The organism is Pelomonas candidula, assembly GCF_043555985.1.
In the GTDB taxonomy this organism is placed as follows: domain Bacteria; phylum Pseudomonadota; class Gammaproteobacteria; order Burkholderiales; family Burkholderiaceae_C; genus Pelomonas; species Pelomonas candidula.
Genome location: NZ_JBIGIC010000021.1, coordinates 1 through 55,834, shown reverse-complemented (window position 1 = coordinate 55,834; position 55,834 = coordinate 1). Strand labels below are relative to the sequence as shown.

Below are 55,834 nucleotides of genomic sequence, written 5' to 3'. Positions count from 1 at the left end.
CCCTGCGGCCTGGCGGGCCACCGCGTGCTGGGCACGCTGGCCTACGCGCAGACCACCGCGCTGGCCTACGCGCAGACCACCGCGCTGGCCGACGCCGAGGCGCTGCTGGCTGACAGCCGCGAGCGGCTGGCGGACGTGCCGCTGTCCGGCGTGACCCATCTCGCCGGGCCGCGCGGCGCGGTGCTGCTGGCGCGCGTCGTCGGCGACGAGGTCGAGGCCGTCACGCTGGCGCTGCGGGCCGTGCGGGCGCTGTGGCGCGAGCGGCTGTGGGCGCTGCCGGGCGGCGATCCGCGCATCTGGGCGACCTGAACCGACGCGCTCGCCGCGCGGCGTCCTACAGCGGGCGCCGACCCTCGGCGGTGCAATCCAGCCAGGGTGGCGCGGCCGCCCGCGGCCTACCCATCGCTGGAGGTTCCCATGAACGGTTTGCGTGTCCTTGCCCTGGCCCTGATCGTTGGCGGCGTGCTGGCGCTGGTCTACGGCGGCTTCTCGTACACGAAGGACGAGACCGCCGCCAAGATCGGCCCGCTGGAGCTGAGTGTGAAGGAGCACAAGTCCGTCAATATCCCCACTTGGCTGGGTGTGGCGGGCATTGTCGGCGGCGTGCTGGTGCTGCTGGGCGCCGGCCGGCGCTAAAGGGCGCGCCAGGTCGGGATGCAGTGCCGGGCCAGGGCCGTGACCCAGTCCGGCTCGTCCGCCACGAAGGCAATGCCGTAGCGTGGGCTGACGACGAAGCCCGCGCGCTCGAAAGCCTCGCCGTCTTGCCCAAGCACGAAGCCGCGCAGCGCGCCAAACGGCACGGCCACGGCACCGACCTGCAGCACCGGCGTGCGCTTGGTGATCTCTTCGAGCCGGCCGCAGTCCTGGAAGCGGAACACGCTGTGACCGTAGTCGTACTCGTTCAGCGCAACGGCGTTGCGCCGGCTGCGATTGGGCAGGCCGAGGTCGGCGATCAGTTCGTCGACACCGAGGCTGAAGGGGATGCCGTCGAACGCCTTGAACGGTGTCAGCTGGCGCGTGATCACAGCGTGGAGATCCGCCTGCGCATGTCGGCGTACGCGGCCTCGATCAGTGCTTGCAGCGCCGCGCGGTGGACCGGCTCGCCGGGGCGGAGCTTGACATGGCGCATGGACTTGCCGGTGCCCTCAAGCAGGCCCGTCGGGTCGGCCAGCTCGGCGCCCTTGAAGAAGCCGACGTTGACGTGCGACGTGAAGGCGTTGACGTAGCCGAAGGCCGCGTCGCCCACGCAGGCCGTGGGGTGGCCGTCGTGCAGCAGCTCGCGCACGTCGGCCCCGCAGGCCCGCATCGCATCGAACCAGTGGCAGGCGATGTCGCGCAACCCGGTGTGCCGCGTCGCCAGCCAGCCGTCGACGGCAGCATCGCGCGGCACGGCGGTGGGGAAACGCATCAGCTTTTCCATGGCTCGCGCATCATCGCGCAGGTCGTTCAGTGGTCGTCACCGCCCGGGATCTGCTGGCGCAGGTGGACCTTGCTGGCGGCCTTGCCGCGCATCTTGATGTTCATCATCTCCACGGCCAGTGAGAAGCCCATCGCGAAGTAGATGTAGCCCTTTGGAACGTGGTGGCCGAAGCCCTCGGCCACCAGCACGACGCCGACGACGACGAGGAAGGAGAGGGCCAGCATCTTGATCGTCGGGTGCTCGGATACGAAGCGGCCGATGGGGCCGGCGAACAGCATCATCAGGCCGACCGAGCAGACGACGGCGGCGATCATGATGCGCACGTCGTCCACCATGCCGACGGCCGTGATGATGGAGTCCAGCGAGAAGACAAGGTCGATGACCATGATCTGCAGGATGACCGCGGCGAAGGCAGCCTTGGCGGCCTTGCCGCTGCCATGCGTTTCGTCCTCGCCTTCCAGCGAGCCGTGGATCTCGGCGGTGCTCTTCCAGATCAGGAACAGGCCGCCACCGATGAGGATGAGGTCGCGCCCCGACGTGCCGCGTTCGAAGCCGGGCAGCGTGAACAGCGGCGCCACCATGCCGACGATCCAGGCCAGCACCAGCAGCAGGCCGATGCGCATGAACATCGCCATGAACAGGCCCAGTCGACGCGCCAGCTCCCGGCGGGCCTTGGGCAGCTTGTCGACCAGGATGCTGATGAAGATGATGTTGTCGATGCCCAGCACCAGCTCCAGTGCGGTTAGCGTGGCGAGGGCGATCCAGGTCTGTGGGTTGGTGAGCAGTTCGAGCATGGCAGGCGGTACGGGGTGAGCTGGCGATTGTCCCCAGGCCTGCTGTCGCCCTCAGCCAGTCGCTGGCTGAAGGTCGCTTCGGATTTTTCGGGGGTGTCGCCTATTTCAGCACCAGCTCCTGCAGTTCCATGTTGCCCACCAGCTTGCGCATGACGCCGCGCTCGCCTGCGGCGGTGTCCTGCTTGTGCGCGTCGGCGGCGAGCAGCGCCTCGATCTTCTTCTGGAACGCCTGCTGCTCGGCATTGCTGCGGTAGTCTTTGAGCTCGACGGCGAGGATCAGGTCGGGCTCGTCCTTGCGCGGCGCGTTCACGGACAGCACGTGGTAGGACAGGATGACGCCTTCCCTCTTGCCCAGCTCCTGCACCTTCTTCCAGTTGCTGGCCAGGTAGTCCAGGTACTTCTCGTACTGCCCTGGCTCGACCTGGATGTTGGAGAAGAACCAGACCGAACCCGGCTTGTAGCTGGAGTCCTGCGCGATCGCCGGCAGCGTGAGGGCCAGCGCCGCTGCGGCTGCGCACAAGCTTGTCTTCAGACTCATGGGGATGCTCCTTGGGTTGATGCCCGCAGGCGTCGGGCCTCGGGCGGAGCGCAGTGTCTGGAGCGGTGTGCGGCGCGGCGATGCCCGTGCGACCGAAGCGGCAAAGCGGGCGCCGAGCCCGGCGCAGCCGCGACGAGATCGATCGCCGGGTAGGGCGGGTGACGAACTAGGGGCGGTGCCGGGCGCCGGCAGCGCGCATCAACTCAGGACAGCCCCAGTTCGCGGAGCAGTTCGCGTGGCAGATACGGCTGGCGGCGTTGCGGCCAGGCTTCCACGAGGGCCTGCATGCGCGCGTTCAGCGGTGCCGTGCGGTGCAGGCTGCGGGCCAGGCGCACGACCTCGCCGCACAGCGCGTCGATCTCGGTGATGCGGCCAGCGCCCAGGTCGTCGGCCATGCTGGAGCGTGCCTTGGCGTCGATGCGCAGCATGCGCGCCGCGATCAGCCGGAACAGCGGCGTGGGCAGGCGCAGCAGCTTCAGCAGCCGACGCGGCGGCAGCGGCGAGAGCTGGGCGACGGGGCGTTGCGCCGCGTCCAGCAGGTCCAGCGCCTCTTCCTGCAGCGCGGCCAGCACGCGCCGGTAGCCGCGCTCCAGCAGCTCGTCGCGCAGCGGCCGGCCCGAGAGGGCGTTGACCGGGTTGTTCAGGTTCATCAGCAGCTTGCCCCACTGCACGGGCGCGAGGTCGGCGTGGAGCTTGAGCTTCATGCCGACGCCGGCCAGCGCGGCCTGCCATGCCACCAGCGCCACGTCGGCCGCGGTGCCTTCAGCGGCCAGCACGCCGCCGGTGCCGCGGTGGTAGTGGCCGGGCGACAGCTCGGCGATGTTGAAGGGCACCATGCCGGCGTGCCAGCGCAGCTGCGGTGCGACGGCGCGTGCCTCTGCCGCGTTGCCGATGCCATTCTGCAGGCTGACGACGGGCGTTCCCTCGGGCAGCGCCAGTGCCAGCGTCGTGGCGGCCGTGGTGGTGGCGCCGGACTTCACGCACAGCAGCACGAGGTCGGGCTTCAGGCCGGCCGGTGGCTCTTCGTGCAGCCGCAGCTGCAGAGGCGGGATGTGGCGGTCCAGGCCGTCCTGGTCTGTCAAACGCAGACCGTGCTTGCGCAGGTGGGCCAGCACGCGCGGCCGGCCGACGAAGTGGACGGGCACGCCGGCAAGCTGCGTGAGGCCGCCGACGAAGCAGCCGACGGAGCCGGCGCCCATGACGAGAACGCCGGTCATCCGGACTGGACGTCAGGGATGGGCGAGGTCGCGCAGGTGGGTGGGGCCCACGCGGCGTTCGATCTCGGCCAGCAGCGGGCGGCCCCAGCCGAGCATGAACATGGCCTCGCCGACGACGAACATCGGGCCGACGAGCAGGCCCACGAGGTCGTCGACGAAGGCGGGCTTCTTGCCCTCGTAGTAGTGGCCGATGAACTGGAACACCCAGCCGACGACGAAGCTGCCGACGCCGATGGCCAGCCAGCTCGCCATCGAGCCCTGCGCGGCCGTCATGGCCAGCGCGGTGAGCACGCCGTTGACCAGCGCGGTGGCCACGCCGAGCATGATGTTGCCTCGTGTGAGGTACCACAGTGCCGACAGCGCCCACAGCACGATGGCGGCATTCATGGGCGTCGTGCCGACGCTGAATTCGACGCGGGCCAGCAACACGCTGATCGCGAAGACGATGAGCGGGATGCCGATGAAGTGCGTCGTGATGTTGCGGCGGTCGCGGTGGTAGGCGGCGTATTGCGCCATCAGATCGAGCGCGGGACGGAACAGGCTGGCCATGACGGGGCTCCCGTGAGGAGATGGTGGCTATGCTAGTCCAGCTGCGCGCGGGAACGCCGTGCGACGGCTTTCAGAACCCCCGCGGAATCCCCAGTTGAGCACGCAAACGACAAGTCGCCGACAGCTGCTGATCGGCCTGGCCGCCCTGGCGGGCTGCACCGACGTCCCCTTGGTGACACCGGCGTCGACCGAGCGGGGCGGTGATGAGCTGCGCGTGCTGGTCTGGCGCGGCGGCACGGCGGCGCGGCTGGGGCACAACCATGTGCTGCGTGCCGGCGACCTGCGCGTGGACTGGCCCGCCGCGGGCCCGGTGCTGCGCTTTCGCCTCGATGCGCTGGCCATCGACCCGCCCGTGCTGCGCGCGCGCATGGGCGATGGCTTTGCCAGCATCGTGGACGACGACGCCCGCGCCGGTACCAAGGCCAACCTGTTGAAGGCGCTGGAGGCCGCGGCGCATCCGGAGGTCGTCGTGCGCACGTTGCAGCAGGTGGGGGAGGGCGCGCGGCGCGCGGTGGAGGCGGAGATCACGCTGCACGGCGTCGCGCGGCGGCAGTGGTTCGTCGCCGAGGTCGACGGCCGGCGCGCGCGCGGCGAGGTCGTCGTCCGCCAGAGCGACTTCGGCATCCAGCCGTTCACGGTGCTGGGTGGGCTGCTGGCGGTGCAGGACGCGCTGGTCGTGCAGTTCGAAGTGCTACAGCCTTAGGGCCATCAAATCCTTGTCCAGCCTGCGACCGTCGGGCAGGCGGATGGCATCCGGCAGGCGGCCGTAGCGCGTGAAGCCGACGCTTTCGTACAGGCCGATGGCGGCGCGGTTGCTCGTCGTCACGCTGAGCGTGACCTGCGCCAGTCCGTCCGTGGCCTGCAATCGGGCGATGGTGGCGGCCAGCAAGGCCCGGCCGATGCCGCGGCCGCGGTGCGTGTCGGCCACCATCATGCCGACGAGGTGGGCGATGTGCTGCACCTTGCGGCGCGGCTCGCGCTCGCAGGTCAGCGCGCCGACGACGCGGCCGCGGTCCAGCGCCACCAGCGTGAACAAGGTACCGCCGTTCGTGCCGCCGGCGAGGCGGCTGCGGTAGCTGGCGAGGTCGCGCAGGCTCTCGGTCTCGGCATCCGACGTGAAGGCCTCGGGGTGGCCCGCCAGTATGGCGTCGCGCAGCGCCTTGTAGCCGAGCAGGTCAGGCTCGAGCATCGGGCGGATGGAGACCTCAGCCATGCAGGTCGGCCAGCGTGTTGAGGTTGGCGAAGGCGGCCTCGTCATCGAACTGCGCGACGCCGTGCGGCTGCGAGCGCATCCAGCGCAGCACGGCGCGGCCACCGCCGTGCAGGTGGGCGGCCAGCGGTTCGCGCAGGCGGGCGTGCAGCAGCGCATGCGTGGGGTGCTCGCGCGTGGCCTGCGCGAAGGCGAGGCCATGCCTTTCGGCCGCGCCGAGAAGGCGTTCGGCCAGGTCCGGCGGCAGGTGCGGGCAGTCGCAGGGGGCGGTCAGCAGCCAGGCGTCGGGGGGCAGCGCGTTCAGCCCCGCCAGCATGCCGGCCAGCGGCCCGGCGAACTCGAGGCCGGGTGGGTCGGCCAGCACGTCGTGGCCCAGTGCGGCGTAGGCATCGAGGTTGCGGTTGGCGCTGATCAGCACGTGGTCGGCCTGGGGACGCAGGCGTTCGGTGACGTGAACCGCCAGCGGCCGGCCGTGCAGCAACTGCAGGCCCTTGTCCACGCCGCCCATGCGGCTGCCGCGGCCGCCGGCGAGCAGCAGAGCGACGACGCGGCTCATGGCGGCGGCTCTCCCGGCGCACCGGGGAAAGCATCGGCCTCGCGACGCGGCCCGCGCATGACGGCGACCACCCAGCAGCCGATCAGCCAGGTCCCCACCATCGTCAACCCGAACAGCGAGGCGCCGATGACGAGGTAGTCGATCAGCAGCTGGGCGCGCGTGGCGTCGTTCACCAGCCCGGGTTGATGGAAGCCCTTGAAGAAGTCCCCCACAGCCCACGGCACGGCCAGGCTCGCCACCACCGCCAGCGCCGTGCGGCGTTGCAGCTTCCTCGTGAACCAGCAGTCGCGCATCAGCCGCCGATGTAGTGCATCTCGACACGCGGCTCCGCCCCGGCCGCAGCCGTGCCGCGCAGCTGCGAGTAGCGGTCCTCGCGGCCCGTCCACACGCCGGCGATGGCGCCGGCGAGCTGGTCGTCGCTGACCGGCTGTGCGTCACGCAGCAGGCCGCGCAGGTCGTGCCCGCGGTGCGCGAACAGACAGGTGTAGAGCCGCCCCTCGGTCGACAGCCGCGCGCGGTTGCAGTCGCCGCAGAAGGCCTGCGTGACGCTGGAGATGAAGCCGATCTCGCCGCCGCCGTCGGCGTAGGCCCAGCGCTCGGCCGTCTCGCCCGGTGCGCTGTGCGACAGCTGCACCAGCGGGAACTCGGCGGCGATGCGGCGCTGCACCTCGGCGCTGGGCAGCACCTGGTCCATGCGCCAGCCGTTGGTGGCGCCGACGTCCATGTACTCGATGAAGCGGAGCACGACGCCGCTGTGCCGGAAGTGCCGCGCCATCGCGAGGATCTCGCCGTCATTGACGCCGCGCTGCACGACCATGTTGACCTTGACCGGCCCCAGCCCGGCATCCTGCGCGGCGCGGATGCCGGCCAGCACGTCGGCGACGGGAAAACCGACGTCGTTCATGCGTTGGAAGACGGCGTCGTCCAGCCCGTCCAGGCTGACCGTCAGGCGCTTGAGGCCGGCCGCGCGCAGGCCGGTGGCCTTCTTCACCAGCGTGGAGCCGTTGGTCGTCAGCGTCAGGTCCAGTTCGCGGCCATCCGGCGTGCGCAGTTGGGCCAGCATCTCGATCAGCGACTCCAGCCCGCGGCGCAGCGTCGGCTCGCCGCCGGTGATGCGCAGCTTCTCGACGCCCAGACCCGTGAAGACGCGCGCCAGCCGCGTGATTTCCTCAAAACTGAGGAGGTCGGCATGGGGCAGGAATTCGTGGTGCTTGCCGAACACCTGCTTGGGCATGCAGTAGCCGCAGCGGAAGTTGCAGCGGTCCGTCACCGAAATGCGCAGGTCTCGCAGGGGCCGGCCCAACCGGTCGGCCAACGGCAGGCCCGGCGGCGGCGTCACGGCGGCCAGGGGGCGCAGCGAGCGGGTGTCGTGCAAGGGAATCACGCGGGCGGACATGGGCCAATTGTGTCAGCCGAGCCAAGTCCGAGGGACTTGCGGGTCTGCTGGTGGCGCGTTTGAATGCATGGGAATGACCCAATTCCTGCACCCCGATCTGCCGCATTTCATTGCCTTCGGTGAAGCCTTGACGGACCTGATCCGCACCGGGCCGGACCGCTGGCGCAGCGCCTGCGGCGGCTCGCCGTGGAACGTGGCGGTTGCGATGTCGGCGCTGGGCCAGCTGAGCGCCTTCGCGGGCGGCATCAGCCGCGACCCTTTCGGTGCCGAGATCTGGCAGGCCAGCCAGGACGCCGACCTCGACTTGCGCTTCATCCAGCAACTGCCGCGGCCGCCGCTGCTGGCCGTGGTGCACGAGACCGACCCGCCGCGCTACTTCTTCATCGGCCAGGACAGCGCGGACCTGCATTTCCGCCCCGAGGGCCTGCCGGCGGGCTGGACGCGCTCGCTGCGCTGGGCGCACTTCGGCAGCCTGGGCCTCGTGCGCGAGCCGCTGGCCGGGCGGCTGCTGGCGCTGGCCGAGGCGCTGAAGGGGGAGGGCCGTCTCATCAGCTACGACCCCAACTTCCGCTCGCCACCGATGGACGCCAGCTACGACGACACGCTGGCGCAGATGTGCCGGCTGGCCGACGTCATCAAGGTGTCTGACGAGGACCTGCGCGGCCTGTTCCGCGTGGCGGACTACCGCAGCGGCCTGGCCCAGATCGTGGCCTGGAACCCCGGCTGCTGGCTGCTGCTGACGCGCGGCGAGGCCGGCGCGACGCTGTACCACGGCGTGGAGGAGTGCAGCGGGCTGCCGCCGCGGGTGGATGTGGTGGACACGGTTGGCGCCGGCGACTCGGCAATGGCCGGCCTGCTGGATAGCCTGATGCGCAACGCCGCCGCTCCGATCGAGCAGCACCTGCGCTGGGCGCTGGCGGCGGGTTCGGCGGCCTGCACGGCACCGGGCTTCGCACCGCCGCGGCCAGCACTGGTGGCGGCGCTGGCCGAGGAGGTGGACATCGCCGAGGGAGAGTCGGCGGCCTAGGCCCGGCGTCGGCTGTGTCCGAGCCGCTTCTGGACAGGATTTCGGGGTTTTCCCGCGGGTTTCTTGATTCTGGTCAAGGTCGCATCTACGATTAACCGACCGGTCGGTAGAGAAATGATGCCATGTCCGAAACCCTGATCCAGAGCGAACAGCACGGCGCCGTCCGCCTGCTGCGCCTGAACCGCCCCGAGGCGCTGAACGCCTTCACGGCCGCCATGCTGGGCCAGTTGCGCCAGGCGTTGGAAGCCGTGGCCGAGGACGCCCAGACGCGCTGCGTGCTCATCACCGGCGCGGGCCGGGCGTTCAGCGCCGGGCAGGACCTGGCCGACCCGCACGTCGCGCCCAGCCGCGAGCCGGGCGCTGCGCCCAAGGACATCGGCCACGTGCTGGAGCACTACTACATCCCGCTGGCGCTGCGGCTGCGCAGCCTGCCGGTGCCGGTGGTGGCGGCCGTCAACGGCGTGGCGGCGGGCGCCGGCGCCAACCTGGCGCTGGGCTGCGATGTCGTGCTGGCGGCCGAGGGTGCCAGCTTCATCCAGGCCTTCTCCAGGATCGGCCTCATCCCGGACTGCGGCGGCACCTGGCTGCTGCCGCGCCTTGTCGGCCGCGCGCGTGCGCTGGAGCTGACGCTGCTGGGCGACAAGGTCAAGGCGCCCGAGGCGCTGCAGCTGGGCATGATCGCCCGCGTGGTGCCCGATTCGGCGTTGCTGGACACGGCCCTGGCGCTGGCGCAGCGCCTGGCCGGCATGCCCACCCGCGCGATGGCCGAGACGCGCCGCGCGATGGACGACGCGATGAAGCTGGACTACGAGCCGGCCCTCAGGCGCGAGGCCGCGTTGCAGAGCCAGCTCGGCTTTGCGCACGACTTCCTCGAAGGCACGGCGGCCTTCCTCGAGAAGCGCACGCCGCAGTTCAAGGACCGCTGATGGACCCGCAAGCCGTTGCCGAGAAGGTCCGCGACGTGATGCTCGCGGACGATGCCGCGAGCAGGATGCTGGGCATGCAGGTCACCGAGGTCGCACCCGGCCGCGCCGTGGTCAGGATGACGGTGCGGGCCGACATGCTCAACGGCTTCGCCATCTGCCACGGCGGGCTGATCGCCACGCTGGCCGACTCGGCCTTCGCCTTCGCCTGCAATGCCCGCAATGCGCTGACGGTGGCGTCAGGTTTCGGCATCGACATCCTGAAGAGCGCGAAGTTGAATGACGTGTTGACGGCGACGGCGGAGGAGACATCGCTGGCCGGCCGCACGGGGCTGTACGACATCACGGTGAAAAACCAGAACGGCGACCTGATCGCCATGTTCCGTGGGCGCTCCTACCGCCTCGGCGAACGCAAGGTGTTCGAAGCATGACCGTCAAATCACCCCGCCCCGGCGAGCTCGAAGCCATCGAGACGGCCAGCCGCGACGAACTGCAGGCCCTGCAGCTCGAGCGCCTGCGCTGGAGCCTGCAGCACGCCTACGACAACGTGCCGCACTACAAGGCGAAGTTCGACGAGAAGGGTGTGCACCCGTCGGAGCTGAAACAGCTGTCCGACCTGGCGAAGTTCCCGTTCACGACGAAGCACGACCTGCGCTCGAACTACCCGTTCGGCCTGTTCGCCAAGCCGCGCGAGCAACTGGCGCGCATCCATGCCTCCTCCGGCACCACGGGCAAGCCGACGGTGGTGGGCTACACGCTCAAGGACATCGACAACTGGGCCAATCTCGTCGCGCGCTCCATCCGCGCCGCGGGCGGCCGCGCGGGCGACCTGGTCCACGTGGCCTACGGTTATGGCCTCTTCACCGGCGGCCTGGGCGCGCACTACGGCGCCGAGCGGCTGGGCTGCACGGTCATCCCGATGAGCGGCGGCCAGACCGAGAAGCAGGTGCAGCTCATCACCGACTTCAAGCCCGACATCATCATGGTCACGCCCAGCTACATGCAGGTGCTGATCGAGGAGTTCACCCGCCAGGGGCTGGATGCGCGCGAGTCGTCGCTGAAGGTGGGCATCTTCGGCGCCGAGCCCTGGACCGAGGCGATGCGCAAGGAGATCGAGGCCGGCGCCGGCATCGACGCGGTCGACATCTACGGCCTGTCGGAAGTGATGGGCCCGGGTGTGGCCAGCGAGTGCGTGGAGAGCAAGGACGGCCCGGTCATCTGGGAAGACCATTTCTACCCCGAGATCATCGACCCCGACACCGGCGAGGTGCTGCCCGACGGCAGTGAGGGCGAGCTCGTCTTCACGTCGCTCTCCAAGGAGGCGATGCCCGTCATCCGCTACCGCACGCGCGACCTGACGCGCCTGTTGCCGCCCACCTCGCGCAGCATGCGCCGCATGGGCAAGATCGTCGGCCGCAGCGACGACATGCTCATCATCCGCGGCGTCAACCTGTTCCCGACGCAGGTCGAGGAGCTGGTGCTTCAGGAGAAGGGCCTGGGCGGCCAATACCAGCTCGTCGTCACGCGTGACGGGCATCTGGATGAACTGCTGATCCGTTGCGAACTGGCCATCGGGGCGGCGGACGACGGCATCGGCCGGCGCCTGGCCGAGCGCATCAAGAACCTGATCGGCGTGACGGCCACCATCCAGGTCGAGCCGAACAACTCCATCGAGCGCACGCTGGTCGGCAAGGCCCGCCGCGTCGTCGACCAACGCAAGAAGTAAGGAGCGAGCGATGTACACGCAAGCCATGGACCTGATGGCCCGCGAGGCCAAGCCCAAGGTCGTGAAGAGCGCCGAGGACCTGGCCCGCGAGGAAGCCTTCGAGGCCCGCATCGATGCCGGCGACTTCATCGAGGCCAAGGACTGGATGCCCGACCACTACCGCAAGACGCTGGTGCGCCAGATCAGCCAGCATGCGCACAGCGAGATCGTCGGCATGCTGCCCGAGGGCAACTGGATCACGCGCGCGCCCACGCTCAAGCGCAAGGCCATCCTGCTCGCCAAGGTGCAGGACGAGGGCGGCCACGGCCTCTACCTCTATGCCGCCGCCGAGACGCTGGGCACCAGTCGCGACGAGATGACCGAGGCGCTGCTGTCCGGCAAGGCCAAGTACAGCTCCATCTTCAACTACCCGACGCTGACCTGGGCCGACATCGGCGTCATCGGCTGGCTGGTGGACGGCGCGGCCATCATGAACCAGGTGCCGCTGTGCCGCTGCTCCTACGCGCCGTATGCGCGGGCCATGATCCGCGTCTGCCGCGAGGAGAGCTTCCACCAGCGCCAGGGCTACGAGAGCCTGCTGACGATGATGACCAAGGGCACGGCCCAGCAGAAAGCCATGGTGCAGGACGCCGTGAACCGCTGGTGGTGGCCGTCGCTGATGATGTTCGGCCCTGCCGACAAGGACTCGCCCAACTCCGAGCAGAGCATCCGCTGGGGCATCAAGCGCGTCACCAACGATCAACTGCGCCAGAAGTTCGTCGACGCGACGATTCCGCAAGCCGAGATCCTCGGCGTGACCGTGCCCGACCCCGACCTGAAGTGGAATGAGGCGCGCCAGAGCTACGACTTCGGCACCATCGACTGGGCCGAGTTCTGGCGCGTCGTCGGTGGCGAAGGCCCCTGCAACCGCGAGCGCCTGGCCGCCCGCAACAAGGCCTGGGACGACGGCGCCTGGGTGCGCGACGCCGCGCTGGCCCACGCGCGCAAGCAAGCCGTTAAACAAGAGGCAGCGTGATGAGCAATCCGAAGAATGAATGGCCGCTGTGGGAAGTGTTCGTCCGCAGCAAGGCGGGCCTGGACCACAAGCACTGCGGCAGCCTGCACGCGGCCGATTCGGCGATGGCCATCCAGATGGCCCGCGACGTCTACACGCGCCGGCAGGAAGGCACCAGCATCTGGGTCGTGCGCTCCGAGCAGATCGTCGCCAGCGACCCCACGGAAAAGGGCAGCCTGTTCGAGCCGGCTGACGACAAGGTCTACCGCCATCCGACGTTCTATGAACTGCCGGACGAACTGAATCACATGTGATGGCCATGGACGCCAAGACCCTCTACGTGCTGCGCCTGGCGGACACCTGCCTCATCCACAGCCAGCGGCTGTCCGAATGGACCGGTCACGCGCCGGTGCTGGAGGAAGACCTCGCGCTGGGCAACATCGCACTGGATCTGCTGGGCCAGGCCCGCGCGCTGCTGACCCATGCCGGCCAGCTCGAAGGCGCCGGCCGCGATGAAGACCAGCTCGCCTTCCTGCGCGAGGAGCGCGAGTACCGGAACGTCATCCTCGTCGAGTTGCCGAACGCAGCGGCCAGCCCCAGCGACGGCAGCGGCGGCCGCGACTTCGCGCTGACGACGCTGCGCAACGCTGCGATCTCGATCTGGCTCGAGCTGCTGTACGGGCGCCTGCAGGCCAGCCCCGACGCCGAGCTGGCCGGCATTGCCGCCAAGTCGCTGAAAGAGGTGCGCTACCACCGCCAGCACAGCAGCGACTGGGCCGTGCGCCTGGGTGATGGCACGGACGAATCCAAGGCCCGCATGCAGGCCGCGCTGGGCGTGCTGTGGCCGTACTTCAACGAGCTGTTCGCCGCAGAAGGCACGGAGGGTGTCGGGCCCGCGTGGAGCGAGCTGGAGGCCGACTGGCGCGCCCGTTGGGCCACGCTGATGCTTGAGGCCACGCTGACGCTGCCCCGCGACAGCGCGATGCAGCCGCGCGGCATCGACGGCGTGCACAGCGAGCACATGGGCCACCTGCTGGGCACGATGCAGTTCCTGCAGCGGGCCTACCCTGGGGGGACGTGGTGAACCTGGAAAGCGCTCGCGCCAAGCTTGCCGCCGTGCCCGATCCAGAGATTCCCGCGGTGACGCTGGTGGACCTGGGCATCGTGCGCGACCTGCGCGAGACGGCCTCGGGCGTCGAGGTGGTGCTGACGCCGACCTACTCCGGCTGCCCGGCCACCGAGCTGATCGCCGACGACGTGCGCGCTGCGCTTGCGGAGTTCGGCGACGTGACCGTCACGCTGCAGCGTGCGCCGGCCTGGAGCACCGACTGGATCACGCCCGAGGGCCGCCAGAAGCTGCAGCACTACGGCATCGTGCCGCCGCAATGCAGCGCCGAGCAGGCCATCCGCGTGGTCCCGAAGCTGCGCTGCCCGCGCTGTGACGGCGGGCGGACCGAGCAGCTGTCGCGCTTCGGCTCCACGGCCTGCAAGTCCACCTGGCGCTGCATCGAATGCGGCGAGCCTTTCGAATACTTCAAACCCATCTAAAGACATGAAGCCCCCACGTTCACTTCGTTCACTGCTCCCCGAGGGGGCGCCAGTGCCCTTCGGGCGGCCGGGCGGGCACTGATGGCTCTGCACTTCCACCCCCTGCGCGTGACCTCGGTCGAGCGCGACACCGACGACGCGATGGTCGTCGGCTTCGAGGCTCCACCCGAAGGCTTCGCTTTCGAACCCGGCCAGTACCTGACGCTGCGCGCCATGGTCGGCGGGCAGGAGCTGCGCCGAAGCTATTCCATCTGCTCGGACCGACGCCTTCAGGTCGGCATCCGTCGCGTCGACGGCGGCGCGTTCTCGACCTGGGTGCACGAGCAGCTGAAGCCCGGCGATGTCGTCGAGTCCTACCCGCCGCAGGGCCGCTTCGTGCTGCCGTCGTCCAGCGAGGGCCGCCATGTGCTGCTGATCGCTGGCGGCTCGGGCATCACGCCCATCCTGGCCATCCTGACCGCGTTGCTGGAGCGCGAGCCGACATCACGCGCGACGCTGATCTACGCGAACCGTCGCACGGCGTCGACGATGTTCAAGGAAGAGCTCGAAGACCTGAAGAATCGCTTCATGACGCGGCTGTCGCTGCACCTCGTCTTCAGCCGCGAGGCGGTCGATGCGCCGCTGTATGCCGGCCGACTGGACGCGGGCAAGCTCAGCGCCTTTCTCGCCGGCCCGGTGCCGGCGGCCAGCCTGGACGAGGTTTTCGTCTGCGGCCCGTTCGAGATGAACGACCAGGCCGAGGCGGCGCTGCTGGGTCATGGCGTGCCGGCCGAGCGCATCCACATCGAGCGCTTCGGAACACCCGATACGTTGAGCGGCCGGCCTGCGCCGCACGAGGTCAAGCCGGGCGATGCGCCCGAGGCACGCGTGACGGTCATCCGCGACGGCCTGTCGCGCGAGATCGAGTTCTTCTCAACAGACCCCAGCCTGCTCGACGCCGCCGCGCGCGAAGGCATGGACGTGCCGTTCTCGTGCAAGAGCGGCGTCTGCTCCACCTGCCGCTGCAAGCTCGTCGAGGGCGAGGTGCGCATGGACAAGAACTTCGCGCTGGACAAGGCCGAGGTCGCCGCCGGCTTCATCCTCAGCTGCCAGGCGCACCCGCTGACCGAGCGTGTCGTCATCTCTTTCGACGAGCGCTGATGGCCCGCAAACGCGCCCCCACCTTCGAAGCCCAGCGCGAGGACATCCTCGCCGCCGCCGCGCGTCTGTTTGCCGAGCAGGGCTTCCCCGCCACGTCGATGAACCAGGTCGCCGAGGCCTGTGGCGTGGCCAAGCCGACGCTTTATCACTACTTCCAGGACAAGCAGGAGTTGCTGGCCCAGATCTGCGACGGCCATGTCCACGCGCTGTTGAAGCTGGTGGAGGAGGTCAAGGCGCAGCAGCTCGCGCCGGACGCGCAGCTGCGCACGCTCATCGAGCGCTTCACGCGCGCCTACGCCAATGCCCAGGCCCAGCACCGCGTGCTGACGAGCGAGATCAAGTTCCTCGCCGACGCCGAACGCGAGCGGCTGCTGGACGTGGAACGCCAGGTCGTCGGCGAGTTCGCCACGGCGCTGTCGCTGGTGCGACCCGAGTTGCGCGACGCCAGGCTGCACAAGCCGCTGACCATGCTGCTTTTTGGCATGATCAACTGGACCTTCACCTGGCTGCGGTCCGACGGCGAGCTGTCGCACGAGGCGCTTGCGGCCCTGGTCAGCGACCTGTTCTTTGGTGGTCTCGGCGCGGTGCAGCCGCGTCAGCCCGCCGCCATTCAATAACCCCGAGGAGACGACCCCCATGAAGCCCTTCAAGCAACTTGCCCTGGCACTCGCGGCCACGCTGAGCCTGGCGGCCCAGGCCGACATCAACGTCGGTGTCACCGTGTCCGCGACCGGCCCGGCGGCGTCGCTCGGCATCCCGGAGAAGAACACCGTCGCGCTGATGCCGACGACCATCGCGGGCCAGAAGGTCAACTACATCGTGCTGGACGACGCGTCCGACACGACCACCGCCGTCGCCAACACGCGCAAGTTCATCACCGAGAACAAGGTCGACATCATCATCGGCTCGACGGTCACGCCCAACTCGCTGGCGATGATCGACGCGGTGTCCGAGTCCGGCACGCCGATGATCTCGATGGCCGCGTCGGCCCGCATCGTCGAGCCGCTCGACGCGAAGAAGAAGTGGGTCTTTAAGACGCCGCAGAACGACATCATGATGGCGCTGGCCATCGTGACGCACATGGTCGACCATGGCATCAAGACGGCCGGCTTCATCGGCTTCGCAGATGCCTACGGGGAGGGCTGGTGGACCGAGTTCAACAAGATCGCCGCGACCAAGCACCTCAACGTCGTCGCGAGCGAACGCTACAACCGCACGGACACGTCCGTCACCGGCCAGGTGCTGAAGCTGGTGGCAGCCCGACCCGACGCCATCCTCATTGCCGGCTCTGGCACGCCCGCCGCGCTGCCGCAGAAGGCGCTCAAAGACCGTGGCTACGCCGGCAAGATCTACCAGACGCACGGCGTCGCGAACAACGATTTCCTGCGCGTGGGTGGCAAGGACGTGGAAGGCACGCTGCTGCCGTCCGGCCCCGTGCTGGTCGCGGCGCAATTGCCGGCCGACCACCCGGTGAAGAAGAGCGCGCAGGACTACATCGCCAAGTACGAAGCCGCGAACGGCAAGGGTTCTGTCTCGACCTTCGGCGGCCACGCCTGGGACGCCGGCCTGCTGATGGCCGCCGCCGTGCCCGAGGCGCTGAAGAAGGCGCAGCCCGGTACGCCAGCCTTCCGCGCCGCGCTGCGTGACGCGCTGGAGAACGTGAAGAACGTGGCCGGCGCGCACGGCGTGTTCAACATGTCCGTCGGCGACCACCTGGGCCTGGACCAGCGCGCCCGCGTGATGGTCGAGATCAAGAACGGCGCGTGGGTGTTGATCAAGTGACAGCGGACCGAGCGCCGGGCCGCCCCAAGCCGGGCCGCATCCCCTCGGGGGATCGGCCGGCGTACTCGACGGACGAGGGGTCGACATGATTCTGCAAAGCTATATCGCCGGCCGCTGGGTCGGCGCCACGGCGGCGAAGCCCCTGGCCAGCGCCATCAACGGCCGCGTCGTCGCGCACACCCACGAGGAAGCGCTGGACTTCGCCGAGGCGATGAGCTTTGCGCGCGGCACGGCCTTGCCCGGCCTGCTGCGCACGCATTTCCAGGACCGCGCTCGCGTGCTGAAGGCGCTGGCCGCGTACCTGCTCGAACGCAAGGAACAGCTCTACGCGATCAGCGCCCACACCGGCGCGACGCGGGCCGATTCGTGGATCGACATCGAGGGCGGCATCGGCACGCTGTTCGCGTACGCGTCCATCGGCGGCAAGGACCTGCCCAGCAGCAACGTGCTGCACGAAGGCCCGGCCATGCGGCTGGGCGCCAACAATCACTTCATCGGCAGCCACGTGTTGGTGCCCAAGCGCGGCGTGGCGCTGCACATCAACGCGTTCAATTTCCCGATGTGGGGGATGCTGGAGAAGTTCGCGCCGAGCTTCCTGGCCGGCATGCCTTGCCTGGTCAAGCCCGCAACGGCGACCAGCTATGTCGCCGAAGCTTGCGTGCGGCTGATTGTCGAGTCCGGCCTTGTGCCCGCGGGTGCGCTGCAGCTCATCATCGGCGGCACGGGCGACCTGTTCGAGCGGCTGGACGAGGCCGACGTCGTGACCTTCACGGGCAGCGCCGACACGGCCCTGCAGTTGAAAGCGCATCCGAACCTGCTGAGAAAGAGCATCCCTTTCAACGCCGAGGCCGACAGCCTGAACTGCGCCATCCTCGCGCCCGACGTGACGCCGGCCGACCCGGAGTTCGACCTCTTCATTAAGGAAGTGGCGCGCGAGATGACGGCCAAGGCCGGCCAGAAGTGCACGGCCATCCGCCGCACGCTGGTGCCGCGCCATCTGGTTGACCCGGTCGCCGCGGCGCTGAAGGCCCGGCTGGCGAAGACGGTGGTGGGCGACCCCGCCGTCGAGGGCGTGCGCATGGGCGCGCTGGCCAGCAAGGCCCAGCAGGCCGACGTGGCCGAGCGTGTCGCGCAACTGGCCGTGCAGTGCGAGGTGCTGCTGTCAGCCAAGGACGGCTTTGCGCCGAAGGGCGAGGGCGTCGGCGACGGCGCCTTCTTCGCGCCGACGCTGCTGCTCGCCCGCGACTCCGCAGCGAGTGACGCGCATCACCTCGAAGCCTTCGGCCCGGTGACGACGCTGCTGCCCTACGGAGATTTCGACGAAGCGCTGCACCTCGCGACGCTGGGCCGCGGCAGCCTGGTCGGCACCGTCTGCACGAAGACGCCGGCGCTGGCCGCGCAAGCCGTGCCGACCTTCGCCGCCTGGCACGGCCGCATGCTGGTGCTGGACCGCGAGGCCGCGCTGGAGAACACCGGCCACGGCTCGCCGCTGCCGAAGCTCAAGCATGGTGGCCCCGGCCGCGCGGGCGGTGGCGAGGAACTGGGCGGCCTGCGTGCGGTGAAGCACTACCTGCAGCGCTGCGCCGTGCAGGGCTCGCCGACGATGATCTCGGCCATCACCGGCGAATATCAGCGCGGCGGCGCCGTCACCGAGAGTGAGGTCCATCCGTTCCGCCGCTACTTCGAGGACGTCGAGGTCGGCATGAGTCTGCTGACCCACCGCCGCACCGTCGGCGAGGCCGACATCGTCGCGTTCGGCGGCCTGTCGGGCGACTACTTCTACATGCACTTCGACGAGGTCGCGGCCAAGGAGTCGCCGTTCGGCAGGCGCATCGCGCACGGTTACTTCGTGCTGTCGGCCGCGGCGGGTCTGTTCGTCAGCCCGGCCCCGGGGCCTGTGCTCGCGAACTACGGCCTCGAGAACCTGCGCTTCGTCACACCGGTCGCCATCGGCGACACCATTCAGGCGCGCCTGACCGCCAAGCGCAAGATCGACCGCCCGCCGCGCAGTGACCAGCCCGAGGAAGTTCCTCAAGGCGTCATCGGCTGGGACGTGGCCGTGACCAACCAGCGCGGCGAGCTGTGCGCGAGCTACGAGATCCTGACCTTGGTGGCGAAACGCGTGGCAGGCTGATGCCCGCCGTACCGGTCAGCGCGTCGATGGCGCTTCGGCCGCCGCCTTCAAATCGGCGCGTCGAGCGCCGGTGAAGCGCTTGGCCCAGTAGGCATCGCGCATGTCTTCCACGCGCACGGCGCTGCCGGTGCGGGGGGCGTGGATGAACTTGCCCTCGCCGACGTAGATGCCCACGTGGCTGAAGGTGGCGCGCATCGTGTTGAAGAACACGAGGTCGCCGGGCTTGAGTTCTTCCTTGCGCACGGCTGCCAGGCTGTTGGACTTGGCCTGCTCGTCGGCGCGGCGCGGCAGCACGAGGCCCACGCTCATCTCGAAGATGTGGCGCGTGAAGCCGCTGCAGTCGAAGCCGTTCTCCACCGAGTTGCCGCCGCGTGTGTAGCGCACGCCGAGGAAGTTCATCGCCGACAGCACGAGGTCGGAGGCGGTGTCGCGCACGCTGGCCAGCAGGCGGGATGACCCGCTGGGTTGCTCGGCAGCGGTCGTCAGGCCACGCTCGGCCAGGAAGCGGCTGACCGCGTCGCCGGCCGTGGCGGGCTGGGCAGCGCTGGTCTTGACGGCCGTTGCAGCCGGCGCGGCCTTGTCGGCGGCGGCTTGCTGCTGCTGCAGGCTCTGGCCGTAGGCGCCGGTCACTGTGCCCGGCGGCGGTGCGGCCGGGTTGACGGTCGCGGCCTGGGCCACACCTTGCGCATGCGCGGCGCAACCGATGACCAGGAGGCCGGCGGCAGCAATGCGATTCAGCAGGGTGGTGGTGGAGACCAGGGACATGCAGGACAGAGAGACCGGGGCGGGCCGCAGGGCGGTCGCGATAGCGGAGCGGGAGAGCGGCGCGAAGGTTAGGGGGCGACCCAGGCACCGTCAATCAAAGCGGACGTAAAGCTTGTAATTGTCAGGGCAAATCCGGGTCAATCGGGTCGTCTTATCCGTAAAAACCCTGGATTCCTTCACGCCACGGGCTTGAGCGAGGTCAGACTGTCGTCAGTGCTTGAGGTCAACACTTGGGGCATGACATCGATCGCCTACGCCGACTTCCACGCCCGCTCGCTGGCCGAACGGGACAGCTTCTGGGCCGAGCAGGCCAGCCGCATCGATTGGCACACGCCGCCGCAGCAGATCTGCGACGTCAGCCATCCCCCGTTCGCGCGCTGGTTCGTCGGCGGCACGACCAACCTGTGCCACAACGCGGTGGATCGCCACGCGGCCACTCGGCCCGACGGCCAGGCGCTGATCTGGGTGTCGACGGAGGTCGGGCAGGAGCGCGTCTACAGCTTTGCCCAACTGTTGGCCGAAGTCGAGGCGATGGCCGCGATACTCGCCGCGCAGGGCGTGGGGCAGGGTGATCGTGTGCTGATCTACATGCCCATGGTCCCCGAGGCCGCATTCGCGATGCTGGCCTGCGCGCGCATCGGTGCCATCCACTCGGTCGTGTTCGGCGGTTTCGCGTCGGTGAGCCTGGCCAGCCGCATCGAGGATGCGACGCCGAAGCTCGTCATCAGCGCCGATGCCGGCAGCCGTGCGGGCAAGCGCATCGCCTACAAGCCGCTGCTGGACGAGGCCATCGTGTTGTCCGCCCACAAGCCCGCCGCCGTGTTGATGGTGGACCGCGGCCTGGTGCCGTTCGAGCGCGTGGCCGGGCGCGACCTGGACTACGCCGAGTTGCGCCGCCAGCATGACGGCGCGCGCGTGCCCTGCGCCTGGCTGGAGTCCAACACGCCCAGCTACACGCTCTACACCAGCGGCACGACGGGCAAGCCGAAGGGTGTGCAGCGCGACGTGGGCGGCTACGCGGTGGCGCTCGCCACCAGCATGGACTGGATCTTCGGCGGCAGGCCGGGTGAGACCTTCTTCTCCACCAGCGACATCGGCTGGGTCGTGGGCCACAGCTACATCGTCTACGGCCCGCTGATCGCCGGCATGGCGACGCTGATGTTCGAGGGCACGCCGGTGCAGCCCGACGCGGCCATCCTGTGGAGCCTCGTCGAGAAGTACCGTGTGACGGTGATGTTCAGCGCGCCGACGGCCGTGCGCGTGCTCAAGAAACACGACGCTGCGCTGCTCAAGCGCCACGACCTGTCGAGCCTGCGGGCGTTGTTCCTGGCCGGCGAGCCGCTGGACGAGCCCACGGCACGCTGGATCTCCGAGGGCCTGAACGTACCCATCATCGACAACTACTGGCAGACCGAGACCGGCTGGCCGCTGCTGACCGTGGCCCATCACATCCCCGGCGTGCAGGCCGTGCCGACGCGCCTGGGCTCGCCCGGCGTGCCGATGTACGGCTACGGCGTCAAGCTGCTGGACGAGAACACCGGCGAGGAGCTGACGGCGCCCAACCAGAAGGGCGTGCTGGTCATCGAGCACCCGTTGCCGCCGGGCGCGCTGCAGACGGTGTGGGGCGACGACGCGCGCTTCGTCAACACCTACTGGAAGAGCGTGCCTGGCCGCGAGGTGTACTCGACCTTCGATTGGGGCCTGCGCGACGCCGACGGCTACACCTTCATCCTCGGGCGCACCGACGACGTCATCAACGTGGCCGGCCACCGCCTGGGCACGCGCGAGATCGAGGAGTGCGTCTCGGGCCACCCGGCCGTGGCCGAGGTTGCCGTCGTGGGCGTGGCCGACCAGCTCAAGGGGCAGGTTGCCATCGCCTTCGCCGTGCTGCGCGACCCGGCTCAGGCGTCGCTGAAGCTGGAGGGCGAGGTGCTGAAGCATGTCGATGCGCAGCTCGGTGCGGTGGCGCGGCCGGCGCGTGTGCATTTCGTGACCATGCTGCCCAAGACCCGCTCCGGCAAGCTGCTCCGCCGTGCGTTGCAGGCTGTGGCCGAGGGACGGGACCCGGGTGACCTGACGACGCTGGACGACCCGACCGCGCTGGCCCAGGTGAAAACCCTGTTGGGTATGTCAAACGGCTGAGCGCCCCGGTCCCATCAGAATCCTGGGCTCCCACAAGGAGACCCTGATGAAACCCGCCCAGATCACGCTGGCCGCGCTGCTGCTGACCGCAGTGGCCGCCCAGGCCCAACCCAAGCTGCCCGCGCCCAACTTCCCGACCTACGCCTCGGTGAAGGACGTGCAGACCCGCTGCGACGCCGGCCTCAAGGGCGCGGGCAAGCTCGTTACGCAGCTTGAGAAGCGCAAGGTCGACGCCGGCTGGCTGGCCGCGCTGGACGACCTGACCGTCTACCTCGAAGACCACCAGGCGCCCAACGATTTCGTCCTCAACGTCCACCCCGACAAGGCCATCCGCGACGCTGCCCAGGCCTGCTCGCTGCGCTGGGCCGACTTCGGTTCCAGCTTCGGCCAGAACGAGAAGATCTACCGTGCGCTGCAGCAGGCACCGAAGAAGGACGGTATCGACGCCGAGTTCGTGCGCCTGTCGTCCGGCCAGTTCGAGGACAGCGGCGTGGCGCTGCCCAAGGCCAAGCGTGAGCGTGCCAAGCAGATCCTGGACAAGCTGAGCGAGCTGGACCAGCAGTTCGGCAAGAACCTGCGCGACGCCGGCACCCGCGTCGCCTTCACCGAGGCCGAGCTCAAGGGCGTGCCCGCCTCCGTGTGGGAGAGGGCCAAGCGCGACGACCAGGGCCGCATCCTGCTGGGCGTGGACTACCCGAGCTACGTGCCCGTCATGCGCAGCGCCGAGAGTGGCGAGGCTCGCCAGCGCATGTGGCTGGCCAAGACCAACGAGGGCGGCCAGGCCAACCTGGACCTGCTGGCCCAGATCGTCACGCTGCGCGGCGAGTACGCCAAGCTGTTCGGCTACGACAACTACGTCGACTTCAACCTGCGCCGCCAGATGGCGAAGAACAGCGCCAACGCGATGCGCTTCCTCGACTCGGTGACCGGTGCCGTCAACGCCCGCGAGAAGGCCGAGCTGCAGGAGCTGCGCGCCGCCAAAGCCCAGCACCTGGGCACGGCCGTCGACGAGACCCGGGTCGAGCGCTGGGACGCGACGTTCTACAGCGAGCGCGTCAAGCTGCAGAAGTACAGCGTCGACCAGGACGCCTTCCGCCCCTACTTCCCGCCGCAGGCCAGCCTGGAGTTCGCGCTGCATGTCATCGAGAAGATGATGGGCGTGAAGTACACCCGCATCGACAACAAGCTGTGGCACGGGGAGGCGCAGACCTATGTCGTCAGCGACGTCGCCTCGGGCCAGCCCCTCGCGCAGCTCTACGTCGACCTCTACCCGCGCGACGGCAAGTACAACCACGCTGCCGTGTGGCCGCTGCGCGGCAGTGCCACGCGCCTGAACCGCACGCCAGCGGCGGCGCTGGTCGTCAACTTCGACCGCAACGGCCTGTCGCTGGACGAGGTGGAGACGCTGCTGCACGAGCTTGGCCACGCGGTGCACGTGAACCTCTCCAAGACCCGCTATGCGGGCGCGGCGGGCACGACCGTCATGCACGACTTCGTCGAGGCACCGTCGCAGATGCTGGAGGACTGGGTCTACGACAAGAACGTGCTCAAGCTGATGCAGGACGTCTGCCCGACCTGCAAGCCCGTGCCCGACGCGATGGTGGAGCAGGCCCAGGCCGCCAAGCACTACGGCAAGGGCATGCAGTTCGGCCGCCAGCACCTGTACGCGAGCTATGACCTGACGCTGCACCAGCAAGCCAGGCCCGAGCCGCTGCCGCTGTGGGCCAGGATGGAAGGCGCCACGCCGCTGGGCTATGTGCCGGGCACGATGTTCCCGGCCGGCTTCGCCCACATCGCCGGCGGCTATGGCGCGGGCTACTACGGCTACCTGTGGAGCCTGGTCGTGGCAATGGACCTGCGTACGGCGTTTGCGGCCGACAAGCTCAGCCCCGAGGTCGGAAAGCGCTACCGCGAGCTGGTGCTGGGCCAGGGCGCGCAGAAGCCGGCACCCGAGCTGGTCAAGGACTTCCTGGGGCGCGAGTCCAACTCGCAGGCGTTCTTCGAGTACCTGAAGAAATAAGCCGAGCGCTAGAAAGCAATGGACGTCCCAGTGGCCGAGGTTGTCATCGATACAGGCAGCTTTTCAGCATCGAAACCCGGTGCAAATATCACCGGGGCGATCCATTTGCAGTGCGGGGATGATCAGTTTCCCGATGCTCGTTGGAACGACTTCCCGGTGATCGTCCTTGCGTGGTGGCTGAAAGGACTCCTGTCACTTGTTCGCGGCCAGGCGAGCGAGTGCGAAGCGTTCTTCATGGACGGGCCTTACAGATTCACTGTCAGGCTGATTGACGGCCAAACTGCGCGAATCACATTCAAGCGGGCAGGCGGCTTGACCGAGAAAGACGTCGCCTTTTCTGCCCTGTTTGCATCAGTTGCAGTTGCTGGCGCGGCTGCTGTGCACGAGTGCCGTGCCCGCGGGTGGGATAACAGTGATCTCGACGAATTGGCTCAGCTAGTTGCACAAGCTTCGATCTAGCCGTTCGTACAAAAGCTAGCTGCCGCAACTGCCCGACTCACAGCTGTGCGCGGCGCCTTCGGTGGCCGCCTTGCTGCACTCGCCTGTCACCGGGTCGAAGCCGCGCTGCTCCATCGTGTAGACCAGCGCTGCATCCATCATCTCGGCGTGCTGCGGGAACCAGCCCGCCAGCTCCGTGCGCAGGATGGACAGCGGCTCGCGGTCGTTCAGTTCGTTCGCGTAGCGCAGCGCCTCGCGCATCACGTTCAGCACCATCGCGTGCTGGCTGGCGTGGCAGTTCTGCGGCTCGAAGCCGCAGCGCGCCATCCAGTCCTCCTCCATCGCGAAGTGGGCCTCGGTGTGGGCCAGCAGCGCGTGGTAGGCGGGCAGGGCGTCGATCCTGGCGTCCAGCGCATCGCCGAATGCGTTCAGCAGCTCGATGAACTCCTGATGGGTGGTGTCCAGCGTGGGCTGGTTGAGGACGAGGTTGTCGGTCCAGGCAAGGGTGCTCATCTGACGGATGCTAGGCAGCGGGTCGGTGGATGTCGTTGAGCCAGCTCAAGCCAGGCGGGCGCGGTGGCGGGCCACCTGGGCGCGCACCTGGGCCGGCGCCGTACCGCCCAGCACGTTGCGGGCGTTGAGAGAACCTTCCAGCGAAAGCACGTCGAACACGTCGGCCTCGACGCGGGCGTCGAAGGCCTTCAGTTCGTCCAGCGACAGTGCGGCCAGGTCCACGCCCTTCGTCGTCGCCGTCTTCACGGCGTGGGCGACGACCTCGTGCGCGTCGCGGAAGGGCAGGCCCTTCTTGACGAGGTAGTCGGCCAGGTCCGTCGCCGTCGCGTGGCCCTTCAGCGCGGCGGCGCGCATGGCCTCGGGCTTGACGGTCAGGCCGGCCAGCATGTCGGCAAAGATGCGCAGCGTGTCCTTCAAGGTGTCGACCGTGTCGAACAAGGGTTCCTTGTCCTCCTGGTTGTCCTTGTTGTAGGCCAGCGGCTGGCCCTTCATCAGCGTGACCAGGCCGACGAGATGGCCGACGACGCGACCCGTCTTGCCGCGTGCCAGCTCGGGCACGTCGGGGTTCTTCTTCTGCGGCATGATCGACGAGCCCGTGCAGAAGGCATCGGGCAGTGCGATGAAGCCGAAGTTCTGGCTCATCCACAGGATCAGCTCTTCGCTCAGCCGCGAGATGTGCAGCATCACCAGCGTGGCGGCGGACGTGAACTCGATGGCGAAGTCGCGGTCGCTCACCGCATCGAGGCTGTTCTGCGCGCAGGCTTCCATGCCCAGCGTCTTCGCGACGCGCTCGCGGTCCAGCGGGTAGCTGGTGCCGGCGAGGGCCGCGGCGCCCAGCGGCAGGCGGTTGACGCGCTTGCGGGTGTCCAGCAGGCGCTCGGCATCGCGGGCGAACATCTCCACGTAGGCCAGCAGGTGGTGGCCGAAGCTGACCGGCTGCGCGACCTGCAGGTGCGTGAAGCCGGGCAGGATGACGTCGGCATGCTCGGCGGCCTTCTCGACCATGACGCGCTGCAGCGCCTTGAGCAACTCGCCGATCTCGTCGATCTCGCCGCGCAGCCACAGGCGCACGTCGGTGGCGACCTGGTCGTTGCGGCTGCGGCCCGTGTGCAGGCGCTTGCCGGCGATGCCCACGCGCTCGGTCAGGCGGGCCTCGATGTTCAGGTGCACGTCTTCCAGGTCCAGCTTCCACTCGAACTGGCCGGCCTCGATCTCCGCGGCGATCTCGTTCAGGCCACGCTGGATGGCGGCGTGATCCTCGGCGCTGAGGATGCCCTGCGCAGCCAGCATCTCCGCGTGGGCCAGGCTGCCCGTGATGTCGGCCCGCCACAGGCGCTTGTCGAAGCCCACGCTGGCCGTGTAGCGCTTGACGAGATCGCTCATCGGCTCGGAGAACAGGGCGGACCAGGCTTGGGACTTGTTGGCGAGTTGGTTGTCAGACATGGGACGGGGCATCGAAATTCCACGCGCACAATCGCGCGCAGCCCGGCATTATCGAACGCCGCTACTCCCGCCCATGCCCCTGTCCCTCTTCAAGCGTCGCCCGCCCGAGCCGAGACACAGCGCCTGGCAGGACTCCCTGCAGGTCAGCCAGTGGCTGGGCTTCCCGGCGACGGAGCTGCCGCAGCTCAATTCCGCACCGCTGCTGGACCCGACCCGCGCCTTCGATGTCTGCCACGTCGGCCTGGTGCTGCGTGCCGTGCTGGGTGTGCATCTGCTGCTGGCGCTGGGCGCCGCGCTGGTCGCCCGCGACGGCGCGCAGTGGATCACGCTGGTGGCGAACGGCACCGTCGTCACGATGTTCGCGTCCCTGTCGTGGCTGCTGGTCGTCTGTGCCGCCAAGCGGCTGTGGCCGCGCTTGCCGGAGCCGGCCCAGTGGTTCGCGCTGATGGCGTTGGGGGCCGTCACGGCGCTGCTGGGTTTTGCGATGCTCAACCTCGCGAGCGACGAGCCCGCCGCGCCCTGGCGCTGGGGCAGTGTCGCCATCACCGGTGCCAGTGGCGCGGCCATGCTGCTGGCCTGGCTCAAGCTGCGCGAGCACACGCAACGCCCGGCTGACGCGCTGGCCCAGCTCGTGGAGCTGCAGTCGCGCATCCGCCCGCACTTCCTGTTCAACACGCTGAACAGCGCCATCGCGCTGGTGCAGGTGGACCCGGCGCGCGCCGAAGGCGTGCTGGAGGACCTGGCCGAACTTTTCCGCGTCGCGCTGGCCGACGCCACCACCTCCGTCTCGCTGGCCGAGGAGGTGGAGCTGGCGCGGCGCTACCTGGCCATCGAGGAGATCCGCTTCGGCGAGCGTCTGCGGGTCACCTGGCACCTGGACCCGGCGGCCGACAACACCCAGCTGCCCCCGTTGCTGCTGCAGCCGCTGGTGGAGAACGCGGTACGCCACGGCGTGGAGCCCAACGACGAAGGCGGCGAGCTGAGCGTGACGACGCAGCGGCGTGGCAGCGAGGTCGAGATCCGCATCGTCAACAGTGTTGGCGCGCCGGCCCGCACCAGCGGCCACGGGCTGGCGCTGCGCAACGTGCGCCAGCGCCTGCGCCTGATGCACGACGTGGCGGCCCGCTTTGAGGTGGAGCCGGCCGAGGGGCGCTTCTCGGTGCACATCGTGGTGCCCGCCTGAGCCACATCGGCAGGCTCTGGCCGGATCAGTCGTCCAGCCGGCCGCCCTCGAACAGACCGGGCAACACGGCCGTGCCTTCCTTGCGGACGGCATCCAGCAGCGTGGGCTTCAGGCCCAGGGCCTTGACGATGGTCGGCGCGACCTGCTTGGTGCCCACCGCCTCGCGGACGACCTTGTGCTCCAGGCCGGGGTGGGACACCAGCAGTGCCACGTGGCCGTCGTCGGGCGCAAAGCCGCCGTGCTCCATGTCCTTGGACTTGCTCTTGGTGAAGATCACGCCCGGGTTGGGCTGCACCATGATGTCGGGTGTGCGCCCGTCGGCCGGATTGCCGAACTTGTGCGGCTGCTTGCTCAGGTCGATGACGGCGCCGCCGTTGTCGGCGCAGATGCCGTCGCCGCTGACGCGCAGCTTGCTCACCGGGTCCACCAGCGGGCAGGTCGTGTTGGACTGCAGCAGGTGGACGGCCAGGTCGCGCTGGCTCTGGTCGGCCAGCCAGATGAAGGCCACGTCGTCGGTGGTGACCGAACCCAGGGCGGCGTTGTTGCCGGTGACCGGGTCGGTGCCCCCGCCGACCAGCGCCCCCAGCGTTGGCGAGACGCGGTCGCCGATCTTCTTCAGACGCGAGTAGTCGGCCGGCGACTGGCCGTGCTTGGCGGTGAGGACGAACAGCGTGCGGTTGCGCAGGTGCTGCGCCTTCAGCGCCGAAGCGATCTGGCCGATGGCATCGTCGATGTAGGCGACGGCCGCCCTCACGTGCTGGTTGGGCGTGAAGGCCGCGTCGACGTAGCCACCGCCCTCGCTGTTCAGGGCTTTCTGGGCCACGCTCAACGTCTGGAAGTTGGTGCCGAAGATGGTGGGCACCGGCGCGGCCTTGGCGCCGGTGGAGTCCTTGCCGTGGATCTGGTTCAGGACATTGCGCAGATGGATGTTGTCGAAGACCTCGGTGTGCAGATAGGCCGGGTCGGTGGCGGTATTGCCGCTGAAGGACTGCGTGTAGTCGCTGCCGCCCGGGTTGCCGGCGCTGACCGACGCCGGGTCGATGGAGTTGATCTCGGTGCGGGCGAGGTCATCCACGCCCTTGCCGGACGGGCCGTTCACCCAATCGGTTCCCCAGGCGTGCTTGTCGGACCAGGCCGTGTGCGAGCCCGGCAGGTTCTTCTTGACCACCTCGAAGATGGTGTTCGTCTTGATGAAGTCGTGCGGGTAGACCGGCACGCAGTCGGCACCCAACTTGCGGCGCGGGATCTGCTGCGGGTTGAAGTCGCCGCCGCCGTCCAGGTGCAGCAGCGGACCGCCGTTGAGGTTGTCGATGCCGACCTGCTCCTGCAGGAATACCTCGACGCCCGGCTGGGACGAGCAGGTCGTGTCCCAGCCCGGGTAGAGCGTGCGGTCGTAGATGTCGTCGTAGAACAGGCCGGTGGAGATGGGGCCGCCGCCGGTCACCAGCGCGGCCAGCCCGGGCACGGAGTCCGACAGCCCGGGCGTGGTCGCCTCGGTGTAGGTCACGCCATGCTCGGCGAGCTCCGCGATGTGCGGGCAGGTGCGGTCGCGCATGCAACGCGCCAGGTCCTGCGCATGCATGCCGTCCACGCTGATCAGCAGCACATGGCGGACTTTGGCGTCGGCGTCTTCGGCGTGGGCCAGGCCGGCGCAGCCGAGCAGGGCGGCAGCGGCCGCGAGCGTCAAGCGATTGTTCATTCAGGGTCTCCGGAAGATGTTGGGAGGGGCAGGGGAGGCGCCGTCAATGTGAGGGGCGCGCATGACGGGTCGATGTCGGCGCTGGTCGCTTCAGGCCGCAACAGGCGCCTGCGAGGGGCGCTGTCGCCGGGTTCGGCGACGTCGGGCTTGCGGGGAGCTGTCGGCGCGGCTGCCGGCCCGCTCCACCGGGGGCCGATCTCCCGTCGTCAGTCCGACGATAGGATTCCCGCAGGCTTGGATGGACAGCAATGCAGCGTTCAACGGCCCTCGCTCGGCATCGCCCGATTCCCGCGCACAGCATGGAGACCCCGCGTTGATCACGTTGAAGATCCTCGTCGTCGATGACGAACCCCTTGCGAGGCTGCGCCTGCGGGGGCTCGTCGAGGCCATCACCGAGCCGCACTGCGAGGTCGTCGCCGAGGCCGCCACGGGCTCCCAGGCGGCGGCCTGGCTGCGCGATCACGGGTGCGACCTCGTGCTGCTGGACGTGCAGATGCCGGGCGTCGACGGCCTGGACTTTGCCGACAGCCTGGCCCAGCGCGCCGCCGCGGGGCATGGGGTGCCGCTCATCGTGTTCGTCACGGCCCACGCCATGCACGCGCTGCGCGCCTTCGAGCTGGATGCCATCGACTACCTCACCAAGCCTGTGCGCCGCGAACGCCTGCAGGCCGCGCTGGCCCGCGTGGCTCAGCGGCTGGCCGAGCGCGCTGCCGCCCAAGCCCTGCTGCCGCCCGACACGCCGGCCGCGCCGGAGGCCGACTTCATCACCATCACCGACCGCGGCCGGCTCAAGCGCGTGCCGGTCTCGGAGGTGCTGTACTTCAAGGCCGAGCTCAAGTACGTGACGCTGCGCACGGCCAGCGAGAGCCACGTCATGGACGGCGCGCTGTCCGACCTGGAACAGCGCCACGGCGAGCGCTTCCTGCGCATCCACCGCAACGCGCTGGTGGCCCGCTGGGCCGTGCGCGAACTGGAGCGCCATGCTCCGACCAACTTTGGCGAGCTGGACGATGGCGCGTCCGCCGACAGCGGCGACAGCTGGGCCGTGCGCATCGTGCACGTGGACGAATGGCTGGCCGTGTCGCGCCGGCAGGTGGCGGCGGTGCGGGAGGCGCTGGCGGGGAACCGCGGGTGAATGGGTGGCGCCGGTGGCTGGCGCTGGCTTTGCTGTTGGTGATCTCGTCACTGGCAGTGGTAGTCCGCCGCACTGATCGTGTCACCGTCGGTGCCATGCAGCCTGGTGCGCAGCATGTTGCTCAAGGGCCTGCTGTCGCCAGCGCCCCGCCGTCGGCAGCCAACGGGGCATCGACTCCCATGTCAGCGGCTGCACTGGACATCGCCAAGGCGGCGCAGGCGGCGTCTTCGCCCTACATTGACGTGTGCGGGCATGGCCGTGTGCTGAGTAGCGAACTGGATCTTCAAGAGGGCGCGCCACCGCCTGCTTGGCTGGAGGCGCTGGACCAGCAACGACAGCAGGCACAGGAGCAGGTGCTCAAGAGGATGGAGAGAGGGCCGACGAAGCAGCGCGTGGTGGCGGCACTGCTGCGCCAGGACTTGCAGACGGCGGCTCAGTTGGCCGCTCAGACCGACGATGCCACGGCTTACAAGCTGGCTTTGCGTGCCTGCCGCGAGGATGCGGCCTATCGATCCGCCTTCGCAGCCCGGCAAGCGATGCCGGCACCGCCCGCCGCGAGCGACATGGCGACAGCCGACCCGCCGCAGCCGGGCGCCCAGCCGACCGCCTGCGCGGCGCTAACGTTGGAGCGCATGGAGATGCTGGGGCCCCATGACGCGTGGCCCCTTCTGATCCGCCTGAGTGACGCGCGAAGCCGGCGGGACGAGGTGGCCGCGGGTCAGGCGCTCCACCAACTGGCGACTCGCTCCTTCCAACCCCGCAGTGCGAGGCCGTTGAGCGAGGTGCTGGCTGAGGCTGTCGATGCGGAGCCGACGATGGGTGAGTCGTGGGCGTTGATGATGGCCACGGGTGCGGACATGGCGGCGTCGTTTGACGGCTCTCCCATAACCGTCGCGCGGGCGTGCAGCCCGCAGCAGCTCGTCGATGCCAACCGGCGTCAGTTGTGCGAGCAGGTGGTGCGCCGACTACCCGACATCACGACGGAACTGAAAGATGCTCGCACGCTGTACGTGCTGGAGGAACGACTGTCGATGCCGCACAGCCGGCAGGCTGCCTCTCAGGCTGAAATGTTGCGGCTGCAAGAAGTCATGGCGGAGGGCAGCATGTCTTGGATGAAAGCGCCGACCTGCGCGAACTTCACTCTCGCTGGTCAGCAGGTCGCTGCGCTTGCCCGGCGGGGCGAACTGGTCTATCTGCATGCTAAGTTGAACGAGCGCGGGGGCGCGTCGGTACCGCGTTGATCGAGCCTCAGGCCGTCGGCACGCGCTGCATCGCGCCCAGGCTGTCGAGGATCAGCGGGTTCACCCGAGCCGCATCCGTGATGGGGGCCATGTGGCCCGCGCCTGCCAGCCAGCCGAAGCGCACCAGCGGCAGCCGCACGGCCAGGCTTTGCGCGACGCGGCGGGCGCTGGCGCGCGTGGCGGTGCCGCAGAAGAGCTGCACGGGCATGCGCAGCAGGTCCAGCAGGCTGTCGCTCCATTGCGCCGCGAACAAGGCCTCGAAGTGGCGGCGCACGGCGGGCATGGCGTCGGCGAGGCGCCGGCGCTGTGTGTCGTCCAGCTCGGGCCAGCCGTCGCGGCCATTCCAGTAAGCGCAGAAGCCGCGCGCGGCGGCCAGGGCGTCGTCGCCGTCCAGCGCGGTGGCCAGCGTGGCGGCGACATGCCGGATCTCTTCCCACTCCGGCTCGTTGGGCCCCAGCGCCGGCAGCAGGCCGAAGGCGACGGGTTCGTACAGCGTCAGCGACAGCACGCGTTGCGGGTGCTGCAGCGCGATCTGCAAGGCCACGGCGGCGCCGTAGCTGTGGCCGACGAGGTGAAAGCCCTGCTCGCGCGGCCAGGGCAGGCCTGCCAGCACGCCGTTGGCCTCGACGGCGAGCTGGCTGGGCATCAGCTCCGGCCAGCCGGGGCGGCCGCCGTGGCCGAAGAGGTCGGGGGTGTGCCAGCGCCAGGCGGGGCCGCCGTCGGCGACAAGGCGGCGCCATTGCCGGCCGCTGGCGGCGCTGGAGTGCAGGCAGACGACGGGCGTGGTGTGGAAGTCGGACATGGAAGTCTCCTGCGCGGATTGCCGACCATCCTCCAAGGCCTGCGTTTCAAAGGGACTGCAGGGCGCGCCGTTCTGGTTTCAATCGTTGCGGGCTGCGCTGCGTCGCGGGCCGCATCATTCCCGCGCATGCTCGCCGGCGGTGGGGAACATTCACGGCTGGGGCCCCGCGTTTGCGGGCGGCGCGGCCGACGGTTTCAGGCCGGGCCTTCGGCCACGACGCGGTTGCGGCCCTCGGCCTTGGCGCGATAGAGGGCCGCGTCGGCCGCGGCGAATACCTGGTCCAGCGGGCGGTCGCTGTCCATCGCCGCGACGCCGAAGCTGGCCGTCACGCGCAGGCCGGCGGCGAAGTCGTGGTTGGCGACCAGCGCGCGCAGCTTCTCGGCGATGGCCTGCGCCTGCGGCAGGTGGGTGTCGCGGCAGACGAGCAGGAACTCCTCACCGCCCCAGCGGCCCAGCAGGTCCTGCCCGCGTACGTGGCTGCGCACCAACGCGGCCAGCCCGGCCAGCACGCGGTCACCGGCCTGGTGGCCGTGGGTGTCGTTGACGGCCTTGAAGTGGTCGATGTCGATGAGCACCAGACCCAGCGGGTGCTGGTGCCGGCGCCAGTCGGCCAGCGCCTGCTGCAGCGCGTCCTCCAGCCCCTTGCGGTTGAGGGCGCCGGTCAGGGCGTCGGTGGTGGCCATCTGCACGAGCTGCTGGCTGCGCTTGTCCAGCGCGCGGTTGATGGCCCGCAGTTCCTGAGACTGCTGACGCTGCTGGCGCACGACGGTCTGCAGCCGTACCAGGCGTATGAACAGGTAGAGCAGCGCCAGTGCGAGCCAGATGCTCATGATGACGAGATACCAGTGCTCGGTGGACAGGGGCTGCACGTCGTACTCGACGCGTTTGAGCACGAAGCGGTAGTCGCCTGGCGGAGCCTCGGTGCCGGTGGTGACCTCGAGCGTGACGACGTTGTCGAACTCCGGCCGACCCAGCTGCGGCGCGATGTGGAACTGCTGCATCCACCAGTTCGCGACGACGAAGTTGCGCAGGTCCACTTCGACCATGCCGCCCTGGATGGATTTGGCGCTGACCTCGATGTGGTTGTACTTGGCAGCGTCTTCCTGGTTCTGCGGGATGCCGTAGGCCGGGCTGGCGTTGCGCAGCTGGATCTTCACGGTGCTCGCAGGGCCTTCATAGTCCAGCCACAGGCGCATGCGGCGCACCTCGCTGAGGTCCACGCCGTGAACGAGCTGTGGGTCGAGGCGCAGCGCGATGCCGCAGTAGGGATAGCGGAAGCGCTCGCGCAGCGTGCACAGCAGCTCGAACCCCGGCGCCGGGCCGCGCCGGACGTCGGAGTCGCCGCCATTGCGTCGGTCGGACATGGCCTCCGTCAGCACCGATGAGCCCGGCGTGATGACGCGCACCTGCTGCAGCAGCGCGTCCGAGAAGCGCACTGCGGCCACGCTCAGCAGCACCATCAGCAGCAGGCTGTACTCGAAGCGCCACCTGAATCCCATGCCGGGACTCTAGGGCCTGTTCACGCTACGGGAGCAGGCCGCGTTGTGACCAGAACGCCTGCGAGCAAGGCGCAAACCGAAGCCGGGTTCGACACCCGGCAAGGATTTGCAACGCCGCGCGCAGGCTTTCTGGCCACAACCCGAAGGGAAGGCCCGTTGCCAGGGGCCACTCAGCGTTGCACCGCTGGCCCGCATATCAATGCGGGCTGCGCGCCGCGCCTTGATTGGCCCCTGGCGGCGGGCCTTCGCGGCCTACTCCCGTAGTGTGAACAGGCCCTGGGCCGCGCCTCGCGCGCGCTGCCGCGCTCCTACAAACGGTGGTGCGACTTGTTACCGCTCACGGCGGCGCGTTCAACCCGTGTTGCGCAGGCCCGCCGCGATGCCGTTGATGGACAGATGGATGCCGCGCTGCACGCGTTCCATGGCCGGGTCGTCCGCCGAGATGTGGCGGTAGCGGCGCATCAGCTCGACCTGCAGGTGGTTCAGCGGGTCGATGTACGGGAAGCGGTGCTCGATGGAGCGGGCCAGCGACGGGTTGGCCGCCAGGCGCTTGTCGTCGCCGGTGATGAGGCCCAGCGCGGCCTGCGTGCGCTCGAACTCCTCGCGGATGGCCGCGAAGATGCGCTTGCCCAGCTTCTTGTCCTCGACCAGCTCGACGTAGCGTTCGGCCAGCGCCAGGTCGGCCTTGGCCAGCACCATGTCGAGGTTGGACAGCACGGCGCGGAAGAACGGCCAGCCCTTCAGCATGCGCTTGAGCAGCGCGAGATTCTTGGCGCGCTGCGTGGGCTCCTCGCCGAGGAAGGCCTCGACGCCCGAGCCGAAGCCGCACCAGCCCGGCAGCGCCACACGGGCCTGGCCCCAGGAGAAGCCCCAGGGGATGGCGCGCAGGTCTTCGATGGCGCGCGTGGCCTTGCGTGATGCGGGGCGCGAGCCGATGTTCAGCTCGGCGATCTCGCGGATGGGCGTGCTGGCGAAGAAGTAGTCGGCGAAGCCGTTGGTGCCGTAGACCAGCTTTCGGTACGCCGCGAAGCTGGCGTCCGACAGCGCCTGCGCGGCCTGCAGATAGCCCTTGGGGGCGCTCTGCGTCGGGTGCAGCAGTGTGGCTTCCAGCGTGGCGGCCACCAGCGTCTCCAGGTTGCGCCGGCCGATCTCCGGGTGGGCGTACTTGGAGGCGATGACCTCGCCCTGCTCGGTCAGGCGGATCTGGCCGTTCACGGTGCCCGGGGGCTGGGCCAGGATGGCCTGGTAGCTCGGGCCGCCGCCGCGGCCCACCGTGCCGCCGCGGCCGTGGAAGAGGCGCAGCGTGATGGGGCCGACGCGCTTGAGTTCGTCGAACAGTTCGACCAGCGCGATTTCGGCGCGGTACAGCTCCCACGACGACGTGAACATGCCGCCGTCCTTGTTGCTGTCCGAGTAGCCCAGCATGATGTCCTGCTCGCCACCGCTGCGGTCCACCATGCCGCGGATGCCGGGCAGCGCGTAGAACTCGCGCATGATGTCCGGCGCGATGCGCAGGTCGCCGATGGTCTCGAACAGCGGCACGATGATGAGATCGCTGGTCGCGTAGCCGTCCAGCGTGCCGCGCAGCAGGCCGGTTTCCTTCAGCAGGAGTGCCACTTCCAGCAGGTCGGACACCGACTCGGTGTGGCTGATGATGTAGTGGCGCAGCGCCTCGCGGCCGAAGCGGGCCAGCGCCTCGCGGGCGGCCTCGAAGGTGGCCAGCTCGAACAGCGTCTTGTCGGTGTAGCTGGCACCGATGACGCGCAGCGGCCGGGCGTCGCTCAGCAGCTTCAGCAGCAGCGCACGCTTGGCGTCTTCGTCCAGCAGCGAGTAGTCGCTCTCGATGCGGGCCGTGGCCAGCAGCTCGGCCAGCACCAGCTCGTGCTGGTCGCTGCTCTGGCGCAGGTCCAGCGTGGCGAGGTGGAAGCCGAACACCTGCACGGCGCGCATCAGCGGCGCCAGGCGCGGCGCAATCAGCGCCTCGGCGTGGTGGGTCTTCAGCGAGGACTCGATGGTGCGCAGGTCGGCCAGCAGCTCGTCGGGCGAGCGGTAGGGGTCCTGTGGCGCGACGGCGTGGCGCAGCGCCTCAGTGCCGGTCAGCGCGTGCAGCGTGGCGGCCAGGCGGGCGTACATACCGGTCAGCGCGCGGCGGTAGGGTTCGTCCAGGCGGTGGGCGTTCTGGTCGGGGCTGCGCTCGGCCAGGGCCTGCATGTCGGGCGTCACGCCGGTCAGGCGTAGCGAGATGGACAGCTCGGCGCCCAGCTCGTGCAGTTCGGTCAGGTAGTGGCGCAGGGCCACCTCGCTCTGGCGCTGCATCGCGCGCTTGAGCGTGGCGGCGCCCACGTTGGGGTTGCCGTCGCGGTCGCCGCCGATCCAGTTGCCCATGCGCAGGAAGCTGGGCAGCTTGCTGCCGGGCAGGTGCTCCTCCAGCTCGGCGTAGAGTTTGGGGATCTGGCGCAGGAAGGTCGAGTGGTAGTAGGAGAGGGCGTTCTCGATCTCGTCGGCCACCGTCAGCTTGGAGTAGCGCAGCATGCGCGTCTGCCACAGCTGCGTGATGCGGGCGCGCAGCAGGTTCTCGGTTTCGCGCTGCTCGCGCTCTGTGCCGGCGCGGTCACGCTGTTCCAGCAGCCCCGCGACGGCGCGCTCGGCGTCCAGGATGCTCTTGCGCTGCACTTCGGTCGGGTGGGCGGTCAGCACCGGAGAGATGAAGCCGCGTTGCAGCACCTCGGCGATCTCCGTCGGGCGGATGCCGTTCTCGTGCAGGTGCTCCAGGCAGTAGGCCAGGGAGCCCGGTTGCAGGCTGCCAGCGCGTTCGTGCACGTCGCGGCGGCGGATGTGGTGGCGGTCCTCGGCGATGTTGGCCAGGTGCGAGAAATAGCTGAACGCGCGGATGACGCTGACTGCCTGCTCGCCGGAGAGGCTCTTCAGCAGCTTGTCGAAGCGCTTGCCGGCTTCGCGGTCGTGCTTGTGACGGTAGGCCACCGACAACTGGCGTACGCGCTCGACCAATTCGTAGGCTTCACGGCCTTCCTGCTCCCGAATGACGTCCCCCAAAATTCGGCCAAGAAGCCGGATATCGGCCACCAACGGCTCGTTTTTGTCGATATCTTGGCGGGCAGGAGCGGCTCGTGAGGGCATGGCGGGTCGTCCGGGAAAAAGTTGGAAATCAAAAAGGTAACGAAGTTACCGAAATGTGACTCTAGCAGTTTCTTCTCCGAGCTAGCCCTCGGGACGATGAGTTGTTGCTGCAGTTACGGCAGGCATGCGCGCGATCGTGGTGCGTCGCCGCAGGTACTCCCCGCTGCGCCGGGGCGGACGGGCGGTTGCGTTCGGGCGCCACGAAGCGGGTGTTGCGGAAGTGCCACCCTGGTTACGGCAGCGTTTCTTGCCGGTGCGGCATGGAGGAACTGTGGAGGCCGCATCCACAGTTGCCCGGCAAGATGCGCACATGCGCCTCGTCCATCAGCTTTCCCTGCTGCTCATCGCCACCGCGCTGGCGGCCGTCGCCGCCGTGGCCGGTCTCGTCGTCTGGAATCTGCGCGCCGGCTTTTCCGACTACCTGCAGGCCCAGGACGGCGAGCATCTGTCCCGCCTGGTTGAGGCGGCCGAGCGCGATCTGGCCCAACGTGGCGAATTGCCCCGTGACTGGCGGCCTGCGCTGCGGACCTGGCTGGAGGCGGTGCGCGTCGCCGGCACGCGTGGCGGTACTCAGGACGCACCGCCTGAAGGCCGGCCCGAGGACGCGCTGGCTGTTGCGGCCTCCGGTGGCCGGCCGCCGCGTGACGGCCGGCATGATCCGCCGTCCCGGCGGGACCCCTCCAACTTCGGCCCGCGCATCGTGCTGCTGGCCGCAGACGGCGTTACGCCGCTGGTCGGCCGGCGCGAGATGCTGGACAGGCCTGGGCAGGCCCGTGCCGTCCGGTTGAACGGCGAGATCGTCGTGGTGCTGCGCCTCGCCGAGCGCGCCGGCCCAGCCGAGGGCGTGGACGCGAGCTTCCTGCATCGGCAGCATCTGGGCCTGGCGGTGGTGGCCGGTGGCGTGCTGGTCGTGGCGCTGGTGCTGGCGCGGCTGGTCGCCGTGCGCTGGGCGCGACCGCTGGCCGAGGCCCAGGTGGCGGCGCGGCGCATCGCGGCCGGCGAGTTCGACGTGCGTCTGCCCGCGCCACGCAGCGGCGGCGCCAGCGAGATCGCGGCGCTGCACGGCGACATCAACGCGATGGCCAGGGCGCTGTCGATGCTGGAGAGCAGTCGGCGGCGCTGGATGGCCGAGCTGTCGCACGAACTGCGCACGCCGCTGGCCGTGCTGCGCGGCGAGGTCGAGGCGCTGGTGGATGGCATCCGGCCGCTGGATCGCGCGGCGCTGGCGTCGCTGCAGGAGGAGGTCAAGCGGCTGTCGCGACTGGTCGAGGACTTTCACCTGCTGGCAACGTCCGAACTGCGCGCCTTGTCCTGCGAGTTCGAGCCGGTCGCGCCGGCCGCGCTGCTGCGGGTCGCCATCGAGCGCGTTGCGCCGCGTGCCGTGGCGCTGGGCGTGGCCATCGAGACGCAGCTGCCCGACGTGCTGCCTGCCGCGCAGTGGGACGCGGTGCGCGTCTCCCAGCTGCTGGCCAACCTGCTGGAGAACAGCTTGCGCTACACCGAAGCGCCCGGCCGTGTGCAGGTGACGGCGCGGGCGCTGGGGGAGGCCATCGAGGTCCGCCTGGACGACACGCCGCCCGGCGTGCCCGAGGGCGATCTGGAGCGCCTCTTCGACCCGCTCTACCGCGCCGACCCCTCGCGCAGTCGCGCGTTCGGCGGCTCGGGCCTGGGGCTGGCCATCGCCAAGGCCATCGCGCAGATGCACGGCGGCCGGCTGCGCGCCGAGCCGTCGCCGCTGGGGGGGCTGGCCGTCGTGCTGACCCTCCCGCTCAAACCCGATGGAGGCACTGCATGAGTGAACTCATCCTTGTCGTCGAGGACGAGCCCAAGCTGGCGGCGTTGGTACGCGACTATCTTCAGGCGGCGGGCTTCCGCACCGAATGGCTGGCCGACGGCCGCGAGGCGCTGGAGCGGCTGAAGACCGACCCCATGCCGGCTGCCGTGCTGCTGGACGTCATGCTGCCGGGCCTGGACGGCCTGGAGGTCTGCCGCGGCGTGCGCGTCTTCAGCGACGTGCCCATCGTCATCTGCAGTGCGCGTGTCGAGGAGCTGGACCGGCTGCTGGGCCTGGAGTTGGGCGCCGACGACTACGTCTGCAAGCCCTTCAGTCCGCGAGAGCTGGTGGCGCGCGTGAAGGCGCTGCTGCGCCGCGCGCAGGGGCGGCTGGCGCCGGTGACGCTGGTGCCGGTGGCCGGCGGCTTTGCCGTCGACGAAGCGGGCCAGCGCATCCTCTGGCAGGAGCAGGCGCTGGCGTTGACGCCGGTGGAGTTCCGTTTGCTGCGCCAGTTGCTGCAGCACCCGGGACGCGTCTTCGAGCGGGCGCAACTGCTGGATCTCATCCACGAGGATTTCCGCGACGTGTCCGATCGCGTCGTCGACAGCCACATCAAGAACATCCGACGCAAGCTCGTGGCGCTGGAGCCGGCGCAGGAATGCATCTCGTCGGTCTACGGTGTGGGATACCGGCTGGACCTGGTCTGAGGCACTGTTGTGGCCGGCACGGCGGCGAGTCGCGCCGCCGTGGCAGGTCTTTGCGTGCTTTGGGGGTGCGTCGGGAAGTGCGCTTGCGCAGTCGAGGCGCCGCTTTAAGAGAGGCAGTGGGCCGTCGTGGAATGCAGAGGCTGATGTCACTTTGGTGATTGCCCGTGGGGCGTTGCGTTTTTGCCAATCCACTGACGCTCTCACAAACCCGATTGCAAGGCCAAACCGAATCGACTAACGTTGACAGCGTTGTCTTTTGGTTGTCAGGCGTTCGGACTCGATCGATGTGCTCGCGCATTGAGATCGCTACCAACGGCTGCCTGGAATGTTGCTAAAACTCACGCGATCCGTGCGTTTTTTGCAGCCGTGGCGACCACGCGAAGGGTGTTGCGAATTGCGCTAAACAACGGCGACAACTCGCGTAAACCCCAGCACAACGGCGCGGTTTCGAAAAAGTACAGTACAGCGGGCACAGGGTTTGACAGCCTCCCTCTCAGATTGTTTGGTAACGCTAACAATCGTTGATACCAAAAGTCATAGTAAGACCTCGTCAATCGGCTCAGCCTGGGCCAAAGCAAGCAAGGAGACAAATGAAACACCCCCAGATTTCCAAAACCCAGCGACCCGCACGTGCGCGTCTGCACCCTGTCGCCTGGGCATCGTCGGTTGCGCTGCTGACAGGCGCTGCCGCCGTTCAAGCCCAGCAAGCCGCCGGTGATACGCAATCGCTCGAAACGGTCGTCGTCACGGGTATTCGCAAGTCCCTTGACAGCGCTGTCACCCTGAAGCGCGAGTCGCGCGGTCTGGTGGACGGCATCGTGGCCGAAGACATCGGCAAGTTCCCCGACACCAACCTGGCCGAATCGATGCAGCGCATCGCCGGCGTGTCCATCGACCGCAACGCCAGCGGCGAAGGCTCCAAGGTGACGGTGCGCGGCGTGGGCCCCGACTTCAACATGGTGCTGCTGAACGGTCGTCAAATGCCGACGTCCGTCATCAACCAACTGAACAACGGCGCCAGCGGCTCGCGCGCGTTCGACTTCGCCAACCTGTCGTCCGACTCGATCTCCGCCCTGGAGGTCTACAAGACGGCCCGCGCCGAATCGCCCACCGGCGGCATCGGCGCCACGATCAACGTCAAGACGGCTCGCCCGCTCGATCTGCGCGAACGCGTCGCCAGCATCGGTATCAAGGCCAATTACGACCAGTCCGTCAGCCGCCTGCCGAACGAATTGCAGGGATCGAAGGTCACGCCCGAAATCTCCGGCATCTACAGCGACACGTTTGGCAATCGCACGTTGGGCATCGCCATCAGCGGCAGCTATTCCAAGCGCAGCTCGGGCTCCAACAACGCCTACACGCAGAACGGATGGCTCAGCGAGGCCTACAACAAGGTCGGTGGCGCGTTTGATGGTGTGCCGGCTGGCAACCTCAAGAACTTCCCCACCAGCGGCTACTACACGCACACGAATGACATGCGTTATTCGGTGACGGGCCTGGACCGCGAGCGCCTGAACGGCCAAGCGGTGCTGCAGTTCGCGCCGACCAAGGAACTGAAGTTCACGGTTGACTACACCGCAGCTGTCAACACCGTCAAGTCCAAGAACATCGAGAACTCGGCCTGGTTTGGCCCTTCGTTCTCTGGTGCCCTGAACGGTTCGCCCCAGACGACGTTCACGTCCGGTTCGGTGTCGACGCCCATCGTCCAGACCGCCACCTGGGACGGCACGCACGACTACGGCATGAACGCCGGCCTGTTCGCGCAGAAGACCAAGCTCGGCTCGACCGGCTTCAATGCGGCCTGGAAGGTCAGCGATGCATTGAGCTTCGACCTCGATGCCCATCATTCGACGTCCAAGACCTCGCCGGACAGCCCTTACGGCACCTATGCCGTCATGGACCTGGCGCTGTTCAACCAGGGCAACACGACGGCCTATTACGACCAGAAGCTCCCGATCATGAGCTCGCCGGGTCTGGCCTACGACTCGAACAAGACGAACGTGACCGGTTCGCAGTTCTACAGCAACCTGTCCGATCAGACGGTCGACCAGGTGCAACTGCGTGGCACCTATCGTCTGGGCTCTGACGACAAGCTGCTCGCCGGCCTCGGTTTCACCAAGCTGAACAACCGTGCCGCCAGCGCCAACAACTTCCACGGTGACTGGAGCGGTATCGGCCCTCAGGGCGGGTTCAAGAACGTGCCGGTGTCGCAGTACGGTCTGGGTGGTCTCTTCAGCCAGATTCCGGGCCACAACGATCCGCGCCTGTTCTCGACGTTCTTCGTGCCGGACTTCAATGCCCTGCGCGCGCAGGCCATCGCCAATGCCGTGAAGTACGGCACGTCGAGCACGGGCAACGTGCCGCTGTCGCAGGCGGCCGCCGAGGCTTACTTCGCAGCACCGACGGACTACAGTCAGCCCGGCGCCAGCGACTGGCGCACGATCGAGAAATCCACCTCGGCCTACGGCCAGTGGGACCACTCCTTCGACACGTCCATCCCCATGAATGTGTCCGTCGGCCTGCGCTATGAAAGCACCACGGTTGATTCGTCCTCGCAGGTCACGGCCTACACGGGCACGGACTGGTATGCCCAGAACGAGGTGAAGCTGACCGGCGGCACCAGCACCTTCGGTAACAAGTCTGGCAAGTACACGTACTGGCTGCCCAGCGTGGACTGGGATGCGGACCTGACCGACAAGCTGAAGGTGCGTGCCAGCTTCGGTGTCAACATCGGTCGTCCCGGATTCGACAAGATGCTGGGCGGTACGCAGCTGAACGCCGACTCGGCGCGTTACAACGTCCCGGGGTCCGGTTCGGCCGGCGATCCGGCGTTGAAGCCGCTGAAGTCCAAGAACCTGGACCTGTCGGCTGAGTACTACTACGCCAAGTCTTCGTATGTGGCGGTCGGTGCTTTCTACAAGAAGGTCTCGGACTTCATCACCACGACGACCGTCAGTACCACGTTCGCGGGCCTGAATCAGCCTGCCAGCGGCACGTACTACCAGGCTGCGCTGGCTTCCGGTATCACGGCCGACCGGCCGGACCTGATTCGGAACTACATCTTCAACAATTACGGCACCCAGGCAGGTGTCACGAAGACCGGTGTCGCCAACGGGATCATCCAGGGCGACATCCTGGGAACCGTCCCGGGCACGCAGCCGTTGGCGTTCAACATCACGAGCTACAAGAACGGTGCCGGCGACAACATCAAGGGCCTGGAATTCAACTTCCAGCACATGTTCGGCAACAGCGGCTTCGGTGTTTCGGGCAACTTCACCTACGTCAAGAGTGGTCTGAAGTTCAACAACAACAGTGACAGCAGCGCTCCGCAAGCTCCCCTGGTTGGCATCAGCAATTCCGCCAACCTCGTCGGCTTCTACGAGAACGAGACGTGGTCCATCCGCGGCGCTTACAACTGGCGCGGTCAGTTCCTTGCGGCGACTACCGATGGCGCCGGCAACAACCCGATCTACACCGAGCCCTACGGTCAGGTGGATGCCTCCATCGGCTACAAGATCGGCAAGAACCTGACGCTGCAGGCTGACCTGCTGAACCTGAACGATGGCTACATCCGCCAGCACGGCCGTACCAGTGATGAAGTGCTGTCCGCGCTTCAGACGGGTCGCCGTTACCTGATCGGTGCCCGCTATCGCTTCTGAGCGTTGAGCGCTTCCGCCCGGTGATCGTCCTTCGGGGCGAACGCCGGGCGGCTTTCCTGGCCGGTGCGGGCGCAAGCTTGCCTCGGCCTGTTCCTTTTCAGAATCTTCCGGTCATGCGGCGGTGGCACTGCCGCGGGGCCATACTTGTCCGTGATGAATTCCGATGTGACGACGACGGTGCGGCGGATCGTGGTGTTGGGCGGCGGCTCGGCCGGTTGGCTGACGGCCGCCACGCTGGCCGCAGAACTCGGAGGCGAAGCGCCCGACGCGCTGCAGGTCACGCTCATCGAATCGCCCGATGTGCCGTCCATCGGCGTGGGCGAGGGTACCTGGCCCACGATGCGCGCGACGCTGCACCGCATCGGCCTCAGCGAGGTTGACCTCGTCCGCGACTGCGACGCCGCCTTCAAGCAGGGCTCGCGCTTCGACGGCTGGTTGCACGGCGGGGCGGATGATCGCTACCACCACCCCTTCACGCTGCCGCATGGCTGGGGTGAAGAAGACCTTACCGGCGCCTGGCTCCAGGGGGACCGCGCGCGGGCTTTTGCCGACAGCGTAGGTGCGCAGCCGCAGCTGTGCGATGCCCATCTCGCGCCCAAGCAGACGACGACGCCCGACTTCGGCGGCGTCATGAACTACGGCTACCACTTCGACGCCGTCAAGCTGGGCCTGCTGCTGCAGCGTCACGCGACGATGAAGCTCGGCGTGCGCCACATCGTCGACCACTTCATGGCCGTGCGCTCTCACGAGAACGGCGACATCGCGGCGCTGGCGTTGCGTGAGCGCGGCGACATCGAGGGTGACCTCTTCATCGACTGCACCGGCCTGGCCGGTTTGCTGCTGGGCCAGCACTACGGCGTCGGCCTGCGTTCCGAGAAGGGCGTGCTGTTCAACGACAGTGCGCTGGCCGTGCAGGTGCCGCACGCGAGCGCGCAGGCGCCGCTGGCGTCGGCCACCGTCTCCACGGCTCATGCCGAAGGCTGGACCTGGGACATCGGCCTGCCCACGCGGCGCGGCATCGGCCTGGTCTATTCCAGCGGCCATACCGGCGACGACGCTGCCGAAAGGGCTCTGCTCGCCTACCTCGACCACAGCGGCCTGTCGCTGGCGGGCGCCACGCCGCGCCGGCTGCGCTTCAGCCCCGGCTACCGTGAGCGCTTCTGGCATCGCAACTGTGTCGCCGTGGGCCTGTCGGCCGGCTTCATCGAGCCGCTGGAAGCCTCGGCGCTGGCGCTGGTTGAGTTGTCGGCCGCCTTCATCCGCGACGAGATGCCGGCCACCCGCGCCGACATGGATCTCGTCGCGCGGCGATTCAACGAGGCCTTTGCCTACCGCTGGTCGCGCATCATCGAGTTCCTGAAACTGCACTATGTGCTGAGCCGCCGCGACGATGCCGACTACTGGCGCGATCACCGCGCTGCCGCGACCCAGCCCGACTCGCTGCGCGAGCTGCTGCAGCTGTGGGCGCACCGCACCCCGTCGCGCAATGACTTCTACCGCGCGGAAGAAGTCTTTCCCGCGGCCAGCTATCAGTACGTGCTGTATGGCATGCAGTTCCAGCCCGCTCCACGGCCGCTGCGCGCGGACCGGCTGGCCGCTGCCCGTTCCCGAATGAATGACGTGACGACAATGACCCGGCGGCTGCTGGGCGGTTTGCCACGCCACCGCGATCTCATCCAACACATCCACGCGCACGGCATGCCGCTGGCCGCGTGACACCCTGACCCCACCATGCTGCAACTGCTCAACAACATCCAGCACAAGGACCTGCGCGTCATCACCCAACGTGGCGCGAAGTGGGGCGACGACTTCATGTCGGCCCCCGCCACGGTAGACGAGTTCCGCAGGCTCCAGGCGCATTACCCCATCGTCTTCCAGCAGGACGGCAAGGGCGGTTTCCTGCCTGCCGTGATGTTCGGCCTGCAGGAAGGCAGCAACCTGTTCCTGACCGACGCGGGCTGGGATGCCGACTACGTGCCCCTGTCCGTGCAGCGCCTGCCGTTCTCCATCGGCATCGCCGACGACGAACTGCGCATGATGGTCGACATGGACAGCCGGCGCATCAGCCACGGCGCCGAAGGCGAGGCCGTCTTCCTGCCGCAGGGCGGCACGACCGACTTCACCGAGAACGCCAACGCCGTGCTGCGCTCGCTTCACGAAGGCCTCGAGGCCACGACCGATTTCATCCAGACGTTGATGACCAACGACCTGCTGGAGCCCTTCACGCTGGACGTCGAGCGGCCCGACGGCACGCATGGCCAACTGGTGGGCTACTACATCATCCACGAGGAGCGCCTGGCTGCGCTGGACGCTGCCAGCATCGGGCTGTTGCACCAGGCGGACTACCTGATGCCGATTTACATGGCCATGGCTTCGTTGTCGAACTTCACGAAGCTGATCAAGCGCCATCTGGCCAGCAACGTCGCCTGAGCGTCATGCTGGAGCATCGCGGCCTGTCGGCCGAGGCCCTGCCGACCGAGGTGTTGCAGTCCACCGAGCCCGTGCTGTTGCGCGGTCTCGTGCGGCACTGGCCGCTGGTGCAGGCGGCCGAGCGCTCGGATGCCGATTTCTGCGATTACCTGCGCCGCTTCGGCCCGCAGACCCGCCTGAGCCTGTGGCGCGCCGGGCCGGAGATTGGCGGGCGTTTTTTCTACAACGACGACTTCACCGGCTTCAACTTCCGCCACGAGACCCACGCCTTCGGCGCGCTGCTGGACGAACTGCTGGCCGGCACACCGGATGCGCTCTACCTCGGCTCCACCGAGATCGACAACGCCTTCCCGGGTCTGGGTCACGAGAACGCCTTGCCCGCGCTGGCCGGCCTGCGTCCGCACGTGAGCCTGTGGCTGGGCAACCGCATGCAGGTGGCGGCGCATTTCGACCTGCCGGACAACATCGCCTGCGTCGTCGCCGGCCGGCGTCGCTTCACGCTCTTCCCGCCGGACCAGGTCGCCAACCTCTACATCGGCCCGCTGGACCTGACGCCCGCCGGCCAGCCCATCAGCCTCGTGGACCAGGCGCGGCCTGACCTCGAGCGCTTCCCGCGCTACGCCGAGGCGCTCAAGCACGTGCAGACCTTCGAGCTGTTGCCCGGCGACGCGCTCTTCATCCCCAGCCAGTGGTGGCATGGTGTCGAGGCGCTGGAGTCCGTCAACGCGCTGGTCAACTTCTGGTGGCGGCAGTCGCCCGCCTTCATGGACACGCCGCTCAACACGCTGATGATGGCCCTGCTGTCTCTGCGCGACCTGCCACCGGCCCAGCGCGACGCCTGGCGCGTGCTGTTCGATCACTACATCTTCGACGCCGACGACCAGACGGCGGCCCACATCCCGCCCGCGGCCCGCGGCGTGCTCGCGCCGATGAACGACGGCAGCGCGCGCCAGTTGCGTGCAGCCCTGCGCAACCGACTCAATAGATGACATGGCGCCCCTCGTCCAAGGTGTACCTTGGCCGGTCCCCCGAGGGGACGGCGATGCTTGCCGGATCGACCGGCAAGCACATCGCCAGATGGGCCGGCTCGGGAGCGGCCCGTCGCTCGGCCCGAATTTTCATGTGTCACAAACATCGAATGGATCACTGACATGAGCAAACCCGTCCGACGCGTCGTCATCGCCGGTGGCGGCACCGCTGGCTGGATGGTCGCCGCCGGCCTGTCGAAATGCATGGGCAAGCAGGTCGACATCCAGCTCGTCGAGTCCGAGGAAATCGGCACCGTGGGCGTGGGCGAGGCGACCATCCCGACGCTGCATTTCATGCACGAGATGCTGGACCTGGAGGAGAAGGAATTCATCCAGGCCACGCAGGCTACCTTCAAGCTCGGCATCAGCTTCGAGAACTGGCGCAACGTCGGCGAGCACTACTTCCACTCCTTCGGCAAGACCGGCCAGGGCCACTGGACGGCCGGCTTCCACCATTTCTGGCTGGAAGGCCGCCGGCGCGGCCTGGCCAGCGATTACGGCGACTACTGCCTGGAGCTGCGCGCCGGGCTGGACAACCGCTTCGCGCTGCTGCCCGACAACGGCATCAACTACGCCTACCACTTCGACGCCACGCTGTACGGCCAGTACCTGCGCCGCTTCTCCGAGCAGCTGGGCGTGCAGCGCATCGAGGGCAAGATCGCCAAGGTCCACACCGATGCCGTCAGCGGCGACATCACCGGCCTGCAGCTGGCCGACGGCGCGCTGGTCGAGGGCGACCTGTTCATCGACTGCACCGGCATGCGCTCGCTGCTGCTGGGCGAGACGCTGGGCGTGCCCTTCGAGAGCTGGTCGCACTGGCTGCCCTGCGACAGCGCGCTGGCCGTGCAGACCACGCGCGTCGGCGAGCCCGTGCCCTACACCCGCTCCATCGCCCACCCCTGGGGCTGGCAGTGGCGCATCCCGCTGCAACACCGCGTCGGCAACGGCGTCGTCTACAGCAGCAAGCACGTCAGCGACGACGAGGCCAAGGCCGCGCTGCTCGCCAACGTGGAGGGCGAGGTGCTGCGCGAGCCGCGCGTCATCCGCTTCACGCCGGGGCAGCGCGAGCAGGTCTGGAAGAAGAACTGCGTCGCCATCGGCCTGTCCAGCGGCTTCCTCGAGCCGCTGGAGTCCACCAGCATCCACCTCATCCAGAAGGGGCTGACCCGGCTGGTCGAGCTCTTCCCCACCGACGGCATCCGCCAGAGCGACGTCGACGAATACAACCAGCAGTCCCGCGAGGCGATCGAGGTCATCCGCGACTTCATCATCCTGCACTACCACGTCACCAACCGCGACGACACGCCGTTCTGGCGCGGCTGCCGCGACATGGACGTGCCGCCGCTGCTCAAGCACCGCATCCAGCACTTCCGCGATACGGCGCGCATCATGCTGCGCCAGGGCGAGCTGTTCGCCGAGAACTCGTGGGTGCAGGTCATGATGGGGCAGGGCATCCAGCCTGCCAGCCATCACCCGATCACGCGCAACATGGACGACCGCACGCTGTCCGACTTCCTCGGCGGCATCCGCAAGGAGGTGGCGCGCACGATGATGAAGCTGCCCAAGCACCAGCAGTTCATCGACCAGTTCTGCCCCGCGCCCCGCATCGACCCGACGGCCAGGCCGGCAGCCCCGCCCGTCGCGCTGCGCGTCAACCCGGCGGCCACGATCAGCACCGTGCAGTTGGCCGACGGCTCGTCGGTCCATGTCGTCGACGATTTCGCGCTGGAGCCGGAGGCCCTGGTGGCGATGGCCGGCGCCGAGGCTGCCCGGTTCCAGCAGCCGGCCGGCCATCCCTACCCGGGGCCGCAACTGCTGCTGCCCGACAGCATCGCCGGCGCACTGGGCCACTACTTCGACCAGCACATGCGCACGCGCGTCGGGGCGGGGCCGACGCAGGGGATGTTCGGCCGGCTCGCGCGTGTCACGCAGGAGGAGGCCACGCTGAGCCCGCTGCAGCGCATCTGCCACCGGGACGACTCTGGTGTCGCGCGGGGCGAGATGGTCGCGGCCTGCGTGCACTACCTGTTCCCGGACGAGCAACTGGGGGGCACCGTGTTCTTCCGCTCGCGCATGTCGGATGCCGACACGCAGCAGTTCCTGCGCGACGCCGGCACGCTGGACGCCAGCGCCTTCGGCGACAAGTACGGCATCGCGCCCGGCTACATGACCGAGAGCAACCGCTACTTCGAGGTCATCGGCCGGCTGCCCGCGAGGTGGAACCGCGCCGTGTTCTACGACGGCGGCATCTTCCATTCCGGCGACATCCGCTGGGCGTCTCAGCGGGCCAGCTATCTGGCCGACCCGGGCCGGCTGACGATCAACGCCTTCTTCAAGAGCCAGCGGCCTGCCTAGCCGCCAGCTCGGCATCCAGCGCCAGCGCGCGCTGCGCCGCGGGGCGCGACCGCAGTCGCGCGGCGTAGGCCTGCACGGCTGGCGTCGCCGGCATCATGTCGAAGGCCAGCATGTCCGCCAGCGCGTGGCCCCAGAGGAAGTCGGCCACCGTCAGCCGTTCGCCCAGCAGCCACGGGCCGCCGGCCTCCAGCTGCCGTTGCACGAGGCCCACGACGCGGTCGAAGTCGCCGTAGGGCGACCATGACGGTTCGCAGTCCGCGCGCTTGAGCGCCCGGTCCGTCATCGCCGGCTCGAAGCAGGAGCCGTAGAACACCAGCCAGCGCAGCAAGGCGCCGCGCAGCGGATCGCCCACCGGTGGCACCAGGCCGCGCTCGGGGTAGAGCTCGGCCAGGTGGAGGTAGACAGCGGCCTGCTCGGTGACCAGCACGCCGTTGTGCAGCAGCGCCGGCACCTTGCCCATCGGGTTGACGGCGAGATAGGACGCCTCGCGCTGCTGCCCGGCGCGCAGGTCCAGCACCTGCAGCTCATGATCGGCCTGCAGTTCCTCGATGAGCACGCGCACGCCGGCTGAGCGGCTGTTGGGCGCGTGGAAGAGGGTGACGAAACGGTTCGTGGTCATGGGCGTTCCCCGCAATGGATGAGGGCGCTGTTGTAGGCTGCGACCCCTGTCGACGTCTTGGAAAAACACGCATGTCCGACCCCGCCCCGCGACAGGCCGTCACCAGCCCGGCCAAGGGCGTCGTCGACCCCGCGACGGCGCGCCGCATGCTGCGGCTGGAGCGCTACGAGCCCGCGCCCGACCTCGTGCCGTTCCTCGACTACCACTGGGTCGTCGAATGGGACCTGCGCGGCCAGCCTGACTTCGTGCAGCGCACCTTGCCCTACCCGGTGGTCAACATCGTCTTCGACCGCGAGCTGACCGCCGTGTTCGGCGTCGTCAGCGGTGCCTACGAGCATCGGCTGAGCGGCGCCAACCGCTGCCTGGGCCTGCGCTTTCGGCCCGGCGCATTCCGCGGCCTGCTCGGCCGGCCGCTGCACACCGTCACCGACGTCCACCTGCCGCTGTCCGCCGTGCTGCCGGTGGACGATGTGGAGTCCGAGCAGGCCGTGCTGAGCCAGCCTGACGACCTGCGCATGATTGCCGCCGCCGAGGCCTGGCTTCGCCCGCTGCTGGGCCCGCCCGATCCCAAGGTGGACCGGCTCAACGCGTTGCTGGCCCAGGCCCAGGCCGACCCCACGCTGACCCGCGTCGATGAGCTGGCCGAGCGTGCCGGCCTCGGGATGCGTGCGCTGCAGGCCTGGTTCAGCGACTACGTGGGCGTCAGCCCCAAGTGGGTCATCCGCCGCTACCGCCTGCACGAGGCCGCCGACCAGCTCGCGCATGGTGCCGCGCTGGACCTGGCCGAGCTGGCGCAGCGCCTGGGCTACTACGACCAGGCTCATCTCACGCGCGACTTCAGCCGCCTGGTCGGCAAGCCGCCGCAGGCCTACCGCGGCCCGCCTCGATAATCCTTCGCATGACCACCCCCATCACCATCGCCACGCGCGAGAGCCGCCTGGCGCTGTGGCAGGCCGAGCATGTGCAGGCCCGCCTCGCCAACGAACTGGGCCTGACGGCCACGCTGCTGGGCATGACGACCCGTGGCGACCAGATCCTCGACCGCACGCTGTCCAAGGTCGGCGGCAAGGGCCTGTTCGTGAAGGAGCTGGAAACCGCGCTCGCCGAAGGCCGTGCCCAGTTGGCCGTGCACTCGTTGAAGGACGTGCCGATGGAGCTGCCCGACGGCTTCACGCTCGCCGCCGTGCTGGAGCGCGAGGACCCGCGCGACGCCTTCGTGTCCAACGATTTCGCCTCGCTGGCCGAGCTGCCGCAGGGCGCCGTCGTCGGCAGCTCCAGCCTGCGCCGCGTGACGCAGCTGCTGAGCCTGCGGCCGGACCTGCGCGTCGAGCCGCTGCGCGGCAACCTTGACACGCGGCTGCGCAAGCTGGACGAAGGTGGCTACCACGCCATCGTGCTGGCGGCAGCCGGCCTCAAGCGCCTGGGCCTGGCCCACCGCGTGCGGGCGTTGTTCGAGGTCGACCAGATGCTGCCTTGCGCCGGGCAGGGCGCGTTGGGCCTGGAGATCCGTGCCGACGACCCGGCACTGGCCGACGCGTTGGCCAAGCTGGCGCACACGCCGACCCAGCTCGCCTGCGAAGCCGAGCGCGCCGTGTCCCGCGCGCTGGGCGGCAGCTGCAGCCTGCCGCTGGCCGCGCACGCGCGCTGGCAGGGCGGCACGCTGTGCCTGGATGCCGCGCTGGGCCATGCCGAGGCGCACACGTCGCCTCTGCTGCGTTCCAGCGTCGCGGCCGATGTCGGCGATGTCGCCGCGGCGCGTGTGCTGGGCCGGCAGGCCGCCGAACGCCTGCGTGAACTGGGCGCTGGCTCCTACCTGCCCGGATGACGAGCCCGACGTTGATCGTCACTCGGCCTCGACCGCAGTGCGGGCCCTGGCTGGCGAAGCTGGCCGCGCTCGGCGTCACGGCGCAGGCGCTGCCGTTGATCGAGATCCTGCCCGCTCGCGACGCCGGACCGGTGCAGGCCGCCTGGGCCGCGCTGGCGGCCGTGGACCTGGCCGTCTTCGTCAGCCCCAACGCCGTCGAGCATTTCTTCGCCCGTGCCAATGGCGCCGCCTGGCCCGAGCAGACGCTGGCCGCCTGCGTGGGCCCCGGCAGCGCGCAGGCGCTGGCCGAGCACGGTGTGCCGGTCGCCAACATCGTCCAGCCGGCCGCCGATGCGGCCAGCCTGGACTCCGAGCACCTCTGGGCGCAGCTGTCGCCGCGCCGCGACTGGGCTGGCGCCCGTGTGCTGCTGTTGCGTGGCGACGGCGGTCGCGAGTGGCTGGCCGAGCGCCTGCAGGAGGCCGGTGCCAGCGTGGAGGCCGTCACCGTCTACCACCGCGCCGCGCCGAGTTTCGATGCTGCCGAGCAGGCGCTGCTCGCCACCGTGCTGGCCCGCCCGCAGGCGCATGTCTGGCTGTTCAGCAGCGCCGAGGCCGTCGGCCACCTGCTGGGCCAGCCCCTGGCCGGCCAGCGCGCCATCGCCACCCACCCTCGCATTGCGGACGCTGCTCGCGCCGCCGGTTTCGCGCCTGTGGTTTTGGCGCGACCGGCCCCCGAAGCGGTGACGCAGGCCCTGAAAGCCCTCTGACAGAATCTGGCGCACTGTGATCGAGCCGATTTCCGCTGTTCCCGCGGCCGAGCCCGCGGCCCCGCCGCCTCCGCCCACCCTTCCGTTGCCGGCCTGGCTGCCCTGGCTGTTGGCGCTGATGGGCGCCGCCGTGCTGCTGTGCGTTGCGCTGGCGTGGCAGAGCCTGTCGCGCCAGCAGTCGCTGGAGCAGGAGCTGGTGCGCCGCCAGGAGGCCAGCCAGGCCCAGGCTACCGAGGCCCACCTGGCCGCCAAGCAGTCCGCCGAGCTGGTGCGTGACACGGCTGCCAAGGTGTCGCTGCTGGACGCCCGCCTGGCCGAGGTCGCACTGCAGCGCGGCCAGCTGGAGGAGTTGATCCAGTCCATGTCCCGTTCGCGCGACGAGAACGTCGTCGGCGACATCGAGTCCGCCATCCGAGTGGCCTTGCAGCAGACGCAGATCACCGGCAGCGCCGAGCCGCTGGTGGCCACGCTGAAGCAGGCCGACGAGCGCCTGGCACGCTACAAGCAGCCGCGCCTGGAAGGCGTGCGCCGCGCCGTCGCGCGCGACCTGGATCGCGTCAAGGCCGTGGCCGTCGTCGATGTGTCCACGCTGACCATCAAGCTGGACGAGGTCGTCCGCATGGCCGACGAGCTCCCGCTGGTCTCCGGTGGCGAGGCCGCCATGAGCCCGCGCGAGGAACGCCGTGCCGACGCCGCCGCCAAGGAACGCGAACGTGTGCTGCAACTGCAGCGCGAACAGGCCGCCGCGGCGGCGGAAGGCAAGCTGTCGCTATGGTGGTGGCAGGCCTCCCAGCAGCTGTCCAGCTGGACGGGCATCGCCTGGGGCGAGGCCAAGACGCTGCTGCGCGTGACCCGCATCGCCCATCCCGAGGCGGCGCTGGTCTCTCCGGATCAGAGCTTTTTCCTGCGCGAGAACCTCAAGCTGCGACTGCTCAACGCCCGCCTGGCGCTGCTGAGTCGCCAGTTCGACACGGCGCAGAGCGACCTGCGCGACAGCCAGGAAATGCTCAGCCGCTACTTCGACACGCGCTCGCGCAAAGTGAGCAGCGTGGCCGAGCTGCTGCGCCAGGTGGCCGGCCAGTCCCGCCAGGTCACCGTGCCGCGGCCCGACGACACGCTGGCCGCGCTGACCGCCGCCGCGGCCGGCCGCTGAGGGGAGGCCGACCATGCGCCTCGTCATCTGGCTGGTCCTGCTCTTCGTCGCGGCCGTCGTCGCGGCGCTGACGCTGGGTTCCAACGACGGCCTCGCCAGCTTCTACTGGAATGGCTGGCGGGTCGACGTCTCGCTCAACCTGTTCCTGGTTCTGCTGGTCGCGGGCTGCTTCGCCCTCGTCACGGCCATCCAGGCCGTCGAGGCGTTGACGACGCTGCCCAAGCGCGCCCGTGAATGGCGGCTGGCCCAGCGCGAACGCAGTGCCCAGCTCGCCTTGCGCGAGGCGCTGGTCGAGCTCTTCGGTGCCCGCTTCAGCCGTGCCCAGAAGGCCGCGCAGAAGGCGCTGAACATCCAGTCCGCCACGCCCGAGCTGGCGGCCGACCACTCGTTCATGGCCTTGGCCCACCTGCTGGCCGCCGCCAGCGCGCACCGCCTGCAGGACCGTCGCCATCGCGACGAGCAGCTGAACCGCGCTCTCGAACTGACCCGCCGCGCTGGCGGTGCCCGCGCGCACGAGGATGGCGCCCGCCTGCTGGCCGCTGAGTGGGCGCTGGACGACCGCGATGCGCCGCGCGCGCTGGCCGTGCTGGGCGAGTTGCCGCCCGGTGTTGCCCGCCGCACGCAGGCCCTGCGCCTGCGCCTGCAGGCCTCGCGCCTGGCTCGCCAGCCGCTGGATGCGCTGCGCACCGCCCGCCTGCTCGCCAAGCACCAGGCTTTTTCCAAGGTCGCCGCGCAAGGCCTGCTGCGCTCGCTGGCCTTCGAGGCGCTGGACGGCGCGCGCGACGTCGACCAGCTGCGCACGGCCTGGCAACAGCTGGACCCGAGCGACCGCCGTGACCCGCTGGTTGCCGCCCGCGCCGCGCAGTGCGCCGGCCAGCTCGGCGCACCCGACGACGGTCGTGGCTGGTTGCGCCCGTTCTTCGACGACCTGGGCGATCTGCAGAGCGATGACCGCACGGAAATCGCGCTGGCGCTGGTGCCGGTGCTGGCCGGTTGCGGCCCGGACTGGTTGCAGCGGCTGGAGTCCGCGCAGTCGCGCTTCCCGCGTGAACGCGCGCTGGCCTACGCATTGGGCCATGCGCTGGCCGAGCGCCAGCTGTGGGGCAAGGCGAGGTTGATGCTGGATGCCGTTGCCGAGGATGTGTCCATGCCCAGCGCTGCACGTCGCCGCAGCTGGCTGGCGCTCGCCGCGCTGGCCGAGCAGGAAGGCGACGACGCCCGTCGCGCCCGCTGCTTCGAGGCCGCGGCCCGGCTGCCCTGAGGCAGGCCGCCACGGCCGGCGGCCTGAACTAGTTGTTTTCAAAAAACCGCCATCTCTTGCTGATGGCCAAAAAATCTGGTTATACTGTGAGGCTTCAGCGGCTGTAGCTCAGTTGGATAGAGTACTTGGCTACGAACCAAGGGGTCGTGGGTTCGAATCCTGCCAGCCGCACCAATAACAAGAAGAGAATCAACGGGTTAGCGCCGCACAGGGCTAACCCGTTTTCCATACCGTAGAAATTCAGCGGCTGTAGCTCAGTTGGATAGAGTACTTGGCTACGAACCAAGGGGTCGTGGGTTCGAATCCTGCCAGCCGCACCAAAAATAAGAAGAGAAATCAACGGGTTAGCACCGCAAGGGGCTAACCCGTTTTTCCTTGTGCGCGACTTGCGTGGGGAGATTTTGGGAACTCTCCCGCGCAAATCCCCACATCCTCACCCGAAGTGCGCAGAACGATGGCAACTCGGGCAAAACAACGGGGTACGCGTGAAAGCACGTAGCCCGTTGTCCTTGTATGGGGAGATTTTGGGAACTTTCCCGCGCAAATCTCCCATGTCCTCACCCGAAGTGCGCAGCCCGATGGCAATTCGGGCACAGAGCGATGGCGTTGTCGACCGTGTCCTCGCCGCCGAGCGCGAGCGGCGTACGGTGATGCACTTCCAAGTAAGGCGAGCCATTGGACCGACGGAGAAACGGCGCCGCCTTCGCACATCCTTCACAGGTCCCGGCGGCTCGGAGGAGCACCTCGACAACAACATCCGGGTTCCGGTCGAAAACGGTCGTTGTTGTCTCAATACGACGGGGCAGCCTCGGTGCATCGGCAAGGCGCGCCCTACGCTGTTCCGAGGTGCTCTGCATCGCGGCGAGCACCGAGGCTTCAAAGTCCTGCATCACCTGCGCCAGAGGCTCAGGTTCCACTCCGCCTGCAAGAACTTGTCGAATGTCGATGGGGCGCACGTCGCAACCGACAGTGCCGCGCGGCTTGAGCTGTACCCACATGGCGCTCCCGTCACGCTGCATGCGCGGGTTCCCGCAGTCGAAGATGCAAGACAGCGCGCACCGGCTTGAGTGAACGTCCTTCAGCACGCCGACGATGGGAAGATGCTTCTCCAACGCCAGTTCAAGCCCGTTCCAGTGGGCCACCCAGGTCTTCCGCGTTGCGCCGGTCGGAGGCTTGGCTGCGTATTTCGGCCCAACGTGACCGCCGATTTCGGCATCGTGACCGGTCATTTCGGTCATCGTGACCGACCGCTGATTTCGGCTCATCGTGACCGGCCGTTTCGGCATCGTGACCGCCCATTTCGGC

52 protein-coding genes and 2 tRNA genes (1 of these 54 cut by a window edge) are annotated in these 55,834 nt (G+C 68.8%); 35 read left to right on the top strand and 19 right to left on the bottom strand.

Going from position 1 to position 55,834, the window contains the following annotated elements; translation table 11 throughout:
- Both ACG04R_RS26925 and ACG04R_RS26920 read left to right on the top strand, forming a co-directional pair.
- Positions 1-309: the 3' end of an urease accessory protein UreD gene (locus tag ACG04R_RS26925; protein ID WP_394417355.1), read on the top strand. The gene continues 636 nt to the left of window position 1, outside the view; the window shows 309 of its 945 coding nt (coding positions 637-945); its start codon lies beyond the left edge, outside the window; its stop codon occupies positions 307-309.
- Between the two features lie 108 nt (positions 310-417).
- The gene (locus ACG04R_RS26920) at positions 418-636 is read left to right on the top strand and encodes a hypothetical protein (protein ID WP_394417352.1); all 219 of its coding nucleotides are present in this window, start codon (positions 418-420) and stop codon (positions 634-636) included.
- On the opposite strand, the gene ACG04R_RS26915 is transcribed toward ACG04R_RS26920, so the two are convergent.
- From ACG04R_RS26915 to ACG04R_RS26890, 6 genes are all read right to left on the bottom strand, one after another.
- The gene (locus tag ACG04R_RS26915; protein WP_394417349.1) at positions 633-1,025 is read right to left on the bottom strand and encodes a hypothetical protein; all 393 of its coding nucleotides are present in this window, start codon (positions 1,023-1,025) and stop codon (positions 633-635) included. The genes ACG04R_RS26920 and ACG04R_RS26915 overlap by 4 nt on opposite strands.
- A complete protein-coding gene (locus ACG04R_RS26910; RefSeq protein WP_394417346.1) occupies positions 1,022-1,408 on the bottom strand; it encodes a DUF1801 domain-containing protein in 387 nt (128 codons plus the stop codon). The genes ACG04R_RS26915 and ACG04R_RS26910 overlap by 4 nt, the downstream gene beginning before the upstream one ends.
- Before the next feature lie 38 nt (positions 1,409-1,446).
- The gene (locus ACG04R_RS26905; RefSeq protein ID WP_394417343.1) at positions 1,447-2,214 is read right to left on the bottom strand and encodes a TerC family protein; all 768 of its coding nucleotides are present in this window, start codon (positions 2,212-2,214) and stop codon (positions 1,447-1,449) included.
- 100 nt (positions 2,215-2,314) lie between these two features.
- Complete coding sequence (locus ACG04R_RS26900; RefSeq protein ID WP_394417340.1) at positions 2,315-2,752, bottom strand: hypothetical protein; 438 nt, start codon at positions 2,750-2,752, stop codon at positions 2,315-2,317.
- Between the two features lie 203 nt (positions 2,753-2,955).
- On the bottom strand, positions 2,956-3,969 hold the full coding sequence (locus tag ACG04R_RS26895; RefSeq protein ID WP_394417337.1) for a 2-dehydropantoate 2-reductase: 1,014 nt from the start codon (positions 3,967-3,969) through the stop codon (positions 2,956-2,958).
- A 12-nt stretch (positions 3,970-3,981) separates the two neighbouring features.
- Positions 3,982-4,518 (bottom strand): Mpo1 family 2-hydroxy fatty acid dioxygenase, encoded by a 537-nt coding sequence (locus ACG04R_RS26890; protein ID WP_394417334.1) that lies wholly within the window; start codon positions 4,516-4,518, stop codon positions 3,982-3,984.
- Positions 4,519-4,612: 94 nt separating this feature from the next.
- Between ACG04R_RS26890 and ACG04R_RS26885 the strand changes: the two genes are divergently transcribed.
- Positions 4,613-5,221 (top strand): YceI family protein, encoded by a 609-nt coding sequence (locus tag ACG04R_RS26885; RefSeq protein WP_394417331.1) that lies wholly within the window; start codon positions 4,613-4,615, stop codon positions 5,219-5,221.
- Here the strand turns inward: ACG04R_RS26885 and ACG04R_RS26880 are convergent.
- From ACG04R_RS26880 to moaA, 4 genes are read right to left on the bottom strand one after another with little or no spacing between them, the layout of a single operon-like run.
- Positions 5,210-5,731 (bottom strand): GNAT family N-acetyltransferase, encoded by a 522-nt coding sequence (locus ACG04R_RS26880; RefSeq protein WP_394417328.1) that lies wholly within the window; start codon positions 5,729-5,731, stop codon positions 5,210-5,212. The genes ACG04R_RS26885 and ACG04R_RS26880 overlap by 12 nt on opposite strands.
- A complete protein-coding gene (mobA, locus tag ACG04R_RS26875; RefSeq protein WP_394417325.1) occupies positions 5,724-6,284 on the bottom strand; it encodes a molybdenum cofactor guanylyltransferase MobA in 561 nt (186 codons plus the stop codon). The genes ACG04R_RS26880 and mobA overlap by 8 nt, the downstream gene beginning before the upstream one ends.
- On the bottom strand, positions 6,281-6,577 hold the full coding sequence (locus ACG04R_RS26870; protein WP_394417321.1) for a hypothetical protein: 297 nt from the start codon (positions 6,575-6,577) through the stop codon (positions 6,281-6,283). The genes mobA and ACG04R_RS26870 overlap by 4 nt, the downstream gene beginning before the upstream one ends.
- Positions 6,577-7,680: a GTP 3',8-cyclase MoaA gene (moaA, locus tag ACG04R_RS26865; RefSeq protein WP_394417318.1), complete on the bottom strand. Its 1,104-nt coding sequence runs from the start codon at positions 7,678-7,680 to the stop codon at positions 6,577-6,579. The genes ACG04R_RS26870 and moaA overlap by 1 nt, the downstream gene beginning before the upstream one ends.
- A 73-nt stretch (positions 7,681-7,753) precedes the next feature.
- Here moaA and ACG04R_RS26860 point away from each other — a divergent pair, with 73 nt between their 5' ends.
- The 12 genes from ACG04R_RS26860 (at position 7,754) to paaZ (ending at position 18,954) form a co-directional block, all read left to right on the top strand.
- Positions 7,754-8,707: a carbohydrate kinase family protein gene (locus tag ACG04R_RS26860; RefSeq protein ID WP_394417315.1), complete on the top strand. Its 954-nt coding sequence runs from the start codon at positions 7,754-7,756 to the stop codon at positions 8,705-8,707.
- 122 nt (positions 8,708-8,829) lie between these two features.
- The gene (locus tag ACG04R_RS26855) at positions 8,830-9,633 is read left to right on the top strand and encodes an enoyl-CoA hydratase-related protein (protein WP_394417312.1); all 804 of its coding nucleotides are present in this window, start codon (positions 8,830-8,832) and stop codon (positions 9,631-9,633) included.
- Entirely contained in the window at positions 9,633-10,061 is a 429-nt protein-coding gene (paaI, locus tag ACG04R_RS26850) for a hydroxyphenylacetyl-CoA thioesterase PaaI (protein WP_394417310.1), read from the top strand. The genes ACG04R_RS26855 and paaI overlap by 1 nt, the downstream gene beginning before the upstream one ends.
- On the top strand, positions 10,058-11,356 hold the full coding sequence (gene paaK / locus ACG04R_RS26845) for a phenylacetate--CoA ligase PaaK (RefSeq protein ID WP_394417307.1): 1,299 nt from the start codon (positions 10,058-10,060) through the stop codon (positions 11,354-11,356). The genes paaI and paaK overlap by 4 nt, the downstream gene beginning before the upstream one ends.
- A 10-nt stretch (positions 11,357-11,366) precedes the next feature.
- Entirely contained in the window at positions 11,367-12,371 is a 1,005-nt protein-coding gene (paaA, locus tag ACG04R_RS26840) for a 1,2-phenylacetyl-CoA epoxidase subunit PaaA (protein ID WP_394417304.1), read from the top strand.
- Positions 12,371-12,664 carry a 1,2-phenylacetyl-CoA epoxidase subunit PaaB gene (paaB, locus tag ACG04R_RS26835; RefSeq protein ID WP_394417301.1) on the top strand — a complete coding sequence of 98 codons (294 nt, stop codon included), beginning with the start codon at positions 12,371-12,373 and terminating at the stop codon, positions 12,662-12,664. Before paaA ends, paaB begins: the two co-directional genes overlap by 1 nt.
- Positions 12,664-13,434 (top strand): 1,2-phenylacetyl-CoA epoxidase subunit PaaC, encoded by a 771-nt coding sequence (paaC, locus tag ACG04R_RS26830; RefSeq protein ID WP_394417298.1) that lies wholly within the window; start codon positions 12,664-12,666, stop codon positions 13,432-13,434. Before paaB ends, paaC begins: the two co-directional genes overlap by 1 nt.
- Positions 13,428-13,898, top strand: a complete 471-nt coding sequence (gene paaD / locus ACG04R_RS26825; protein WP_394417295.1) for a 1,2-phenylacetyl-CoA epoxidase subunit PaaD — start codon at positions 13,428-13,430, stop codon at positions 13,896-13,898. Before paaC ends, paaD begins: the two co-directional genes overlap by 7 nt.
- An 81-nt stretch (positions 13,899-13,979) precedes the next feature.
- Positions 13,980-15,038: a 1,2-phenylacetyl-CoA epoxidase subunit PaaE gene (paaE, locus tag ACG04R_RS26820; protein WP_394417292.1), complete on the top strand. Its 1,059-nt coding sequence runs from the start codon at positions 13,980-13,982 to the stop codon at positions 15,036-15,038.
- Positions 15,038-15,655, top strand: a complete 618-nt coding sequence (locus tag ACG04R_RS26815) for a TetR/AcrR family transcriptional regulator (RefSeq protein WP_394417289.1) — start codon at positions 15,038-15,040, stop codon at positions 15,653-15,655. Before paaE ends, ACG04R_RS26815 begins: the two co-directional genes overlap by 1 nt.
- A gap of 19 nt (positions 15,656-15,674) precedes the next feature.
- Complete coding sequence (locus ACG04R_RS26810) at positions 15,675-16,820, top strand: ABC transporter substrate-binding protein (protein WP_394417287.1); 1,146 nt, start codon at positions 15,675-15,677, stop codon at positions 16,818-16,820.
- 85 nt (positions 16,821-16,905) lie between these two features.
- On the top strand, positions 16,906-18,954 hold the full coding sequence (gene paaZ, locus ACG04R_RS26805; protein ID WP_394417284.1) for a phenylacetic acid degradation bifunctional protein PaaZ: 2,049 nt from the start codon (positions 16,906-16,908) through the stop codon (positions 18,952-18,954).
- A 15-nt stretch (positions 18,955-18,969) separates the two neighbouring features.
- On the opposite strand, the gene ACG04R_RS26800 is transcribed toward paaZ, so the two are convergent.
- The gene (locus ACG04R_RS26800) at positions 18,970-19,719 is read right to left on the bottom strand and encodes a C40 family peptidase (RefSeq protein WP_394417281.1); all 750 of its coding nucleotides are present in this window, start codon (positions 19,717-19,719) and stop codon (positions 18,970-18,972) included.
- A 237-nt stretch (positions 19,720-19,956) separates the two neighbouring features.
- Here ACG04R_RS26800 and ACG04R_RS26795 point away from each other — a divergent pair, with 237 nt between their 5' ends.
- Genes ACG04R_RS26795 through ACG04R_RS26785 form a run of 3 tightly spaced genes read left to right on the top strand, consistent with a single transcriptional unit; the run spans position 19,957 to position 24,340 of the window.
- Positions 19,957-21,861 carry a propionate--CoA ligase gene (locus ACG04R_RS26795; RefSeq protein ID WP_394417278.1) on the top strand — a complete coding sequence of 635 codons (1,905 nt, stop codon included), beginning with the start codon at positions 19,957-19,959 and terminating at the stop codon, positions 21,859-21,861.
- A 46-nt stretch (positions 21,862-21,907) separates the two neighbouring features.
- A complete protein-coding gene (locus ACG04R_RS26790) occupies positions 21,908-23,881 on the top strand; it encodes a M3 family metallopeptidase (protein WP_394417275.1) in 1,974 nt (657 codons plus the stop codon).
- 30 nt (positions 23,882-23,911) lie between these two features.
- Positions 23,912-24,340 (top strand): hypothetical protein, encoded by a 429-nt coding sequence (locus ACG04R_RS26785; protein ID WP_394417272.1) that lies wholly within the window; start codon positions 23,912-23,914, stop codon positions 24,338-24,340.
- A gap of 15 nt (positions 24,341-24,355) precedes the next feature.
- Here ACG04R_RS26785 and ACG04R_RS26780 read toward each other — a convergent pair whose 3' ends face one another.
- Positions 24,356-24,832 carry a hemerythrin domain-containing protein gene (locus ACG04R_RS26780; protein ID WP_394417269.1) on the bottom strand — a complete coding sequence of 159 codons (477 nt, stop codon included), beginning with the start codon at positions 24,830-24,832 and terminating at the stop codon, positions 24,356-24,358.
- Positions 24,833-24,877: 45 nt separating this feature from the next.
- Positions 24,878-26,275 carry an argininosuccinate lyase gene (gene argH, locus ACG04R_RS26775; RefSeq protein ID WP_394417266.1) on the bottom strand — a complete coding sequence of 466 codons (1,398 nt, stop codon included), beginning with the start codon at positions 26,273-26,275 and terminating at the stop codon, positions 24,878-24,880.
- Positions 26,276-26,348: 73 nt separating this feature from the next.
- On the opposite strand from argH, the gene ACG04R_RS26770 reads away from it, so the two are divergent.
- Positions 26,349-27,458 carry a sensor histidine kinase gene (locus tag ACG04R_RS26770; RefSeq protein ID WP_394417263.1) on the top strand — a complete coding sequence of 370 codons (1,110 nt, stop codon included), beginning with the start codon at positions 26,349-26,351 and terminating at the stop codon, positions 27,456-27,458.
- Between the two features lie 25 nt (positions 27,459-27,483).
- Here the strand turns inward: ACG04R_RS26770 and ACG04R_RS26765 are convergent, their stop codons facing one another.
- Entirely contained in the window at positions 27,484-29,157 is a 1,674-nt protein-coding gene (locus tag ACG04R_RS26765) for an alkaline phosphatase family protein (protein ID WP_394417261.1), read from the bottom strand.
- Between the two features lie 313 nt (positions 29,158-29,470).
- Between ACG04R_RS26765 and ACG04R_RS26760 the strand changes: the two genes are divergently transcribed.
- Together ACG04R_RS26760 and ACG04R_RS26755 are read left to right on the top strand one after the other, a co-directional pair.
- A complete protein-coding gene (locus ACG04R_RS26760) occupies positions 29,471-30,292 on the top strand; it encodes a LytR/AlgR family response regulator transcription factor (RefSeq protein WP_394417258.1) in 822 nt (273 codons plus the stop codon).
- 179 nt (positions 30,293-30,471) lie between these two features.
- Positions 30,472-31,533 (top strand): hypothetical protein, encoded by a 1,062-nt coding sequence (locus ACG04R_RS26755; protein ID WP_394417255.1) that lies wholly within the window; start codon positions 30,472-30,474, stop codon positions 31,531-31,533.
- Positions 31,534-31,540: 7 nt separating this feature from the next.
- Here ACG04R_RS26755 and ACG04R_RS26750 read toward each other — a convergent pair whose 3' ends face one another.
- The 3 genes from ACG04R_RS26750 to ppc form a co-directional block, all read right to left on the bottom strand.
- The gene (locus ACG04R_RS26750; protein ID WP_394417252.1) at positions 31,541-32,335 is read right to left on the bottom strand and encodes an alpha/beta fold hydrolase; all 795 of its coding nucleotides are present in this window, start codon (positions 32,333-32,335) and stop codon (positions 31,541-31,543) included.
- Between the two features lie 194 nt (positions 32,336-32,529).
- Positions 32,530-33,834 (bottom strand): GGDEF domain-containing protein, encoded by a 1,305-nt coding sequence (locus ACG04R_RS26745; RefSeq protein ID WP_394417249.1) that lies wholly within the window; start codon positions 33,832-33,834, stop codon positions 32,530-32,532.
- Positions 33,835-34,185: 351 nt separating this feature from the next.
- Positions 34,186-36,972, bottom strand: coding sequence for a phosphoenolpyruvate carboxylase (ppc, locus tag ACG04R_RS26740; protein WP_394417246.1), 2,787 nt, complete (start codon positions 36,970-36,972; stop codon positions 34,186-34,188).
- A gap of 310 nt (positions 36,973-37,282) precedes the next feature.
- Between ppc and ACG04R_RS26735 the strand changes: the two genes are divergently transcribed.
- From ACG04R_RS26735 to ACG04R_RS26705, 7 genes are all read left to right on the top strand, one after another.
- A complete protein-coding gene (locus tag ACG04R_RS26735) occupies positions 37,283-38,767 on the top strand; it encodes an ATP-binding protein (protein ID WP_394417243.1) in 1,485 nt (494 codons plus the stop codon).
- Positions 38,764-39,453, top strand: coding sequence for a response regulator (locus tag ACG04R_RS26730; protein WP_394417240.1), 690 nt, complete (start codon positions 38,764-38,766; stop codon positions 39,451-39,453). The genes ACG04R_RS26735 and ACG04R_RS26730 overlap by 4 nt, the downstream gene beginning before the upstream one ends.
- A 590-nt stretch (positions 39,454-40,043) precedes the next feature.
- Positions 40,044-43,112, top strand: coding sequence for a TonB-dependent receptor (locus ACG04R_RS26725; RefSeq protein WP_394417237.1), 3,069 nt, complete (start codon positions 40,044-40,046; stop codon positions 43,110-43,112).
- Positions 43,113-43,265: 153 nt separating this feature from the next.
- A complete protein-coding gene (locus ACG04R_RS26720; protein ID WP_394417234.1) occupies positions 43,266-44,828 on the top strand; it encodes a tryptophan halogenase family protein in 1,563 nt (520 codons plus the stop codon).
- A 15-nt stretch (positions 44,829-44,843) separates the two neighbouring features.
- Positions 44,844-45,542: a SapC family protein gene (locus ACG04R_RS26715; protein WP_394417231.1), complete on the top strand. Its 699-nt coding sequence runs from the start codon at positions 44,844-44,846 to the stop codon at positions 45,540-45,542.
- A 5-nt stretch (positions 45,543-45,547) separates the two neighbouring features.
- A complete protein-coding gene (locus ACG04R_RS26710) occupies positions 45,548-46,531 on the top strand; it encodes a cupin-like domain-containing protein (RefSeq protein ID WP_394417228.1) in 984 nt (327 codons plus the stop codon).
- 162 nt (positions 46,532-46,693) lie between these two features.
- Positions 46,694-48,925: a DUF6445 family protein gene (locus ACG04R_RS26705; RefSeq protein WP_394417224.1), complete on the top strand. Its 2,232-nt coding sequence runs from the start codon at positions 46,694-46,696 to the stop codon at positions 48,923-48,925.
- On the opposite strand, the gene ACG04R_RS26700 is transcribed toward ACG04R_RS26705, so the two are convergent.
- Positions 48,903-49,544, bottom strand: coding sequence for a glutathione S-transferase family protein (locus tag ACG04R_RS26700; protein ID WP_394417221.1), 642 nt, complete (start codon positions 49,542-49,544; stop codon positions 48,903-48,905). The two genes, ACG04R_RS26705 and ACG04R_RS26700, sit on opposite strands and share 23 nt — an antisense overlap.
- Positions 49,545-49,615: 71 nt before the next feature.
- Between ACG04R_RS26700 and ACG04R_RS26695 the strand changes: the two genes are divergently transcribed.
- The 7 genes from ACG04R_RS26695 to ACG04R_RS26665 all read left to right on the top strand — a co-directional run bounded on the left by ACG04R_RS26695 (position 49,616) and on the right by ACG04R_RS26665 (position 54,849).
- A complete protein-coding gene (locus ACG04R_RS26695) occupies positions 49,616-50,434 on the top strand; it encodes a DUF6597 domain-containing transcriptional factor (RefSeq protein WP_394417219.1) in 819 nt (272 codons plus the stop codon).
- Between the two features lie 8 nt (positions 50,435-50,442).
- Positions 50,443-51,369 (top strand): hydroxymethylbilane synthase, encoded by a 927-nt coding sequence (gene hemC / locus ACG04R_RS26690; protein WP_394417216.1) that lies wholly within the window; start codon positions 50,443-50,445, stop codon positions 51,367-51,369.
- Positions 51,366-52,115, top strand: a complete 750-nt coding sequence (locus ACG04R_RS26685) for a uroporphyrinogen-III synthase (RefSeq protein ID WP_394417213.1) — start codon at positions 51,366-51,368, stop codon at positions 52,113-52,115. Before hemC ends, ACG04R_RS26685 begins: the two co-directional genes overlap by 4 nt.
- Positions 52,116-52,200: 85 nt before the next feature.
- Positions 52,201-53,268: a uroporphyrinogen-III C-methyltransferase gene (locus tag ACG04R_RS26680; protein WP_394417210.1), complete on the top strand. Its 1,068-nt coding sequence runs from the start codon at positions 52,201-52,203 to the stop codon at positions 53,266-53,268.
- Positions 53,269-53,281: 13 nt separating this feature from the next.
- The gene (locus ACG04R_RS26675; protein ID WP_394417208.1) at positions 53,282-54,529 is read left to right on the top strand and encodes a heme biosynthesis HemY N-terminal domain-containing protein; all 1,248 of its coding nucleotides are present in this window, start codon (positions 53,282-53,284) and stop codon (positions 54,527-54,529) included.
- A 97-nt stretch (positions 54,530-54,626) separates the two neighbouring features.
- Positions 54,627-54,703 (top strand) — tRNA-Arg (locus tag ACG04R_RS26670).
- Positions 54,704-54,772: 69 nt separating this feature from the next.
- Positions 54,773-54,849, top strand: a tRNA-Arg gene (locus ACG04R_RS26665).
- A 237-nt stretch (positions 54,850-55,086) separates the two neighbouring features.
- Here ACG04R_RS26665 and ACG04R_RS26660 read toward each other — a convergent pair.
- Positions 55,087-55,834 (bottom strand): HNH endonuclease (locus ACG04R_RS26660; RefSeq protein WP_394417205.1); only part of this gene is annotated, 748 nt, incomplete at its 5' end.

Bases quoted from the DNA above. Each gene is read 5' to 3' on its own strand.
- paaB (WP_394417301.1), top strand. From the start codon at position 12,371: ATGAGCAATCCGAAGAATGAATGGCCGCTGTGGGAAGTGTTCGTCCGC.
- paaC (WP_394417298.1), top strand. From the start codon at position 12,664: ATGGCCATGGACGCCAAGACCCTCTACGTGCTGCGCCTGGCGGACACC.
- ACG04R_RS26905 (WP_394417343.1), bottom strand. From the start codon at position 2,214: ATGCTCGAACTGCTCACCAACCCACAGACCTGGATCGCCCTCGCCACG.
- mobA (WP_394417325.1), bottom strand. From the start codon at position 6,284: ATGAGCCGCGTCGTCGCTCTGCTGCTCGCCGGCGGCCGCGGCAGCCGC.
- moaA (WP_394417318.1), bottom strand. From the start codon at position 7,680: ATGTCCGCCCGCGTGATTCCCTTGCACGACACCCGCTCGCTGCGCCCC.
- paaZ (WP_394417284.1), top strand. From the start codon at position 16,906: ATGATTCTGCAAAGCTATATCGCCGGCCGCTGGGTCGGCGCCACGGCG.
- ACG04R_RS26725 (WP_394417237.1), top strand. From the start codon at position 40,044: ATGAAACACCCCCAGATTTCCAAAACCCAGCGACCCGCACGTGCGCGT.
- ACG04R_RS26750 (WP_394417252.1), bottom strand. From the start codon at position 32,335: ATGTCCGACTTCCACACCACGCCCGTCGTCTGCCTGCACTCCAGCGCC.
- ACG04R_RS26890 (WP_394417334.1), bottom strand. From the start codon at position 4,518: ATGGCCAGCCTGTTCCGTCCCGCGCTCGATCTGATGGCGCAATACGCC.
- ACG04R_RS26705 (WP_394417224.1), top strand. From the start codon at position 46,694: ATGAGCAAACCCGTCCGACGCGTCGTCATCGCCGGTGGCGGCACCGCT.
- ACG04R_RS26795 (WP_394417278.1), top strand. From the start codon at position 19,957: ATGACATCGATCGCCTACGCCGACTTCCACGCCCGCTCGCTGGCCGAA.
- ACG04R_RS26860 (WP_394417315.1), top strand. From the start codon at position 7,754: ATGACCCAATTCCTGCACCCCGATCTGCCGCATTTCATTGCCTTCGGT.
- ppc (WP_394417246.1), bottom strand. From the start codon at position 36,972: ATGCCCTCACGAGCCGCTCCTGCCCGCCAAGATATCGACAAAAACGAG.
- ACG04R_RS26800 (WP_394417281.1), bottom strand. From the start codon at position 19,719: ATGTCCCTGGTCTCCACCACCACCCTGCTGAATCGCATTGCTGCCGCC.
- hemC (WP_394417216.1), top strand. From the start codon at position 50,443: ATGACCACCCCCATCACCATCGCCACGCGCGAGAGCCGCCTGGCGCTG.
- ACG04R_RS26735 (WP_394417243.1), top strand. From the start codon at position 37,283: ATGCGCCTCGTCCATCAGCTTTCCCTGCTGCTCATCGCCACCGCGCTG.
- ACG04R_RS26745 (WP_394417249.1), bottom strand. From the start codon at position 33,834: ATGGGATTCAGGTGGCGCTTCGAGTACAGCCTGCTGCTGATGGTGCTG.
- ACG04R_RS26815 (WP_394417289.1), top strand. From the start codon at position 15,038: ATGGCCCGCAAACGCGCCCCCACCTTCGAAGCCCAGCGCGAGGACATC.
- ACG04R_RS26855 (WP_394417312.1), top strand. From the start codon at position 8,830: ATGTCCGAAACCCTGATCCAGAGCGAACAGCACGGCGCCGTCCGCCTG.
- ACG04R_RS26870 (WP_394417321.1), bottom strand. From the start codon at position 6,577: ATGCGCGACTGCTGGTTCACGAGGAAGCTGCAACGCCGCACGGCGCTG.
- ACG04R_RS26765 (WP_394417261.1), bottom strand. From the start codon at position 29,157: ATGAACAATCGCTTGACGCTCGCGGCCGCTGCCGCCCTGCTCGGCTGC.
- ACG04R_RS26810 (WP_394417287.1), top strand. From the start codon at position 15,675: ATGAAGCCCTTCAAGCAACTTGCCCTGGCACTCGCGGCCACGCTGAGC.
- ACG04R_RS26920 (WP_394417352.1), top strand. From the start codon at position 418: ATGAACGGTTTGCGTGTCCTTGCCCTGGCCCTGATCGTTGGCGGCGTG.
- ACG04R_RS26900 (WP_394417340.1), bottom strand. From the start codon at position 2,752: ATGAGTCTGAAGACAAGCTTGTGCGCAGCCGCAGCGGCGCTGGCCCTC.
- paaE (WP_394417292.1), top strand. From the start codon at position 13,980: ATGGCTCTGCACTTCCACCCCCTGCGCGTGACCTCGGTCGAGCGCGAC.
- ACG04R_RS26910 (WP_394417346.1), bottom strand. From the start codon at position 1,408: ATGCGTTTCCCCACCGCCGTGCCGCGCGATGCTGCCGTCGACGGCTGG.
- paaI (WP_394417310.1), top strand. From the start codon at position 9,633: ATGGACCCGCAAGCCGTTGCCGAGAAGGTCCGCGACGTGATGCTCGCG.
- ACG04R_RS26755 (WP_394417255.1), top strand. From the start codon at position 30,472: ATGTCAGCGGCTGCACTGGACATCGCCAAGGCGGCGCAGGCGGCGTCT.
- ACG04R_RS26710 (WP_394417228.1), top strand. From the start codon at position 45,548: ATGCTGGAGCATCGCGGCCTGTCGGCCGAGGCCCTGCCGACCGAGGTG.
- ACG04R_RS26675 (WP_394417208.1), top strand. From the start codon at position 53,282: ATGCGCCTCGTCATCTGGCTGGTCCTGCTCTTCGTCGCGGCCGTCGTC.
- ACG04R_RS26720 (WP_394417234.1), top strand. From the start codon at position 43,266: ATGAATTCCGATGTGACGACGACGGTGCGGCGGATCGTGGTGTTGGGC.
- ACG04R_RS26895 (WP_394417337.1), bottom strand. From the start codon at position 3,969: ATGACCGGCGTTCTCGTCATGGGCGCCGGCTCCGTCGGCTGCTTCGTC.
- ACG04R_RS26685 (WP_394417213.1), top strand. From the start codon at position 51,366: ATGACGAGCCCGACGTTGATCGTCACTCGGCCTCGACCGCAGTGCGGG.
- ACG04R_RS26880 (WP_394417328.1), bottom strand. From the start codon at position 5,731: ATGGCTGAGGTCTCCATCCGCCCGATGCTCGAGCCTGACCTGCTCGGC.
- ACG04R_RS26700 (WP_394417221.1), bottom strand. From the start codon at position 49,544: ATGACCACGAACCGTTTCGTCACCCTCTTCCACGCGCCCAACAGCCGC.
- ACG04R_RS26780 (WP_394417269.1), bottom strand. From the start codon at position 24,832: ATGAGCACCCTTGCCTGGACCGACAACCTCGTCCTCAACCAGCCCACG.
- paaK (WP_394417307.1), top strand. From the start codon at position 10,058: ATGACCGTCAAATCACCCCGCCCCGGCGAGCTCGAAGCCATCGAGACG.
- ACG04R_RS26770 (WP_394417263.1), top strand. From the start codon at position 26,349: ATGCCCCTGTCCCTCTTCAAGCGTCGCCCGCCCGAGCCGAGACACAGC.
- argH (WP_394417266.1), bottom strand. From the start codon at position 26,275: ATGTCTGACAACCAACTCGCCAACAAGTCCCAAGCCTGGTCCGCCCTG.
- ACG04R_RS26790 (WP_394417275.1), top strand. From the start codon at position 21,908: ATGAAACCCGCCCAGATCACGCTGGCCGCGCTGCTGCTGACCGCAGTG.
- ACG04R_RS26730 (WP_394417240.1), top strand. From the start codon at position 38,764: ATGAGTGAACTCATCCTTGTCGTCGAGGACGAGCCCAAGCTGGCGGCG.
- ACG04R_RS26695 (WP_394417219.1), top strand. From the start codon at position 49,616: ATGTCCGACCCCGCCCCGCGACAGGCCGTCACCAGCCCGGCCAAGGGC.
- paaA (WP_394417304.1), top strand. From the start codon at position 11,367: ATGTACACGCAAGCCATGGACCTGATGGCCCGCGAGGCCAAGCCCAAG.
- ACG04R_RS26715 (WP_394417231.1), top strand. From the start codon at position 44,844: ATGCTGCAACTGCTCAACAACATCCAGCACAAGGACCTGCGCGTCATC.